At 59.6% G+C, this 57,671-nt stretch carries 49 protein-coding genes and 7 pseudogenes (1 of these 56 cut by a window edge); 35 read left to right on the forward strand and 21 right to left on the reverse strand.

What is annotated here, in order from left to right; all coding sequences use genetic code 11:
* Positions 1-236: 236 nt before the first annotated feature.
* The 4 genes from BTO02_RS26115 (at position 237) to BTO02_RS26130 (ending at position 5,924) form a co-directional block, all read left to right on the forward strand.
* Positions 237-2,189 carry an acid phosphatase gene (locus BTO02_RS26115; protein WP_075160040.1) on the forward strand — a complete coding sequence of 651 codons (1,953 nt, stop codon included), beginning with the start codon at positions 237-239 and terminating at the stop codon, positions 2,187-2,189.
* A 125-nt stretch (positions 2,190-2,314) separates the two neighbouring features.
* Entirely contained in the window at positions 2,315-2,893 is a 579-nt protein-coding gene (locus tag BTO02_RS26120; protein ID WP_075160041.1) for a flavin reductase family protein, read from the forward strand.
* Between the two features lie 178 nt (positions 2,894-3,071).
* Positions 3,072-3,935, forward strand: coding sequence for an alpha/beta fold hydrolase (locus BTO02_RS26125; protein WP_075160042.1), 864 nt, complete (start codon positions 3,072-3,074; stop codon positions 3,933-3,935).
* A 231-nt stretch (positions 3,936-4,166) separates the two neighbouring features.
* A complete protein-coding gene (locus tag BTO02_RS26130) occupies positions 4,167-5,924 on the forward strand; it encodes a tetratricopeptide repeat protein (RefSeq protein ID WP_232243680.1) in 1,758 nt (585 codons plus the stop codon).
* Between the two features lie 10 nt (positions 5,925-5,934).
* Here BTO02_RS26130 and BTO02_RS35535 read toward each other — a convergent pair whose 3' ends face one another.
* Positions 5,935-6,375 (reverse strand): hypothetical protein, encoded by a 441-nt coding sequence (locus BTO02_RS35535; protein WP_332262282.1) that lies wholly within the window; start codon positions 6,373-6,375, stop codon positions 5,935-5,937.
* Between the two features lie 81 nt (positions 6,376-6,456).
* Positions 6,457-6,804: pseudogene (locus BTO02_RS35540) on the reverse strand (GNAT family N-acetyltransferase); the annotation flags it as partial.
* A gap of 176 nt (positions 6,805-6,980) precedes the next feature.
* On the opposite strand from BTO02_RS35540, the gene ltnD reads away from it, so the two are divergent.
* Positions 6,981-7,871, forward strand: coding sequence for an L-threonate dehydrogenase (gene ltnD, locus BTO02_RS26140; RefSeq protein ID WP_075161402.1), 891 nt, complete (start codon positions 6,981-6,983; stop codon positions 7,869-7,871).
* A 37-nt stretch (positions 7,872-7,908) separates the two neighbouring features.
* Here the strand turns inward: ltnD and bamA are convergent, their stop codons facing one another.
* The 3 genes from bamA to BTO02_RS26155 all read right to left on the reverse strand — a co-directional run bounded on the left by bamA (position 7,909) and on the right by BTO02_RS26155 (position 11,880).
* Positions 7,909-10,167: an outer membrane protein assembly factor BamA gene (gene bamA / locus BTO02_RS26145; protein WP_075160044.1), complete on the reverse strand. Its 2,259-nt coding sequence runs from the start codon at positions 10,165-10,167 to the stop codon at positions 7,909-7,911.
* Between the two features lie 117 nt (positions 10,168-10,284).
* Complete coding sequence (locus BTO02_RS26150; RefSeq protein ID WP_075160045.1) at positions 10,285-10,683, reverse strand: hypothetical protein; 399 nt, start codon at positions 10,681-10,683, stop codon at positions 10,285-10,287.
* 228 nt (positions 10,684-10,911) lie between these two features.
* Positions 10,912-11,880: a D-2-hydroxyacid dehydrogenase family protein gene (locus BTO02_RS26155; RefSeq protein ID WP_075160046.1), complete on the reverse strand. Its 969-nt coding sequence runs from the start codon at positions 11,878-11,880 to the stop codon at positions 10,912-10,914.
* 425 nt (positions 11,881-12,305) lie between these two features.
* On the opposite strand from BTO02_RS26155, the gene BTO02_RS26160 reads away from it, so the two are divergent.
* Both BTO02_RS26160 and BTO02_RS26165 read left to right on the forward strand, forming a co-directional pair.
* Complete coding sequence (locus BTO02_RS26160) at positions 12,306-13,541, forward strand: MFS transporter (RefSeq protein WP_332262283.1); 1,236 nt, start codon at positions 12,306-12,308, stop codon at positions 13,539-13,541.
* Positions 13,542-14,435 carry an amidohydrolase family protein gene (locus BTO02_RS26165; RefSeq protein WP_075160048.1) on the forward strand — a complete coding sequence of 298 codons (894 nt, stop codon included), beginning with the start codon at positions 13,542-13,544 and terminating at the stop codon, positions 14,433-14,435. It begins immediately after the preceding gene.
* Between the two features lie 111 nt (positions 14,436-14,546).
* Here the strand turns inward: BTO02_RS26165 and BTO02_RS26170 are convergent, their stop codons facing one another.
* Complete coding sequence (locus BTO02_RS26170; protein WP_075160049.1) at positions 14,547-15,287, reverse strand: SDR family oxidoreductase; 741 nt, start codon at positions 15,285-15,287, stop codon at positions 14,547-14,549.
* Between the two features lie 104 nt (positions 15,288-15,391).
* Positions 15,392-16,165, reverse strand: a complete 774-nt coding sequence (locus tag BTO02_RS26175) for an alpha/beta fold hydrolase (RefSeq protein WP_075160050.1) — start codon at positions 16,163-16,165, stop codon at positions 15,392-15,394.
* A 236-nt stretch (positions 16,166-16,401) separates the two neighbouring features.
* On the opposite strand from BTO02_RS26175, the gene BTO02_RS26180 reads away from it, so the two are divergent.
* Positions 16,402-17,103 (forward strand): SDR family NAD(P)-dependent oxidoreductase, encoded by a 702-nt coding sequence (locus BTO02_RS26180; protein WP_075160051.1) that lies wholly within the window; start codon positions 16,402-16,404, stop codon positions 17,101-17,103.
* A 32-nt stretch (positions 17,104-17,135) separates the two neighbouring features.
* Here the strand turns inward: BTO02_RS26180 and tssM are convergent, their stop codons facing one another.
* From tssM to tssH, 10 genes are all read right to left on the reverse strand, one after another.
* A complete protein-coding gene (gene tssM, locus BTO02_RS26185) occupies positions 17,136-21,158 on the reverse strand; it encodes a type VI secretion system membrane subunit TssM (protein ID WP_075160052.1) in 4,023 nt (1,340 codons plus the stop codon).
* Between the two features lie 29 nt (positions 21,159-21,187).
* A complete protein-coding gene (gene tssL, locus BTO02_RS26190) occupies positions 21,188-22,468 on the reverse strand; it encodes a type VI secretion system protein TssL, long form (RefSeq protein ID WP_075161403.1) in 1,281 nt (426 codons plus the stop codon).
* A 113-nt stretch (positions 22,469-22,581) separates the two neighbouring features.
* Entirely contained in the window at positions 22,582-23,928 is a 1,347-nt protein-coding gene (tssK, locus tag BTO02_RS26195) for a type VI secretion system baseplate subunit TssK (RefSeq protein WP_075160053.1), read from the reverse strand.
* Between the two features lie 9 nt (positions 23,929-23,937).
* Positions 23,938-24,450 (reverse strand): type VI secretion system lipoprotein TssJ, encoded by a 513-nt coding sequence (gene tssJ / locus BTO02_RS26200; protein WP_075160054.1) that lies wholly within the window; start codon positions 24,448-24,450, stop codon positions 23,938-23,940.
* A gap of 87 nt (positions 24,451-24,537) precedes the next feature.
* Complete coding sequence (locus tag BTO02_RS26205) at positions 24,538-25,020, reverse strand: Hcp family type VI secretion system effector (RefSeq protein ID WP_075160055.1); 483 nt, start codon at positions 25,018-25,020, stop codon at positions 24,538-24,540.
* 195 nt (positions 25,021-25,215) lie between these two features.
* The gene (locus BTO02_RS26210; RefSeq protein WP_075160056.1) at positions 25,216-25,725 is read right to left on the reverse strand and encodes a hypothetical protein; all 510 of its coding nucleotides are present in this window, start codon (positions 25,723-25,725) and stop codon (positions 25,216-25,218) included.
* A complete protein-coding gene (locus BTO02_RS26215; protein ID WP_075160057.1) occupies positions 25,722-26,084 on the reverse strand; it encodes a tlde1 domain-containing protein in 363 nt (120 codons plus the stop codon). Before BTO02_RS26215 ends, BTO02_RS26210 begins: the two co-directional genes overlap by 4 nt.
* Positions 26,085-26,178: 94 nt before the next feature.
* Positions 26,179-27,684: a type VI secretion system contractile sheath large subunit gene (gene tssC / locus BTO02_RS26220; protein ID WP_075160058.1), complete on the reverse strand. Its 1,506-nt coding sequence runs from the start codon at positions 27,682-27,684 to the stop codon at positions 26,179-26,181.
* An 82-nt stretch (positions 27,685-27,766) separates the two neighbouring features.
* On the reverse strand, positions 27,767-28,312 hold the full coding sequence (tssB, locus tag BTO02_RS26225) for a type VI secretion system contractile sheath small subunit (protein WP_075160059.1): 546 nt from the start codon (positions 28,310-28,312) through the stop codon (positions 27,767-27,769).
* A 35-nt stretch (positions 28,313-28,347) separates the two neighbouring features.
* Positions 28,348-31,050, reverse strand: coding sequence for a type VI secretion system ATPase TssH (tssH, locus tag BTO02_RS26230; protein WP_075160060.1), 2,703 nt, complete (start codon positions 31,048-31,050; stop codon positions 28,348-28,350).
* 867 nt (positions 31,051-31,917) lie between these two features.
* On the opposite strand from tssH, the gene BTO02_RS34855 reads away from it, so the two are divergent.
* The 18 genes and pseudogenes from BTO02_RS34855 (at position 31,918) to BTO02_RS26320 (ending at position 49,862) form a co-directional block, all read left to right on the forward strand.
* Entirely contained in the window at positions 31,918-32,340 is a 423-nt protein-coding gene (locus BTO02_RS34855) for a TagK domain-containing protein (RefSeq protein ID WP_075160061.1), read from the forward strand.
* Positions 32,337-33,212, forward strand: a complete 876-nt coding sequence (locus tag BTO02_RS26240) for a type VI secretion system accessory protein TagJ (protein ID WP_075160062.1) — start codon at positions 32,337-32,339, stop codon at positions 33,210-33,212. Before BTO02_RS34855 ends, BTO02_RS26240 begins: the two co-directional genes overlap by 4 nt.
* Positions 33,209-33,745 carry a type VI secretion system baseplate subunit TssE gene (gene tssE / locus BTO02_RS26245; protein WP_083615385.1) on the forward strand — a complete coding sequence of 179 codons (537 nt, stop codon included), beginning with the start codon at positions 33,209-33,211 and terminating at the stop codon, positions 33,743-33,745. The genes BTO02_RS26240 and tssE overlap by 4 nt, the downstream gene beginning before the upstream one ends.
* Before the next feature lie 15 nt (positions 33,746-33,760).
* Positions 33,761-35,650, forward strand: a complete 1,890-nt coding sequence (gene tssF, locus BTO02_RS26250; protein WP_075160064.1) for a type VI secretion system baseplate subunit TssF — start codon at positions 33,761-33,763, stop codon at positions 35,648-35,650.
* Positions 35,650-36,756 carry a type VI secretion system baseplate subunit TssG gene (gene tssG, locus BTO02_RS26255; RefSeq protein WP_075160065.1) on the forward strand — a complete coding sequence of 369 codons (1,107 nt, stop codon included), beginning with the start codon at positions 35,650-35,652 and terminating at the stop codon, positions 36,754-36,756. Before tssF ends, tssG begins: the two co-directional genes overlap by 1 nt.
* Entirely contained in the window at positions 36,743-37,840 is a 1,098-nt protein-coding gene (locus BTO02_RS26260) for a type VI secretion system protein TssA (RefSeq protein ID WP_075160066.1), read from the forward strand. Before tssG ends, BTO02_RS26260 begins: the two co-directional genes overlap by 14 nt.
* 6 nt (positions 37,841-37,846) lie before the next feature.
* A complete protein-coding gene (locus BTO02_RS26265) occupies positions 37,847-38,350 on the forward strand; it encodes a glycoside hydrolase family protein (RefSeq protein ID WP_075160067.1) in 504 nt (167 codons plus the stop codon).
* A complete protein-coding gene (locus BTO02_RS26270) occupies positions 38,347-38,766 on the forward strand; it encodes a lysozyme inhibitor LprI family protein (RefSeq protein ID WP_075160068.1) in 420 nt (139 codons plus the stop codon). Before BTO02_RS26265 ends, BTO02_RS26270 begins: the two co-directional genes overlap by 4 nt.
* A gap of 48 nt (positions 38,767-38,814) precedes the next feature.
* Positions 38,815-40,581: pseudogene (locus BTO02_RS26275) on the forward strand (type VI secretion system Vgr family protein); the annotation flags it as partial.
* A gap of 252 nt (positions 40,582-40,833) precedes the next feature.
* Positions 40,834-41,280, forward strand: a complete 447-nt coding sequence (locus tag BTO02_RS26280; protein ID WP_075160069.1) for a DcrB-related protein — start codon at positions 40,834-40,836, stop codon at positions 41,278-41,280.
* A gap of 55 nt (positions 41,281-41,335) precedes the next feature.
* The gene (locus BTO02_RS26285; protein ID WP_075160070.1) at positions 41,336-45,817 is read left to right on the forward strand and encodes an RHS repeat-associated core domain-containing protein; all 4,482 of its coding nucleotides are present in this window, start codon (positions 41,336-41,338) and stop codon (positions 45,815-45,817) included.
* Entirely contained in the window at positions 45,814-46,095 is a 282-nt protein-coding gene (locus BTO02_RS26290) for a hypothetical protein (RefSeq protein WP_075160071.1), read from the forward strand. Before BTO02_RS26285 ends, BTO02_RS26290 begins: the two co-directional genes overlap by 4 nt.
* Before the next feature lie 223 nt (positions 46,096-46,318).
* Positions 46,319-46,669, forward strand: a complete 351-nt coding sequence (locus BTO02_RS26295) for a hypothetical protein (protein WP_198039323.1) — start codon at positions 46,319-46,321, stop codon at positions 46,667-46,669.
* Complete coding sequence (locus tag BTO02_RS34475; protein WP_156883987.1) at positions 46,669-47,058, forward strand: hypothetical protein; 390 nt, start codon at positions 46,669-46,671, stop codon at positions 47,056-47,058. Before BTO02_RS26295 ends, BTO02_RS34475 begins: the two co-directional genes overlap by 1 nt.
* A gap of 77 nt (positions 47,059-47,135) precedes the next feature.
* Positions 47,136-47,225, forward strand: a pseudogene (locus BTO02_RS35545) (transposase); the annotation flags it as partial.
* Positions 47,226-47,869: 644 nt separating this feature from the next.
* Positions 47,870-48,289, forward strand: coding sequence for a hypothetical protein (locus BTO02_RS34860; RefSeq protein ID WP_075160072.1), 420 nt, complete (start codon positions 47,870-47,872; stop codon positions 48,287-48,289).
* The gene (locus tag BTO02_RS26315) at positions 48,289-48,960 is read left to right on the forward strand and encodes a tyrosine-type recombinase/integrase (protein ID WP_075160073.1); all 672 of its coding nucleotides are present in this window, start codon (positions 48,289-48,291) and stop codon (positions 48,958-48,960) included. The genes BTO02_RS34860 and BTO02_RS26315 overlap by 1 nt, the downstream gene beginning before the upstream one ends.
* 440 nt (positions 48,961-49,400) lie before the next feature.
* The gene (locus BTO02_RS26320) at positions 49,401-49,862 is read left to right on the forward strand and encodes a hypothetical protein (protein WP_156883988.1); all 462 of its coding nucleotides are present in this window, start codon (positions 49,401-49,403) and stop codon (positions 49,860-49,862) included.
* Positions 49,863-50,526: 664 nt separating this feature from the next.
* On the opposite strand, the gene BTO02_RS26335 is transcribed toward BTO02_RS26320, so the two are convergent.
* Positions 50,527-50,757, reverse strand: coding sequence for a SymE family type I addiction module toxin (locus BTO02_RS26335; RefSeq protein WP_075160077.1), 231 nt, complete (start codon positions 50,755-50,757; stop codon positions 50,527-50,529).
* Positions 50,758-50,835: 78 nt separating this feature from the next.
* On the opposite strand from BTO02_RS26335, the pseudogene BTO02_RS35665 reads away from it, so the two are divergent.
* The 3 genes and pseudogenes from BTO02_RS35665 to BTO02_RS35675 all read left to right on the forward strand — a co-directional run.
* Positions 50,836-51,207 (forward strand): annotated as a pseudogene (locus BTO02_RS35665) (RHS repeat-associated core domain-containing protein); the annotation flags it as partial.
* Between the two features lie 189 nt (positions 51,208-51,396).
* Positions 51,397-51,585: pseudogene (locus tag BTO02_RS35670) on the forward strand (HNH/endonuclease VII fold putative polymorphic toxin); the annotation flags it as partial.
* A 49-nt stretch (positions 51,586-51,634) separates the two neighbouring features.
* Positions 51,635-51,985 carry an immunity 50 family protein gene (locus tag BTO02_RS35675; protein ID WP_442953523.1) on the forward strand — a complete coding sequence of 117 codons (351 nt, stop codon included), beginning with the start codon at positions 51,635-51,637 and terminating at the stop codon, positions 51,983-51,985.
* 81 nt (positions 51,986-52,066) lie between these two features.
* Here BTO02_RS35675 and BTO02_RS34480 read toward each other — a convergent pair whose 3' ends face one another.
* Together BTO02_RS34480 and BTO02_RS26350 are read right to left on the reverse strand one after the other, a co-directional pair.
* Positions 52,067-52,267, reverse strand: a complete 201-nt coding sequence (locus BTO02_RS34480; protein ID WP_156883989.1) for a hypothetical protein — start codon at positions 52,265-52,267, stop codon at positions 52,067-52,069.
* 44 nt (positions 52,268-52,311) lie between these two features.
* Positions 52,312-52,551 (reverse strand): ATP-binding protein, encoded by a 240-nt coding sequence (locus tag BTO02_RS26350; RefSeq protein ID WP_332262284.1) that lies wholly within the window; start codon positions 52,549-52,551, stop codon positions 52,312-52,314.
* A 17-nt stretch (positions 52,552-52,568) separates the two neighbouring features.
* Between BTO02_RS26350 and BTO02_RS26355 the strand changes: the two are divergent.
* The 3 genes and pseudogenes from BTO02_RS26355 to BTO02_RS35680 form a co-directional block, all read left to right on the forward strand.
* Positions 52,569-52,916: pseudogene (locus BTO02_RS26355) on the forward strand (ATP-binding protein); the annotation flags it as partial.
* A gap of 84 nt (positions 52,917-53,000) precedes the next feature.
* On the forward strand, positions 53,001-54,539 hold the full coding sequence (locus BTO02_RS26360) for an IS3 family transposase (protein ID WP_075157113.1): 1,539 nt from the start codon (positions 53,001-53,003) through the stop codon (positions 54,537-54,539).
* Between the two features lie 60 nt (positions 54,540-54,599).
* Positions 54,600-54,735: pseudogene (locus tag BTO02_RS35680) on the forward strand (RHS repeat-associated core domain-containing protein); the annotation flags it as partial.
* Positions 54,736-55,289: 554 nt separating this feature from the next.
* Here BTO02_RS35680 and BTO02_RS34485 read toward each other — a convergent pair.
* On the reverse strand, positions 55,290-55,499 hold the full coding sequence (locus BTO02_RS34485) for a hypothetical protein (protein WP_156883990.1): 210 nt from the start codon (positions 55,497-55,499) through the stop codon (positions 55,290-55,292).
* A gap of 21 nt (positions 55,500-55,520) precedes the next feature.
* On the opposite strand from BTO02_RS34485, the gene BTO02_RS26370 reads away from it, so the two are divergent.
* The 3 genes in view from BTO02_RS26370 to BTO02_RS26380 are tightly spaced (at most 48 nt apart) and all read left to right on the forward strand, a layout consistent with a single transcriptional unit that may run on beyond the window.
* Positions 55,521-56,357 carry an ABC transporter substrate-binding protein gene (locus BTO02_RS26370; protein ID WP_075160082.1) on the forward strand — a complete coding sequence of 279 codons (837 nt, stop codon included), beginning with the start codon at positions 55,521-55,523 and terminating at the stop codon, positions 56,355-56,357.
* A gap of 31 nt (positions 56,358-56,388) precedes the next feature.
* Positions 56,389-57,105, forward strand: coding sequence for an amino acid ABC transporter permease (locus BTO02_RS26375; protein ID WP_075160083.1), 717 nt, complete (start codon positions 56,389-56,391; stop codon positions 57,103-57,105).
* Between the two features lie 48 nt (positions 57,106-57,153).
* Positions 57,154-57,671: the 5' portion of an amino acid ABC transporter permease gene (locus BTO02_RS26380; protein WP_075160084.1), read on the forward strand. It continues 133 nt past the right edge of the window; only the first 518 of its 651 coding nucleotides appear in the window; its start codon is at positions 57,154-57,156; its stop codon lies off the right edge, out of view.

Raw genomic sequence — 57,671 nt, forward strand, 5'->3', positions numbered from 1 at the left:
AGAGAAATTTACAGCGAAAATAATTTTATTAGGATTGCAAGTCAGCTGCGTTACGACTTGCTGATTAAAAAATTAATCTTCATTTTAATTTTACCGATGTCGAAAAAATGATAGGAATTTTTCTAAAGTGCTGTTTACGAATTAAAAAGAAAAAGTAACTTGCCGGTCACGTAATGTGAATAGACTCGCGCGGTTTTTCCTGAAACTGGATTAGTAAACCCCGGAGTCGTTCACACATGCGTTTATACACAAATCGTTTGTCGCTGCACGCAGCGCTCGTATCAGGCGTTTTACTGCTCGCCGCCTGCGGCGGCGGCGATGACAATAGCAGCAGCACGAATGCGTCGGCACCGCCGGCACCGCCGGACCCGAGTTTCGTCGATAGCGCGCCGATTCCCGACGTGCCCGCATTCGTCGATAACATCGCGACCAATCAGCGCGGCGACGCGCGCTTCGCTACGGTAGCCACGAATGCGGGTGTGCGTCTTGTCTCGCGTTTTCTCGATCTCTGGATGCCGCTAACGCCGATCGTGGACGCGGGCGTTTCCGCGCCGGCCGTGGGATCGTTCCCGGCCATCGTGCCATCCACCTGGACCGGCCTGCCGAACGACGGCACGCCCGGCGGCACGATCCTCAATGCTGCCGTGCTGGCCCAGAACATCCAGTTCGCGAGCGACGAGACGACGAACCGCACGCAGGCCCAGGCCGACGCAGCCTATTTCGACGACCGGCGCGGCAAAGGCTTTAGCGTAACCGACGGCATGGGGCCGCTTACCGACGCCTGGCGTGCCGCGGCCCAACAAACGACGTCGATCACGAGCATTCCCGCGAATGCGACGACCGTGCTGTTCAACGACACGGGGAACAATATCGGCGTCGGCGGCAGCGCGAATTCGACCTTCGGGCACGTGGTGGACCTGCTGTCGGCGATGGGCAATAACGCGTCGACGGAGCCGGCGAAGCGCTTTTACAAGTACGCACGGCCATACCGGTGGAGCACGAGTGTGATCGTCGATCCGACGCTGGTGCCGGCCGAAAGCACGGACCCGACCACCGACGGCGGTTATATCAGCGGCCACGAAGCGGAAGCGATGCGCGACGCGTTGACGATGGCTTACTGTGTGCCCGAGCGCGGCTCCGAGATGATCGCGCGCGGGCTCGAGCTGGGCGAGAACCGCATTCTTGCCGGCATGCATTCGCCGCTCGATGTGATGGCGGGACGCATGTTTGCGATCGCGGCGGCCGTCGCCAATCTGAACGATCCGGCAAACGCTACTCTGAAGTCCGAAGCATTCCAGCAGGCGCATACGGCATTGGAAGCAGCGACGAATACGACACCCGCCAACTTCCTTGCGTTCGCGCATTCGGGAACGCTCGCTACCGACCGGTTCGCCGACTATGCGACGAACAAGGCCGACGAGATCAGACGCATGACGTTCGGCTTCGCGCAGATCGAATCGACCGACGCGGCGCCTGTGGTGCCGAAGGGCGCGGAGGTGCTGCTCGAAACGCGCTACCCGTATCTGAGCGCGGACCAGCGTCGCGTGGTGATCAAGACCACTGAATTTCCGTCCGGTTTCCCGGTGATGGACGATCCGGAAGGATACGGACGCATCGACGCGTTCGCTGCGTTCAACGGCTATGGCCAGTTCAACGGCAGCGTCGTGATTTCGATGGATGCGACGCAAGGCGGGTTCAGTGCGAACGATACCTGGCGCAATGACATCACGGGCGCCGGCAAGCTGACGCTCAATGGCACGGGCACGCTGCAGCTTGCCGGCAATAACGGCTATTCGGGCGGCACGCAGGTGTCGGGCGGTGCGATCGAGGCGGATTCGGCAACGGCGTTCGGTACCGGCGATGTGTATGTCGGCGCGGGCTCGGCGATTGTCAGCGCGAGCGCGCCGGTGAAAGTGGGCGGCAAGTTCACGATGTTGCCGGGCACGACGCTCGAGATGGATGTCGATGGCTCGGGCGGCGGGCAACTCAATGTGGGCGGCCAACTGACGTTTGCGGGCAGCACGCTGCATGTGAAGTTCGCGAACGGCTTCACGCCGAAGGCGGGCGATACGATCGAGCTGATTAGCGGCGGTGTCGGCAACCAGCACTTCTCGACAGTGACGGTGGACGGGTTCAATGCGTCGGCGGTCTATTCGAACGGCACGGTATCGATCCGTATCAATTCGTAAAGGCTTATGCGCATACCGCGCGAGTAACGCGCGGGTACGGCCGGCAACGGCCATGGCGGGCGACGAGCGACTGCATCGCAAGCGATTTACAATGCGGGACGTCCTTCGTCTCCCCGTCATAGTCGATGAGCCAATTCAAAGCCGTTGCACTCGAGCATGCAAGCCGCCTGATCAATCATGGGCCGACCGTGCTCGTCACCAGCAGCGACGGCGTGCGGCGCAATATCATGGCCGCCGCCTGGTCGATGCCTGTCGAATTCACGCCGCCGCGTATCGCGATCGTTATCGACAAGAGCACGTATACGCGCGAGCTTGTCCTGGCGAGCGGCACGTTCGGCGTGTGCATACCGGGCGTCGCCGCGGCCGATCTGACGTATGCGGTCGGTTCGTCGAGCGGGCGCGGCAGGGACAAGTTCGCCGAATACGGCATCGAGCCGATCGCAGGCCCGGTGCTGGAGTTGCCGCTCGTGGAGACGAACTGCGCAGCGTGGCTCGAATGCAGGCTGATTCGCGAGCCGCATACCGAAGAGGCTTACGATACTTGCTTCGGTGAAGTGGTGTCGGCAGCGTCCGACCCGCGCGTGTTCGACAACGGGCACTGGATATTCGATTCATCGAACGAGTCGTTGCATACCCTTCATCATCTGGGCGCCGGAAATTTCGCGAGCGCGTCGAACATACTGCGCGCGAGACCGCTTCCATAAGTTTTATCCGCCGCCATTCCGCCTTTCCCGTTGCGTCATTTCGCACGTCGTTGCGGGCCGCATTGAACACCGCATCAGGGTCCATGCAAGACTTTCGAGGTCCGGGTACGCAGATCGGTCGGTAGACCCATGAGCGCACCGGGCGCCGTTTTTATGCAACCGCAACGGGAACGGACCTATGAATACGCCAATTTCGTGCCATCGTCGTACCGTCAACGGGATCAAGCTGCACTACACGCTTGCAGGCGATGGCCCTCCGGTCGTGCTGCTGCACGGCTTTCCCGAAACGTCGCATACATGGCGGCGGCAGATACCGGTACTGAGCCGCCACTATCAGTTGATCGTGCCGGACCTGAGAGGCTATGGCGCCTCCGATAAGCCGGTGAGCGGCTACGACAAGCGCACGATGGCGAACGACATCAAGGAACTGCTCGCGACGCTCGGCATATCCCGTGCCGCGGTGATCGGGCATGACCGCGGCGCGCGCGTCGCGACGCGGCTCGTGAAAGATCATCCGTCGCTGGTCGCGCGCTTTGCGGCGCTCGACAATATTCCGACGCGCATGATTTTCGAGCGCATGAATGCCGATTTTGCGCAAGCGGGCTGGTTCTTTTTCTTCAACGGCGTGCGCGATCTGCCCGAAGCACTCGTGCAAGGGCGCGAAGAAGTGTGGCTGCGCCATATTTTCACATCGTGGCTCTATGACATCAGCGCGATCAGCGATACGGACATCGAAATCTATCGCCGCGCGTATGCGGCGCCCGGCGGTTTGCGCGGCGCATTCGAGGACTACCGCGCATGGCGGCAGGATTTCGAGCAGGACAAGCAGGATGCGAACGTGAAAATATCGGTGCCGACACTTGCGCTATGGGGTGCCGAGTTCGACGGGGCGAAATTCGTCGATATGCGCGAACTCTGGCACGAGATGGCCTCGGACCTTACATGCGCGCCGATCGCGCTAGCAGGCCACTTTCCACACGAAGAGCGGCCGATCGAAACGAATGAAGCGCTGCTTGCTTTTCTGCGCGACTGGAAGGGGTGACGTCGAGCTATGAAATCGTATTGTTGGCTTAATGTAGGGTAGATGATGTACCCATACGGAATGAAAGCGTTTATCGCGCGAATAGCGCGAAACAAGGCGCTTTTATCGCGAGAATGCGCCACGCCTTCGTGCCTTAAGCTTCAAGCGTGGGGCCATATCGGCTTCCCTAGCGGCTTCCTCGTGGCCTTGCATCATGCACGCAGCGGCCGCGGCGCATTCAAATCGACGACCATGGCCACACTTCCGACTGGCGAGCCGCGCCAGGAGCAGCAAACGCAATCGCAGCGGCAGCATGTCCAGCAACATCATACCTGGCCAGACGCGCCTCGTCCCGAGGGCCCCTACGCCGAGGCGCTAGCGAAGGTGAAGCCGCTTATCGATGCAAACGCGCCGATGAGCGACGCGAGTCTGGTTCAGGCGCTCAATATTGCCGCGATCAGTTCGCTTGGCCTCAAGCAGCCGGAGGACGCCGAACGCTACTGGCGCCGCGCGATCGACGTGCAGCCCGATTTTGTCGAGGCGTATAACAGCCTCGGCATTCTGTTTAAAGGAATGGGGCGGCTCGAAGAGGCGGAGTCGATTTACCGGCAGTTGCTCTGCGTGCGTCCCGACTATGTGGAAGGGCACAACAACCTCGGCGCGGTGCTGTTCGATCTGAACCGCCTGCCCGACGCGGAAGCCGCGTATCGCGATGCGATTGCGCGGCGCGCCGATTGCACGGAGGCTTATCACAACCTCGGCAAGTTACTGCATGCGACAAAGCGCTTTGCCGAAGCGGAAGAAGCCTATCGAAAAGCCTTGCAGCTGCAGCCGAATCTCGTCGAAAACCATGTTCACCTCGGCAATACGCTGCAGCAACTGAACCGGCTTGCCGAAGCAGACGATGCCTATCAACGCGCGCTCGCGATCCGCATCGACATTCCCGAAGTGCACCACAACCGCGGAATCGTGTTGAAGATGCTTGGCAGATTGAGCGAGTCGGAGGCGTCGTATCGTCGTGCGATCGCGTTCCGCCCGAACTTCCACCTCGCCCGCTTTTCGCTCGGTTCGTTGCTGCTCAGTATCGGCCGCTACGAGGAAGCGTGGCGGCTTTACGAATCGCGCTACGAACAGGAAGGGAACATCCATCACCATAGCGCGTCGGTGTTGCGCTGTCCGCGCTGGCGCGGCGAGCCGCTCGCGGGCAAGCGGCTGCTCGTCTGGCAGGAAGACGGGCTCGGCGACATGATTCAGTTCGGACGCTATCTGCCGCTGCTCGAAGCGCAAGGCGTCACGCACATCACGTTCGCTTGCGCGAGTGCATTGCGGCGCCTGTTCGAGCGTGTCGATGGCGTCGACGACGTGATGAGCCACGGCGAAGCGTTGCTGCGCTCGAATACGTACGACATGTGGACGAGCCTGATCAGCGTTCCCGCGTATCTGCACACGACGTTGCGTACGATTCCACCGGCGCTGGCCGTGACGGCGGACCCTGCGCTCATGCGGCAATGGGCCGGGCGCCTCGCAGCGTTGCCCGCTGGACGCAAGGTCGGCCTCGTCTGGAGGGGCAATCCGAAGCATCACAACGATGCGAACCGGTCGGTGCCGTCACTGGCGGCTTTGGCGCCGCTGTGGAGCGTGCCGGATATCTGCTTCGTGAGCTTGCAGAAGGGGCTGGGCGAAGACGAAGCCAACGCGCCGCCCGCTAATCAGCCGCTGCTGCATCTCGGCTCGGAGGTCGCGGACTTTGCCGATACCGCGGCGATCGTTGCGCAGCTCGATCTGCTGATTTGCGTCGATACGTCGACAGCGCATCTTGCGGCGTCGCTTGGCAAGCGCTGCTGGGTGCTGCTGCCGGCACATGACGTGGACTGGCGATGGCTGCGCGAACGCAGCGATTCGCCGTGGTATCCCGATACCGTGCGGCTGTTCAGGCAAGCCGAAAACGAAGGGTGGGGCGCGCTGATCGAGCGTGTGCGCGAGGCGTTGAGCGACGTCGAGTTCCGATAGCCGGTCGGCATCACCCAAGCTCGAACGTCGTGATGCCGAACACGTGCTCAAGCGCAATCGCCGGCGCACCCTTTGTGTACATGCGGGCGGTCTCGAACACGCTTGCCATTCCATACTGTCGCGCGAGTGCGATCGCCTCCGTATTCGGTTCCGGGACGTCGAGCACGAACGTTTCGCCTTCGCGTTGTGCAATCAATGCATCGAGCAGCGCTTGCGCCGTTGTGGCGTCATCGGCGAAGAGCGGTCCGATCTTGTAGCCGTTGCAGCATTTGCGCAGCACCCCATAGCCTTGAATATCGCGGTCGTGCATCGCGGCAAGCGCGACCGAATCCGGTTGCACGATCCAGTTCGCCAGAAATCGCTCGCGCGACGCAGGAAAGTGCGATTGGTCGTATCGCATCAATTGTGCGAATGGCAACCCGCGAAGTTCCTTGATTGCGACGCTCGGCATTCGAGCGCGCCTCGGTCGCGCTATGCCCTGAAACCGCACGTTCCGATGCGCGAGCTGGAAACCGGATTTACGGTAATTGTCTTGCTGCTCGACAACACCATCGAGCCCGATATTGCGGCCCGCGAGGTAGGTCATTGCGTGTTGCCAGATCCGGTAGCCAAAGCCTTTGCCGCGAAATTCCGGCCTCACGATATAAAGGCCGATAAAGCCGAAGTGCTCGCCGTATCGCACAGCGGAGATCGAACCGACCGGTTCGCCTCCCAGCGTGCCGATAAAGAATCCATCCGGGTCCGCCGCCTGAAAACACGTCGCGTCATGCAGACCAGGGTTCCATCCTTCTCGTTGCGCCCAGTGGATGGCCAGCTCGACTTCGTCGGGCCGCATCGGGCGAACGGTGAAATCGTCCTCGGTATCGATGGCTGCGCTCATCTTGCCTCCGCGATCGGCTTCTTTGGCGTTCAGTTTAACGCCCGGTTCGCGGCGGGCGAAATCAGGACACTACCCGACAAAATATCGCAGCAGTTGCGATGCGGCGGCTCGTTCAGGTCTACAGTACCGTTCTATGCATCGTTTTGACCGTCAAAATCGGCTCGGGAGACAAACGCATGAAAAGACAGGTGGGAGTGATCGGTTTGGGGGCGATGGGACTCGGCGTCGCGCGTTCGCTGCTAAGGGCGGGGTTTCCCACGCATGCCTATGATCTGCGCGGCGACGTGCTGCAGCGCTTCGCGAACGAAGGCGGCATCGTGGCGCAGAGTCCGGCGGCGCTTGGCGCGCAGTGCGATGTCGTGATCACGCTGGTCGTCAATGCGCAGCAGACGGACACGGTGCTATTCGGCGACAACGGCGCGGCGCCCGCTATGAAGCCGGGCAGTGTCGTGCTTTCGAGCGCGACCGTGCCGCCCGCTTTCGCGGCGGATCTTGCGAAGCGCCTCGATGCAAGCGGGCTTCTGATGCTCGACGCACCGGTATCGGGCGGCGCCGCACGCGCTGCAACGGGCGAAATGACGATGATGACATCGGGCCCGCAAGCCGCATACGAAGTGTGCGAGGACGTGCTCGGCGCAATTGCCGGAAAGGTTTACCGGCTCGGCGCGGAACACGGCGTCGGATCGAAAGTGAAAATCATCAATCAGCTGCTGGCCGGCGTGCATATCGCGGCCGCAGCCGAGGCGATGGCGCTGGGGCTGCGCGAAGGCGTCGACCCGGACATGCTTTATGAGGTCATCACGCATAGCGCCGGCAATTCGTGGATGTTCGAAAATCGTGTGCCGCATATTCTGCATGGCGACTATGCGCCGCTGTCCGCGGTTGACATCTTCGTCAAGGATCTTGGCCTTGTGCTCGATACCGCGCGTGCGACGAAGTTTCCGCTGCCGCTATCGGCGGCCGCGCATCAGCTGTTCATGATGGCTTCGACGGCCGGGCACGGCGGCGAGGACGATTCGGCGGTCATCAAGGTGTTTCCGGGCATCGACTTGCCGAAGTCGGCATGACGCTCTGGTTAAAGGCAGAGGCGTGCGCGGATCGGTATCAGAACGCTGTGCCGATCTGAAACTGGAATTTCTGATACTGATCGCCCGTATGTTTGACAAGCGGGAAGCCAAGGCTTAGCTTGAGCGGCCCGATCGGCGAAATCCATGCAAGGCCGACACCGTAGCCGTAGCGCAAGCCGTTCGCGCCGGTCGTCGTGCCGCCCTGGCCCGGATCGCCCCACACGTTGCCGCCGTCGAAGAACGTGAACACGCGCAGCGTGCGGTCGTATCCGGTGCCGGGCAGCGGGAACGTCAGTTCGATATTGCCGACCGCAAGGCGCGAACCGCCGATCGGGTCGCCGGTGGTCGAGTCGCGTGGCCCGAGCGAACTCGGTTCATATCCGCGCACCGAGCCGATACCGCCGGCAAAGTAGTTCTTGAAGATCGGGAATGTCTGGCCGTCCAGCCCCTTGCCGTAGCCGCCCTGAAAGTTGAGGCCCAGCACGAAGCCGCGCGCGAACGAATAGTAATACTGCGCCTGCGCGTCGAATTTCACATAGGTCGTGTTGCCGGCCGGCGTGCCGTACTCGGCGTTTGCCTGCGTGAAGTAACCGCGGCTCGGCACGAGCGCGCTGTCGCGGTTGTCTCGCGACCAGCCCACCGTGACCGGCACGTTGTTGACGACGCGGCCGAATTCTTTCACGTAGTCGATATACGACTGCGGCGTTTGTCCGTCGATGTCGAGCCGGTTCTGTTCAAGGCCGACGCCGAAAAACACGGTGTCGGCCTCCGAAAACGGAATGCCGAATTTCGTATCGGCGCCGACCGTGATGATCCGGAAGCTCGAATCCGTCGAGAAGATCAGCGGCTGCACGGTGCGGTAATACGCATCGGTGATGCGCTTGATGCCGTCCACCGTGAAGTACGGGTCGACCTGTGTGACGGTCAGCGTGCGGAACGTCTTCGCGGTGTTCACATTCACCGACAGGCTCGTGCCGGAGCCGAACACGTTGTCCTGCGACACGCCAGCCGACAGCACGACCTTGTCCGTCGACGAGAAGCCTGCGCCGAGCGTGATCGCGCCGGTCGGCTTTTCGGTCACATCGACGTTGACGTCGACCTGATCGTCGGTGCCTTCCACAGGCACGGTAGTCACTTCGACATTCGTGAAATAGCCGAGCCGGTTGATGCGGTCCTTCGAGAGGGCGAGCTTGCTCGAATCGAACCAGGAACTTTCGAGCTGGCGCATTTCGCGGCGCACCACCTCGTCGCGCGTGCGCGTATTGCCGGTTACGTTGATGCGGCGCACGTAGACGCGTTTGCCCGGGGTCACCTGCAGCGTCAGATCGACCTTGTGATGTTCCTGATCGATCTGCGGCACCGCGTTGACCGTAGCGAATGCGTAGCCGTATTCGCCGAGCTTGTCGACAATTGCCTTCGTCGTGGCCTGCAGTTTGTCTGCCGAGAAACGTTGGCCCGGCTTGACCGTGACGACCTTCTGCAGTTCCGCCTCGCGGTCGAGCAGATTGCCCGCGAGTTTGATGCTCGAAATGGTATACGGCTCGCCCTCGTGCAGCGTGACCGTCAGGTACATATCCTTGCGGTCCGGTGTAATCGACACCTGCGTCGATTCGATATTGAACTCGAGATAACCGCGATTCAGGTAGTACGAGCGGATATGTTCGAGGTCGCCGGTGAGTTTTTCCTTCGAATACAGATCGTTTTTCGTGTACCAGGAAAACCAGTTCGGCGTGGACATTTCCATTTCATCGCGCAGCGTGCTCGTGCTGAACACCTTGTTGCCGATGAAGTTGATCTGGCGGATCTTCGCGCTCGGCCCTTCGATAACCGAAAACAGCAGGCCGACGCGGTTACGGTCGATCGGTGAAATGGTGGTGGTGACTTCGGCCGCGTAATAGCCGCGCGTCAGGTACTGGCGCTTCAGTTCCTGTTCGGCCCTGTCGACGAGCGCTTTGTCGTAATAGCGGCCCAACGAGAGCCCCACCGCATTCAGCGCCTTCAGCAGATTGTCTTTCTCGAACTCGTGAATGCCCGCGAAATCGATCGTGCCGATGGCCGGACGTTCGGCCACGGTGACGATCACCACGCTGCCTTCGGCGGAAATTCTGACGTCGTTGAAAAAGCCCGTCGCGTAGAGCGCTCGAATGGCTTCCGATGCTTTGTCGTCGGTGAACGTGTCGCCTTTCTTGATCGGCAGATACGAGAATACCGTGCCCGGTTCGACCCGTTGCAGCCCGTCGATGCGGATGTCCTGGACCACGAATGAATCGGCTGCGTGCGCCGATACAGCCGCCATGCTCAAGCCAACCCACGTGAAAGACTGCGCGCAGCGTGATAGTAATATTCGTGACTTCATGCAGCTTGCTGTGTTTAAGCTCGTTGAATGGAGCTTGTTGTAATGAGGCCCGACCGGCTATTGCAGCCGCAGTCCTGAGAGATCGCGGCTCTTCGCAAGACCGGTTGCGAGCGCAAGCACCTCGGTCATATGCGCTGCTTGAGAGCGATGAAGCTGAAAGGACAACTCGGCGCCTCCGGGCAACCGGAACGTAAAAATCAGATAGGGCTTGCCGTCAGCATCCTTGCCGAGCGCCCATGCTTCGCAAGGCATGGCGAACTTGACGCTCTTTTTCTTGTGGCGGATACGCTCGGACGAACCGATTGCGTTCGAAAGCGCCGCCAGCAGCTCGTGCATGACCGAGCAATGAAGCGCGATGCGATCGGGCTGGTTGCTGTTCAGGATCAGATACTGACCATCCGCGGTCAGCTCGAAGCCTTTGAACGAATCGATCGCAACGGCGGACGGGGGGGCCATACCTGTTCACTCCATAACAAGCCAGTCATGGAGGTTAGGCGAGATCGGCGACGTTCATGTTACCTGCGGGTTACTGCAGATTTCTTGCGCGCGGCTGATGAAAAAGCGGGGGACGTACGACCGATTGCAAGCGTTGCCGCAATGCGCTTGCAATCGGCGGGCGATGGCCGGGCGTCGTTTTAACAGCGTGCATTTCTTACGTCTGGCCTTAAGCGCACTTGCTGACTGCTACGTTTGCAGTTCGCGAATCGGCGCGCCGGCCAGCCACGCGCGAAGCGATTCGACAATCTGCGGATAGGCGCGGCGATAGGTATTTTCAGTCACATAACCGATGTGCGGCGTGGCAAGCACATTCGGCAAATAGCGATACGGATGCGTAAGCGGCAGCGGCTCTTCATCGAATACGTCAAGCGCGGCGCCTGCAATGCGTTGCGTCTGCAGTGCGTCGATCAACGCCGGCTCCGAAACGATCGGGCCTCGCGACGTGTTGACGAGGTAGGCGGTATGTTTCATCGACGCAAGCTCGGCCGCACCGACAAGGCCGCGCGAACGGTCGCCGAGCTTCAGGTGGATCGACACGATGTCCGCTTCGCGAAATAGCGTCGCCTTGTCGACGTATTTCGCACCGGCCTCGGCGGCGCGCTCGGGCGTCAGGTTCGGACTCCAAGCAATCACATTCATGTCGAACGCGGCACCGAAGCGCGCAATCTGCTTGCCGATGCCGCCGAGGCCGAGCACGCCGAGCGTTTTGCCGTTGATGTCGACACCGACGCTCGTTTGCCAGCCGCCCGCGCGTACCGATGCCCACTCTCGATGCAAGTTGCGCGTGATCGCGAGAATCAGGCCCCACGTGAGCGCCGGTGTCGCCGCAGGTTCGCCCGCATTCGTGCCCGAGACGACAATGCCGCGCGCCTTCGTCGCATGCAGATCGATGGCTGCGTTCCACATGCCGACGGTAACGAGCAGCTTCAGTTTCGGCAGCCTCGCGAGCAGGTCCGCATCGAAAGGCGTGCGTTCGCGCATCAACACGACTGCATCGAACGGAGCGAGGCGTGCGGCGAGCGCGTCGCGATCGGCAATGTGATCGTGAAAGAACACAGTGTTTGCGCGAGGTTGCAGGCTTGCCCAATCGGCGAGGGCGGGGGCGACCTGCTGATAGTCGTCGAGTACGGCGATACTGACCGAAGCAGTGGTCATTGGAGCGGCTCCTGGTTGAATGAGCGCGGCGGGTGCGATTGGCGCATGCTGCGCTGCGTTTCATTGCGCCCGCATTGCGCGTGGTTTGTGACTGGTTTGCGGCCGGTTTGCGGCCGGTTTGCGGCCGGGTTGCGCCTATGAGTTGCCGGTAAAAATAATTGACAAGATTGACGTACGTCCGCAGACTCAGGTCGTCATACAATAAGACAGCTAATAGACATACGCAACTCGGCCCTTGGAGAGCGAATTGCTGCTGCAGCGTTGAAGCGGCGATGAGCGTCGCGGTTTCCCTAGCGGGGAACAAAGGAGACAAGCGGATGGCGCAGTTTCAAAGCAGAGGGCATGACGCGCCCGCCGAAAGCGGCCGCGCCCAGCGTGCAACGCTCACCGGTGGCGACACGGGTCTTGCCGCGTTCTACCGCCAGATGACGCCGCCCGAGCGGCGCACATTCTGGACCTGCTTCTTCGGCTGGGGCCTCGACGCGCTCGATTTCATGGTCTATCCGCTTGTTATCGGCACGATCACGACGATGTGGCACGTCGAAGCGAGCATCGCGGGGCTTGCCGTAACGGTCACGCTGCTGACATCGGCAATCGGCGGATGGCTTGCCGGGTATCTGGCCGATCGGATCGGCCGCGTGCTGACATTGCAGCTTACGGTTGGGTGGTTTTGTCTTTTCAGTTTGCTTTGTGCGCTGGCGCAAAACTTCGACCAGTTGATGATCGCGCGCGGACTGCTCGGTTTTGGCTTCGGCGGTGAATGGGCTGCCGGTGCGGTGCTGATCGGCGAAACGATTCGTCCCGCCTATCGCGGCCGCGCGGTCGGGTCGGTGCAATCCGCGTGGGGTGTCGGTTGGGGCGCGGCTGCGTTGTTGCAGGCGATCATGTTTTTGCTGCTGCCGCCGCATCTCGCGTGGCGCGCGATGTTTGCCGCAGGTGCCGTGCCCGCTGTGCTGCTGCTCTTTGCGCGGCGCTATGTGCAGGAACCGCGCATCGCTGCGCGGGCGCGCGGCGAGGACACTATCGCAACTGCCGCGGCGAAAAGCGTCAAGGCGCCTTCGTTACTGGAAATTTTCCGTGGGCCGCAATTGCGCACGACGGTGCTCGGGGCGATCTTCGTGATGGGCTGCCAGGGCGGCTATTACGCGATCTCGACATGGATACCGACGTTCCTGAAAACCGAGCGTCATTTGAGCGTGATCAATTCGACGGGCTATCTGGGTTTTCTGATTGCGGGCAGCATCGCCGGCTATCTGACCGGTGCGTGGATTTCCGACCGCTTCGGGCGCAAGACGTTGTTCGTGTCGTTCGCGATTGTCGCGATCGTCTCGGTGCTTGCTTATACGCAGCTCGCGATCGGCAATAACGTAATGCTATGGCTCGGCTTTCCGCTCGGCTTTTTCGCCAGCGGCTATCTCGCCGGCGTCGGACCGTTTCTCACCGAGCTCTACCCGACGCGTTTGCGCGGCTCGGGGCAGGGGTTCTGCTACAACTTCGGCCGCGGGATGGGAGCAATTTTTCCGACGCTCGTCGGGGTGTTCTCGAAGCATTTCGGGCTCGCGACCGCGATTGCAACCTTCGCGGTGTTCGCTTATGCGCTGATGCTCGCGAGCATCGTGTTCCTGCCTGAAACTCGCGGCATTGCCCTGGAGGATATCTGAGTGACTGCAGCCGATATCGACGGCCGCGCGCCGCTATGCCCGGCGCCGCCCGCGCGGCAAAGCGGGCCGACCGCCTTTACGATGCCTGCACACGCGGTGGATACGCATGCGCATGTGATCGGCGGGCCGCCGCGCTATCCGTGGATGCCCGATCGTGCCTACACGCCTTCACCTGCGCCGGCCGACGCGTATCTGCGCATGCTTGACGAGACCGGTTCGACCTATGGCGTGTTGATTCAGGTCAGCGTGCACGGTCAGGACAACACGCTGATGCTCGAGACCATGCGTGCAAATCGCGAGCGGCTAAAAGGCGTGGTCGTACCCACACTCGGACTTGCGGATGCCGACTATCAGGCGATGGTCGACGCCGGCGCGGTTGGCATGCGGATCAATGTGCTCTTCGGCGGCGGCGGTATTTCGTTCGCGCAACTCGATGAATACGATGCGCTTGCCCGCGATTGGGGGTGGCACATCCAGTTTCTGCTCGATGCGCGCGATCTGACCGAACTCGGGCCGCGGCTCGCCAGCATGCGCTCGCCGATCGTCGTCGACCATATGGGTCATTTGCCGACTTCGACCGGTGTACAGTCCGATGGATTTCAGCGACTTGTCGAGCTCGTGCGCGATGGCGCATGGGTCAAGCTGTCGGGCGCATACCGGTTAAGCGCGCAGGAGCCGCCGTATCGCGACACGATCGCGTATGCGCAGGCGCTTGCCGATGCGGCGCCGACGCGTTGCGTGTGGGGTTCTGACTGGCCGCACGTTGCGCAGTGGAACACGATGCCAACGGTGAGTCAGTTGCTCGACACGCTCGCGCTTTGGGTGCCCGATGCGACGCTGCGCGAGCAGATACTCACCACCAACGCGCACTCGCTGTATGGTTTCAGACCGTAACCGCGATAGTCGCCGCGTTTCCATACTGCGGCGCAGTGGCAAGTATCGCGAAGCGCCCGAACGTGGCGTTCCCGTGCATGCGACGGTGCACGGCGCCGACAGCACCGTTGTTTAGGCGAAGCCGCCGTTTGCTCGCAGAATCTGCCCGTTTATCCAGGCGCCGTCCGGGCCGGCAAGGAACGACACGGCGCTCGCGATGTCTTCAGGTGTGCCGAGGCGTTCGAGTGGCGACAGGTCCGCCAGCGCCTTGATCTGCTGCTCGCTTTTGCCCTTCAGAAAGAGATCGGTGGCGGTCGGGCCCGGCGCGACGCAATTGACGGTGATACCGCGTCCGCGCATTTCATTCGCGAGCACGCGCACGAGTCCCTCGACACCCGCCTTCGACGCGATATACGCGCCGTAATTCGGAAACGACCTGGCGAGCACGCTACTCGAGATTGCGATAATGCGCCCGCCGTTGCCAAGCGCATTGGCCGCGGCCGAAAACATCAGGAAGCTGCCGCGCAGATTCGTCGCGATCACGCGGTCGAACATGTCGACGTCGCCGGCTGCGATGGGACCGAGCGGCATGATGCCGGCGCTATTGACGACGACATCGACGCGTCCGAATGCGTCGCGTGCGTCAGCAAAGAGACGCGCGACATCGTCGCTGTTCGCGACGTCGGTTTTTATCGCAATCGCACGGCGTTCGAGTTTCCCCACATCTGAGACGAGCGCATCGGCTGCGCCCGGGTGGCCCGAGTAGGTGACGGCGATGTCGAAGCCGTCACGTGCGAGGCGTGCGGCGATCGCGCCGCCGATGCCGCCCGATGCGCCCGTCACGATTGCTACACGACTGGAAGTTTCGGCCATCTGAATTCTCCTTGCTTTTAGCGTGCTGTCGAAGGGATCGATCTGATTTTAGCCATCCTTTGCAAAGCATGTGACGGGCGCGAGGCAAGGCCGAGCCTATTGGGCTACGCGGTGCGCAAGGCCAGTCTTACGAGCAGATCGGCAAGCAGATCGGGGTCCAGCACCATCGCGTCATGGCCGGACGCGAGCTCTTCCCAATGCCAGCCCTCCAGCGAACGGACCCACGCGCGGACCGGGGCGAGCGTGTCGTATGAAGGCTGCGTGCAATGCACGTAGGTGCAAGGCAGGCCATTGCCGATCGGGTTGCGCAGCGTAAGCGGCGTGCGGTAGGTGGCGAGCGGATGCGGTGTCACGCGGCGGCGAACCCAGGCGGCGCGTGGGTGATCGTCGGGTATGCCCATCGCGCTGAGCGTCGGCGGCTGCATTTCGAGCGGCCGGCCGCTCTCCTCGATCCTGGCCATCCGCTCTTCGACGATATGGCGCGGCAGGATATCCATCGCCGTCTTGCCGCTTTCGACCAGCAGACTGTCGAGAAACACGAGCGAGCGCAGTGCGCCGGGGCGGCGGTCGGCTACACCCGAAGCGACGAGTCCGCCGTAACTGTGGCCGACGAGCACGACGTCTTCCAGTTCTTCCGCTTCGAGCAGGTTTTCGATGTCGGTGATCGGCACGTCTAGCGAAGTCACTGCGTTCAACAGATGGCGACGTTCACCCTGACCTGTCAGCGTCGGGGTAAAGACGCGATGCCCTTGCGCGCGCAATGCGTCGGCGACGAATCGCCAGCACCAGCCGCCATGCGATGCGCCGTGGATCAGCACAAACGTGTGACTCTGTTCAGGTTCGGACTGCGTATGCGATGACGGCAGGGCGGTACTCATCGTGGGTCTCCGTTCGTCGACAGTTGTTCTGGCGGACGGGGCGCCTCGCGCGGGGTCCGTTTCGCCGATGCCGCTTCGTATAGTAAACACTGCAGCGGCAATTGCGATAGGTGCAAGGCGCGCGCTTCGCGACAAACGCACCTTGCACGGCGCTATGATGCTCAGTCGGTTGCCTTGACGGATGCAACGTTGGGCCGATTGCGCGTCGCAGCGCTTCGCTAAAGGAGGTTACGCTTATGAACACCCTGCAAGGAACAATTGTTGCCGTGACGGGCGCATTCGGAGCGCTTGGCCTCGTCACGGCGCGTGTACTGGCGCAGCGCGGCGCGCAAGTCGCGCTGCTCGGCCGCGGCGCGGCGCCGGCTACGTTGCCTCGCGAACTGGCGCACGCATGTGTCGTCGATCATGTCGACCTCACCGATCCGCAGGCAGCGGAAGTTGCGGTTGCAACGATCGTTGGGCGCTTCGGTGCGCTTAATGCGCTTGTCAATGTGGCCGGCGGATTCCGCTGGGAGACGATTGCCGGCGGCAGCGCGGACAGTTGGGACCAACTGTTCGATTCGAATGTAAAAACGGCGCTCAACGCATCGAAAGCAGCGCTTGCGCAGCTGACTGCCGGCGGCGCTGGACGCATCGTCAACCTCGGCGCGTTGGCCGCGTTGAAAGCCGGCACCGGTATGGGCGCGTATACAGCGTCGAAATCCGCGGTGATGCGCTTGACCGAAGCGCTCGCCGACGAGTTGAAGGACAAGGGCGTCACCGTCAATGCGATCCTGCCTTCGATTATCGACACGCCGCAAAACCGCGCCGATATGCCCGAGGCCGATTTCGCACGGTGGGTCACGCCCGAGCAGATTGCGGGCGTGATTGCGTTTCTGTTGTCGCAGGACGCGCAATGCGTGACCGGGGCGTTGATTCCGGTTGCAGGGCGCGTCTGATTCGCGGGTTGCCGCACGCATCAATGCTTCGGTCATAGGCCAGACGAGCCGGCCGCTGACGGTGAGGGCGCTGCGGAGGCTATCGCGGGAGGCAACCCCGGTGGCGGTCCGCTATCGGGCAGACTGAACACCGGCATCGAGCTGGGACAGCGGAAGGTGGCGAGCACATCGCTAGTCAGGGGATTGGCGACGCTGCCCGCACTGGCGAGGTCGAGTACCGCCTTACGTCCGTCGAAGTCGAACGCGACGCGGGTGCGGCCCGGCGTTGCCGTCTGAACGATCTGACCTTTGCGTAGCAGCCGCATCAGTGCCCATGGCCCATCCGTTGCGACTGTCGACGTGTCGACCCGGATGCGAGGGCTTGCAGTGAGTTCGGCATGTACGCCACCGCGCGGCCCGGGCCAATTTACCGGAAAGGGCGAGACGGGGCCATGCTGGTACTGCAAGCTCTGACCGTCGATATCGACTGCGAGCTTTGTCACGGTCGGATCGAGTTCGGCCACGCGAATCTCTGTCTTCCACTGCAACTGCTTGCCCTGATCGCCGAAAAAAATTTCACGAATGTGCTTCGCATGCTGAAACGGTTCGAGATCCGGGCCTTGCACCGCTTCGGTCGCACCGGGCAATGTCCGGTATCTCCAGGGCCGGGTCGATGTATCCACGAACGGCGCGAGGTTCTTTGTGAAGAAATCGTCGATCAGACCTCCCTGCGCGAACACTCGGGTGAAGTCGTCGATGCTGACGTCACGCGGACTGTCTGGTGCGAAAGGGTAGTTGCCCTCGACCGTCAAGCGGCAGGAATCGCTGACGACGGCCTGCATCTGGCGCGAGAGCAATTGACCGATTCCCTGGTTGACCTCGCGTGAGCCTTGGCTCGATAGGGCGAGCAGCACATGGCGGAACGGCGCGGGCATCGTGCTCGCGGCCATTTTCAGCTTCGCCGCGGCGTCGCTTGCGGGTGGCATGCTGTTGTTGGCGATCGCGTTATCGGCAACCGTCAGCGCGGTGTAGTACTCGTTGAGGAGGCTCGTGATTCCGTCGAGCCCAGTCTTGCCTGCTTGTGCATTTGCCGACGGGTCACTGCTGGCCGATGTATCGGCACTGCCGGTTACGATCTCACGCAGCGCGGCGAAGCGGCTGTCGACCAGTTCACGCTCGACGCGTTCTTCAGGGCGGATGCCAAGAGGTTCGCCTGCATTTCCGGCAATCTGATTCGCGGCTTTCTGCAATAGCGACCTGTCGCCGGTTCCCGCTACTTGCGTGAGTGCCGTTTCATGCACGGCCGCTCGGGCGAGTCGCGCCAGTGGAGAATCAGGCGCGGCGAACTGACGAAGCACCTGCAGATTGAATGCAAGGCTGGTTCCCGAAATCGTGCGTATGTCGGCGAGGAATGCATCCCATCGCTGCGCGTATTCAGTCAGATATAACCGGCGGATCGCCTCGGTTAGCGGATCGTCGGCTTCCGCTATCCCGTTTGCGATTTCAGCCGTTTTTTTTTGAATTCCATCGGACACGCCCGCGAGATATGAACGGCCCATGACCCATGCATCGTCGTCGCGTGCGGCGCTCACGAATTCCGTCAGACGTTTGTCGAACAGGTTGCGGTAGCCGTCGAAGGTAAACAGGCCGGGTATGCCGCGCGACAGCGGAGCGCCACTGGCCCGTGTGAAGACCGTGCCTGCCTGCGGGCCGACGGCGCGCAGCAGCGTGAACTCGTCAGGCGCCCCTTTTTCGATATCCGCCTTGGCGCGATCATAAAGGCGCTGTGTCGCATTGCTCGAATCGAGAAAGCTTCGTGCCTGCTGGATCAGCGAGTCGTTGCGGATCAGCGGCGATTGCACCACGCGTTCGCCCGAGAAAAGCTGCTCGACATGCTCGACCATCGACGCGCGTCCGCCAAAGATCGCCGCGCTGTCGTTTCTCGCCCAGTCGTCGAGTACCCATATCCTGATCTCGGCCGCGTTGAATTTCGTCCGGTCCGCCGTGCCGGCGTTCAACATCAGGTAGATGCGCAATGCATCGTAGGTCGCTTTCGGATCGCGGTCCGCGATCGACTGTGCGATGACATCTTCGAGGCGGTGGACGATGGTCGGCAGCAGCAGGTTATCTTCGAGAGCGCGGTAGGTCTTGCGACTGGCGTCGATGACGCCGGAAGCGCTGTACAGACCGTAACGGAAGCGGCTTTCCGGAGCGGACAGGTCGAGACCGGTCCACGTCGGCAGATACCGTGCTTCGCTTAGCGTGTCCGGAATCGCATCGGGTTTTGGATCGCGGTAAAGCTGCGCGGTTTTCGTCGCCAGTGCTTGAGTCTTGCGCGCCGTGGCATTGAGATAATCGCTGTTATTACCGAAGCTCGTGTGCAAGCCCAATGCCAGCCAGCCGGACAGCAACAGAACGAGCGAATGCCCGAGCAGCCGTACGAGGCGAAAGCGATATTCCCAGCGCAGATTCGGGCGCACCAGGTTCGCCTCCCTGAAGACAACGGCGGAAAACAGATCGCGCAGGAAATAGCTATGGTTGCCGGCCGGTTGGATCGAGCCTGCTTCGTTCGCAGGCGTTTCTTGTTTCGCGAGACGCTGCACGATGGTGAGCGGCTCGGCGACGACATTCGGGCCGCCCTGCAAAGCGCTGGTCAGATACACGCCGCGCAGCGGAGCACGGTGCTCGGTGTCGTCGTAACGCGAATCGACAAACAGTTGCGCGAGCGTGTCGACCAGTGAATGGCTGAATTCGGAGAACGCTTCGGGCAGCGTGACAAGGCGCCGGCGGCGGTCGACGTCGTATTCGTCTTCAAGGCGCGTGTTGACGCCACTTGCGAGACGCGAGGCAAGTTGCCTCAATTCGCCGGCGCAACGCGCGGCGAGGTCGGTCCGTGCGCCAGCGTTCGTGAGCGGCAACGTGAAGCCCCACATCTGCGCGCGATGTTCTTCCGTCAGCGATTCGAAGTAGTCGGCAAAGCCTGGTAGCCTGTCCATCTGCGTGACCACGACGTAGACCGGGAAGCGGACGCCCAGCTTCGTGCGCAGTTCGGTCAGCCGGTCGCGTAACGCGTCGGCTTGCGCTGCGCGCAACGTCGGATCGCGCGCGCTCAGCACCTCGACGCTGATGGCGAGCAGCGCGCCATTGATCGGGGCGCGCGGACGACGGCGGCGCAGCAGGTCGAGGAAGCCATACCATTCGTCCTGATCGACGCGCCGACGCCAGTCGGCTTCGCTCTTTATACGGACCGTACCTACGCGCGAAGGGCTGTCTTTCGTGTCGATGGCGTCACGCTGGCCGGCGGGCGGAGCCAGGTCGTAGGCCGAGCGGCCGTGAAGCGTGTAGTAGCCTGCCGTATCGATCAGCACCGCATCGTTCGTTAGCCACCAGTCCACATCCTTCGTACTGGGCGAAGAGCCGGCCGCACGCGACGCGGATGTGCCGCCGGGAAACGCCAGACCTGCGTTCAGCAGAGCGCTCGTCTTGCCCGATGCGGGTGCACCGAGGGTGACGTACCACGGCAACTCGTACAGATATCGTGTGTTCTGGAAGAGCCGCCCCATGCCTCGAGCGCCGTAACGCATGGATTTGAGACGGGCCAGCACCGTATTGAAGCGTGTCTCGATGTCCCTTACGCGTTCGGCCGCGGGCGATGGCTGCCGTTGCGTACCGAATGCGAGCGCCTTCTTCAAGAATTCCCCGTCGCTTCGCATTCTCTGCATGATCCGGTACACGGCATACACCGCGAAAAGCCCGATGACGACGGCGATCGCAATAACGCGTGCCGCGACCGGAGCGAACGGTACGGCTTGTCCGAAACTCACCAATGGCGCCGCATACCAGATCAGCAAACACAGCAGCACGCCGAACACGATAGCGGGCGACCATTCTTTGAGCCAGAACAATACGACAACGAGCAGCAGCGCGATCACGAGGATCCGCATGCCGATCGCCGCGAGCGGTTTGAGACCGCCGAACGCGACGTAAGGCCCGAGAAACCAGACCAGCATTCCGAGAATGACGATCGCGAGCAACGCAAGGAATGAGCGCGATACCAGAAACGACAACTTCTTCATCGTTGAATCCAGACGGAAAGGGTGGCGGGTCAGCGCGTGACCGTGATTTCGACGCGGCGGTTCTGTGCGCGGCCCTGCGCCGTGCCGTTATCGCCGATAGGGTTTGCCTCTCCCATGCCGACGGCCTCGAGCCGCGCCGCCGGCACGCCGGCTGCCTGCAGCATTTGCATGACCTGGGTTGCGCGTTCTTCGGAAAGCGCATTGTTCGATGTGAACTGGCGGCTTCTGATCGGCACGTTATCGGTGTAGCCCGTCACCGTCACCTTGCCGGGTACCTTGACGATTTCGCTCGCAATCTTTGCGATCAACGGCGCCATCGATGCGCGCACGCTCGCGGCGCCGGGCGGAAACATCGCGTCGCCGCGAAACGTCACCGAGCTGTGACTCGGGTCTTCATCGACCATGACTGTATTGGTGGCGATCTCGTTCTTGAGTAGATCCTTGAGATGCGGAAGTCGCGGAGCAGGGGGTGGCGACATAAGACCGATGTCGATGATCTGCTTTTCGATAGCTGAGCTGCGATCGAGCAGGTGGTATTTGAACCAGCCGAACAGACCGAGCAGAACCAGCGCCAATACGGTGAACGTGACCATGACCGGAAATTCGTAGACGGACATCCGCTTTCCCCGTGCGTCGGACGCCACATGGGGCGAAAGCGCGATCGGCACCAGGCCGCGGCGTGCCTGAATTTCGTTGTAGAGCCGTTGGCGTACCGCATCGTGCTTGCGGTGACCGTCGGCTTCATGGCGGTAGCGGCCCATGAAACCGAGACTGAGGATGCGGTATATCACCTCGAGCAGGTCGAGATGTTCGTGCGGCTCGCTCATCAATCGGCCGATCAGCAGGTAAACCTTGTCGCCGCCTTGCCGGTCTTCGTGAAACTCGGTAGCGAGGCCCTTGCTCATCCATTCCACGCCGGTTTCGCGTTTGCCCCAGGCCGTCTGCGTGGCGGCATCGTCGAGCGCGGTACACAGACAGTAGCGCGCGCCGATCATATGGTCCCGACGGATCTTGACCTGTTCGCATAGCCGCTGGAAAACGCGGATCTCCTGCTTGAGCAGTTCATGCAGTCGGGCGACGTTCGTCAGGCTCAGTTCGTTCGGCATGTCGGCGAGCGCGCGCAATAACGGACGTGATGCTTCGAGCAATCGATTGGGCGCCGCTTCGACACCGCGGAGACGGGCCAGTTGCGGTTCGCCGGCCGGGGTGTCCGGGGCCGGCTCGAACGGCTTTTCCGGCTGCGCGGCGGCGGGCCGCTCGCCGAAGGAGCGTTGCTTTTCATCCTGCTTTTCGCGACTGGCGTCCGGCAAGCCTGTGTTGAACGTGGGCAGTCCTGCTTCTGCAGTCACTGTGATCTCCTGATGTCATGATGAGCCCGCTTGCCGCGACCGGCGCGCGGGGCGTGGTTTCCGCGCATGCCCCGTTATCCGCGCACGCCCCACAATTCCAGCTTCAATCCGGGGAAATCGCCCGCCACGTGCAATGCAATCCCGCCGTGCTGTGCGACCGCTTCCCATAGCGCCCCGGTTTGCGAAAGCTCGTAGTACACATATCCGGCGTTGAACGGAATCTGTCGCGGCGGCACCGGCAACGCCTGAAGCGCAATGCCGGGCAGATGCGAGCGGACCAGGTCGGGCAACCGTTCCGACGGTCCCATCTTCGCTTGCGTGGCGAACTGCTGAACGAGAGCATCGGCGGGCATCTGGGCGCAGACAGCCAGAACCAGTGAATTGAAGCTGCGAATCTCGGCGGGATCGATTACCGCATTGCGCATGCCGTACCCGGCGTCGCCGAGAGGAATGCTTTGTGCGCTCCGTATCAGCACTGCGTTGAGCAGCCATTGCGCGTCGTCGATAACGGGTTTCAGGCAGATGTGCGGTTCGATGTGCTGATACGCCGGATGGCTATCGAGCGGCCGGCGCGTTTGGGGACGCACATAAGTCGAGAGCTCGCCGGTCATGCTGAGCAGCAGCGCGTACAAATCAGCGGGCGATGTCGTTGGAACCCGGCGCAGATGGTGCAGCAGGGGTTCGTAGCGGTTGAGTGTCTGCAATAGCAGATAGTCGGACACTTCGGCGACCGTGCCGGCTTGTCCGTCGCTGCCAGTGAGGCGCTTCGCCAGCGCGTCGGCGCGCAGCCGCGTCAGTTCATGAACGTTTGCCAGCCAGCTCTGCAGCAGCGCACTGGCGCCGTAGCCCGACACGGGAGGCACGAGCGCGTCGTCGAGTTCAATGCTGCCGTCCGCGCACAACGTCTTGACCCTGGTTAAAGGCAGCCCGATCCATCCCTCGGCCATCTCCTTTTTCGGAAGCAGTCGCAGGCGCAAATTGGACAGTTGAACCGATCTCGCTCCTTGACCGACGGAGTTCGTGTCGCGCACCTCGGTATCGAAGACGGCATAACGCGCGAGCGAATCGGGCGCGTTTTCGAATGTCGTTTCCTCGGCGTTCGGTGTGCGAATCGGTACAGCGAGATAGACGATCTGTTCGAGATGTTCGGGCCGGATTGTGAGCGGGGCGGGCGGCGGCGTGTCGCCTGGGCTATCGAAAGGCGTTCCATCGGCAAACACGCCGCTGGCGGATTTGACGACTATTTTGCCGAGTGCAAGCGCTTCATTGTCGATCGCAAAGGCGGAGAATCCGAAAAAGAATGGCGATAGCGGGACAGCGCGCTTATGCGCGAAATGCTCGAGGTAGCGTTCCTGCTGCTGAAAAAGTTGCGGGCGCAAGAAGAGCCCCTCGCTCCAGGTGACTTTGTTATGCCAGCTCATGCGTGTGGTTCACTTGTTCTGTGGTCGTGCGTCGGTGATGCGGATCGCACTGGTGTCGAGGTCGATCGTCAGTTGCACTTTGGGCGTGCGGCGATACCATGCGGCCGACGGCGTGGCCGGCAGGGTCCACGTGGCGCGCCATATGGAGTTCGGCAGATCGCGGTAGGCCGCGAGCACGCCAAGCGTGGTGGTGGCCTCTGCTGCCTTGCGCCGGATTGTCTTGCTCTCGCCGGGCCGCAACTGGAACTGGTCACGCATGACGAGATCGTCGGTGAGCACCGTTTTGTCTTTATCCTGCAGCGAGAAAAAATCGGCTTCCTCGAAGGTGTCGGCGTTTTTGAGTTCATAGATGCGTACGACGATCGGTGCCGCGCGCTTCTGGTCGTCCGGGTTGACGGTGGATGCGGCCTTTACCGACAGTTCGAGCTTGACCGGCTCATGGGCGGCTTCGGAACCGTTTCCAGCACATGAAGCGAGTGTCAGAGCGCAGACGAGTGCGATGACGGGTTTTAACGGACGCATCGGTAGTGAAGAGACAAGGGAGAAGCGCGTAAATTAAGGCATCTTAAAGATCCGGCACGTGCGCCGGATCTTCGAGGGCAGGCGTGGTCAGGCTTCCTTGTTGAGCTTGATGTCGTAACCGGCTGTCACGGCGCCGCCGCTGCCGCCCTGGGCGTTCTGCACCACGTATTCCTGTTTGACCTTTGCGAACGAAAGGCGTACGTGCTCGCGAATGCCGTTATCGGCGTTATTGCCGGATGGATGAACCTGCGTGACGATTACATCGTTCATCGTGATCTTGAGGTACTCGAGCGGATTGCCCCCGGCTTTGCGCACGGTCAGCACGGCCTGATCGATGTGCTTGCCGGTCAGGCAATATTTCATGAGGTTCGGACTTGCGCGGTCGACCAGGTGTTCGAATGCCAGATCTTCGACGGTCGCCTTGCCGGCGCCGCCTCCGGAGCCCGCATGCATGCTCGATTGCTGCAGGATTTGCCATCCCCAGCTCGACACCTCGATTTCGTTCTTGTGGGCCGAGTCCTGCGATTCGCCATCGATGCCGTTGATCTTGATGAAAATGTCTTGTGCCATTTGAAACTCCGTTTTCGAATGAAACCTCTGATTCACGTACTGCTTTCTCAAGCTTCTGATTTCCGCATTCAACGCCTCGCGGAGGGTTGTCGAGCCGCTACTCGCACGGATGTCATCGATGCGCCATTGCTTGCTTGTCCAGACAAGGTGACGTGCCCCGCAAGGTCGCCGCCCCGATACGGTCGCGGTCCATTGTCAGGACGATGGCGCTGCTGTCAGTTCGGCGCTGCGTTGCAGCGCATGCAGACATGCTGAGCGACGCGGATAACGGTCTGATTCGGCCACCCGGGTAACGGCTGGGATTGCCCTATCCAGATATTCCTTGAGTTCGCGCGCTGTGGGTTCAATGAACGGTGCGCTGCATACGGCGTTCGAACCGATCACAAGGCCGTCATCGAGAATGGTCAACACGGCCTTGGGGTTCTTCGGCAACGCCCGCGCCAGGGCGATGGTCAGCCCCGTGGAATTGCCTGCGTCGGTGCCTTTGGCAAGGTCGGGTGAGAGGCGAATCCATGCGGCATTTCCAGAGGCGATGCTGTTCAGTACGCTGTCGAGACGACCGGTCTGGTCCAGTGACCGCACCGTGGCACGGGCGCCGTGCGCCCGGATGTCTTGCGCGACCTGTCCGGGTGTCAATTGCCGTGCGCTGGCTGGAATGGCAAGAGCGGCGATAGCGAGTGCGCAGAGTAAATGGCGGCTGTTCATTGCACCACCAGTTCGCGGTCAGTACTTCGATTGATGTCCTCGCGCACGTCGCGCCGGAGAATGATGCAACCATGGGACGCGGTATGGCTGGAGTTATCGCCATGAATCAGGAATGCGCTGCGTCCAAAAGTGCTGGTACCGACATTCGGAGACAGGTCCATGGAAACCGGACCGGTGCGTACCGAGTGCCGTGCGCCCCGAATCTGGTAACTGCCGCGAGGAATCGGGCCGACGTTTGGTTCCCGCTCCATGGCGGGATTATTGCGGCCTTGCCCCGCACCTGAATAACCGTCTGATGCGACGACACGTCCTTCGGGGTTCGTCAGTGTTCCCGTTCTCTGCTCGTATGTCCAAGGCATGGTATTTCCTTTATTAAGAAGACTTGCGACGCATTCGACAGCATGCGAATGCGTCGCCGACTCCTGCAACCGGCTTTCTTCAGGCGGTTGTCGCTCAGACCGCTTCCTTCACCGACGGCAGTCGCGCAACCAGCCGCAGCGACACCGTCAGACCTTCCAGCTGGAAGTGCGGTCGTAGAAAGAACTTCGCCTGGTAATAGCCTGGATTGCCGTCAACATCCTCGACCACAACCTCTGCTGCCGCGAGTGGACGCCGCGCCTTCGTTTCCTGCGATGAATTCGCGGGGTCCGCGTCGACGTAGTTCATGATCCATTCGTTGAGCCAACGCTGCATGTCCTCGCGCTCGCGGAACGTGCCGATCTTGTCGCGCACGATGCACTTCAGGTAGTGCGCAAAACGCGAGCATGCGAACAGATAGGGCAGACGAGACGACAGATTCGCATTGGCAGTCGCATCGGGGTCGTGATATTCCGCGGGCTTTTGCAGCGACTGCGCGCCGATGAAGGTCGCGTGATCGGTGTTCTTGCGGTGGATGAGCGGAATAAAGCCGTTCTTCGACAGTTCGGCTTCGCGACGATCGGAAATGGCGATCTCCGTCGGGCACTTCATGTCGATGCCGCCGTCGTCGGTCGGAAAAGTGTGGCAAGGCAGATTTTCGACCGTGCCGCCGGATTCGACGCCGCGGATCAGCGAGCACCAGCCATACAGCTTGAACGAGCGATTGATGTTGACACCCATCGCATAAGCCGCATTAGCCCACGCATAATTGCGATGATCCGAACCCTGCGTGTCTTCCTCGAAATCGAATTCATCGACGGGGTTTGTCTGCGCGCCGTATGGCAGCCGTGACAGGAAGCGCGGCATCGCAAGCCCGATGTAGCGTGCGTCTTCGGCATGACGCAGCGAATTCCACGGCGCGTACTCGAGGTTCTGCGTGAAGATTTTGGTCAGGTCGCGCGGGTTCGCGAGTTCCTGCCACGATTCCATTTGCAACACCGATGGCGACGCGCCCGAGACGAATGGCGTGTGCGAGGCGGCAGCGATTTTCGCGATCGAACCGAGCAGGTCGACATCCGGCGGCGTGTGATCGAAGTAGTAGTCGGCGACGAGGCATCCATACGGTTCGCCGCCGAGTTGCCCGTATTCTTCCTCGTAAATCTGCTTGAAGAGCGGGCTCTGATCCCACGCGAGCCCTTTGTAACGCTTCATCGAGCGGCGCAACTCTTCCTTCGAGATGTCCATGAAGCGGATTTTCAACCGTTCGTCCGTCTCGGTGTTCGAGACAAGATGATGCAGGCCGCGCCACGCCGACTCGAGCTTCTGGAAGTCGTGATGATGCAGGATCAGATTGATTTGCTCCGATAGCTTGTGATCGATCTGCGCGATGATCGCTTCGATGCTTTTGTACGCGTCGTCGCTGATCGTGACCGATTGCTGGAGGGCCTGCTCGGCAAGCGTCTGCACCGCATTTTCCACGGCCTCCCGAGCAGCCTCGGTTTTCGGACGGAACTCCTGCGTGAGCAGTTGGGAAAAATCGGTCTGCGTATGGACTGCCTTGTTCGACGCCGTGTTCGGTGCCTGTACTTGCTGTGTTGACATGAGGTTCTCTAAGAGTCTTTGTTTGCGTTCGAGGGCGCGTGGCCGTATGCCCGGCCGTACGCTCGGCAAAGCGCGATGCCGATCAGTTAAGCGAAGCGGGGCGGTCGCTTTCCGTCGTCGTTACCTCTGCTTGCGGTTTCGGCGCCGCCGCAAGCGATTTCAGCAGCGCGGGATCGGCCAGCAGATTGTTGACGAGCGCTTCGGCGCCGGACTTGCCGTCCATGTACGTCTGCAAGTTCGCCAGTTGCGTGCGGGCGTCGAGCAACTGCCGCAGCGAATAGACCTTGCTCGCGACCGCAGCCGGCGAAAAGTCCTCGATGCTCTCGAAAGTCATGTCGACCATCAATTGCCCCTCGCCGGTGAGCGTGTTCGGCACGGCAAACGCGACGCGCGGTTTGATCGCTTTCATGCGCTCGTCGAAATTGTCGATGTCGATATCGAGGAAACGGCGGTCGGTGACGGCCGGCAACGATTCGAGCGGATTGCCGGACAGATCCGCTAGAACCCCCATCACGAACGGTAATTCCACTTTCTTTTCGGATCCGTAGATCTCGACGTCGTATTCGATCTGGACGCGCGGGGCACGGTTGCGCGCGATGAACTTCTGCGAACTATTTGAAGCGGACATACTTGACTCCGTGAGCTAGGAAAAGCGTCGGCACTTTATTGCGGCTCGCCGACGGAAACGGTGGATGCAGTCACGAGCGGTTTGAACGCCAGCGCTGCGGCAGGCTGTGCGGTGCTATCGACGATTCCGACACCGATGCCTTGCAGCGTGCGTTTCAACGAGAATGCATCGAGCCATAACGCCGACAGCGCGGGAAGGATGTGCTGTTCGATAAAGCCGATCAGGACGCGCGCACCTGTCTCCTGCACGGCGCAACGCTCGACGACGTAGTCGACTACGTGTCCGGTATAGCTGAGCGCGACGCCGTGGTTATCGGCCATACGCCGTGCTACGCGCTCGAGGTGCAGACGCACGATGCTCGCAAGCGACGCGTGAGCCAGCGGCCGGTATGGCACCACGGTGACGCGGCCGAGAAAGGCGGCGGGGAACGTTTTCAGCAACTGCGGTGTGAGTGCTTCCCGTAGTCGATCGTGATCGGGCACAAGTGCGACGTCCGAGCACAGGTTCGCGATCAATTCGGCACCTGCATTGCTCGTCAGTAAAATTGTCGTATTGCGAAAATCGATGTACCGTCCATCACCGTCTTCCATGTAGCCTTTGTCGAACACCTGGAAGAACATCTCATGCACGTCGTGATGTGCCTTCTCGATTTCGTCGAGCAGCACGACCGAATAGGGGCGCCGCCGGACGGCTTCGGTCAATACACCGCCTTCTCCGTAACCAACGTACCCGGGTGGCGCGCCTTTCAGACCGGATACCGTGTGCGCCTCCTGATACTCGCTCATGTTGACGGTGATCAGATTCTGCTCGCCTCCATAGAGCGCTTCGGCAAGGGCGAGCGCGGTTTCTGTCTTGCCTACGCCAGAAGGGCCCGCCAGCAGGAACACGCCAAGCGGTTTCCTGGGATCGGCCAGACCGGCACGCGCGGTCTGGACGCGTTCGCTGATTCGACGCAGCGCATCAGTCTGTCCGATCACGCGAGCGGCCAGTGTCTCGGGAAGTGTTCGCACGGCCGCGATTTCATCCGTCACCATGCGGCCCGCCGGGATGCCTGTCCAGTCGGAGACGATTGCCGCCACGATTGCTTCGTTCACTTCCGGGAAGACGAACGGCGCCTCGCCTTGCGCGCTATGAAGGTCTCGTTCGAGTTTGCGCAGTTCGTCTCGCGATGAACGAGAATTGCCAGAAGCGTCCGATTCGCTCGTACACGCCGCCTCACGCGCGCTGGCTAGCGCCTTTGCCGCTGCAGTCTGCCTTTCCCAACAGGCCGTGATTGCGGCCTCTTCCGCCGACAGGGCGGTGATTTTCTCCTGTGCGGCGGCGATGGCCTTATCGGCGTCGAGGCCGATGCGCGCTTCTTTACCGAGCAGATCGCGTTCGACGTGCGCGGCCTGAAGACGTCGACGTACGGTCTGCAGTTCGCGAGGCGGAGCGTGCTGGGATAGCGCGACACGTGCACAGGCCGTATCGAGCAGACTGATCGCCTTGTCAGGCAATTGCCGCGTGGGGATGTAGCGGTGCGACAACATAACCGAGGCCCGAATCGCTTCGTCCCGGACCACGACGCCGTGGTGAATCGATAGCGCGTCAGCCAGCCCCCGCACCATATCGATGGCCTCCCGTTCCTGTGGCTCGGGAATCTGCAATACCTGGAACCGCCGGGTAAGCGCAGGGTCTTTCTCGACGTGCCGTTTGTATTCTGTCCATGTCGTCGCGCCGATCATGCGAATCGCACCGCGCGCAAGCGCCGGCTTCAGGAGGTTGGCGGCGTCGCCTGTGCCTGCCTGGCCGCCGGCGCCGATCAGCATGTGAATTTCGTCGACGAACAGAACGATAGGCGTTGTACTCTTGAGCACCGCCTCGAGCACGCCTTTGAGCCGCGACTCGAACTCGCCCTTCATGCTGGCGCCCGCCAGCAATGCACCGACATCGAGCGTCATCAATCGCACGGCCGAAAGCGCGGGCGGCACGTCGTTTTTTGCAATCGCAAGCGCCAGTCCTTCTACGACGGCAGTCTTGCCGACGCCGGCTTCCCCGGTAAGCAACGGGTTGTTTTGCCGCCTGCGCATCAGGATGTCGACGATTGCGCGGGTCTCCCGCTCGCGTCCCGTCACGGCGTCGATCTCTCCAGCGCCTGCACGAGCTGTCAGATCAACGCAGTACTGATCGAGCGGCGATCGTTGCGCGGTTGCGAGCAGTGCTTGCGACGCCTCACCGGGTATGGCGGGAGAAAAACTGGTGCTGTCGTAAGGCGCATCGGATGATTCCGGAGAGCCTTCGATCCAAGCGATCAACTGATCGCCTGGTGTGTCCGCATTGATTCCTGCGAATGTCGGGGAAATCGAAAGCAGTACACGCCGTAACTCCGGCGTCCCGACGAGCGCGGCAATCAGCCACGCGCCACGCACGCGCCGATCGTCGAATGCGAGTGTCGCGAGCACCCAGGCGCGCTCGATCGCCGTTTCGACGTGGTGGGAGAAGTCGCTGATGGAGCTTGCGCCGGCTGGAAGCGCATTCAATGCACGAATGATGTCGCGCTCCAGTGTTTCCCGTTCGATACCGGCGTGCCTGATGATGCGATGCAGGTCGCTGTCGGGCAGTTGCATCAATTGATGCAACCAGTGAACCAGTTCGACATAGGGATTGCCGCGCAGTTTGCAGAACGCAGTTGCCGATTCGATGCTGCGGAAGAGCGTGGCCCCGAGTTTGCCGAATAGTGACTGGCGGGAAATCGTCATGAAGTGGTCTAAAAATATTGTAATGACTAACTGCTGATTACTAATTTGCAGGTTGATGTCGGATTAATCCGACAGGTGTAGAGAAAATTAAATGATGTTGTAGTCCATGCCTGGCTGACGTGTGCGAAATCTGCTTTGGTCAGAGTTTGCTGGATTCGAATTTGCCGGTTCAAAAATCGCTCTGTTCGCAGATTATTAAATCATGAGGCGTCATCGGTCAACACCGATAATCAACTTGTGGCATGTTGAATTTATAGCTGACATAAGCAAGTACTTTCGAAGGAGCGTTGCTATATACAAACAAAGCTATCACGTAACTAGTTGATTTTATTATTGTTATGAATATTGGATATTTTGTGGCATGTAAGGCGATTCTTGTCGCCTGTCGTGTTTTTCAGTTTGAGTGTGAGAACGTTATAGGATTTATCCTAGTCGAATTATTTTGATATTTCGCTTATCTCGAATTAACCTTCTAATTTATATTTGAGATGAAAATTATCGATGGACAAAATTCATAAAGGTGTGCGTTAATCCGGCTCGTTTCTCTGACATATCGAAATTGATCAGCCAGATTTACGTTATCCGATGACTTACTCCCGATTTTTTCGCGCCTTCCGCGATGCAACCAGTCAACTCGCAATCCCAGGCCGCGAGCGCGCTGACGCGAGAGCGTTTGCAATGCCGCCGCTTACGGAGGGCGATCGCGCATCGGCGGCTATCGATAACGGGTCGTGCGGCTCGGACAGCCGGTCATCGTGTGGCAGCGGTGGATTCCTTGATTTGTTCAATGAATTTTCGGACGTAGCACATGGCAGGTCGCCTTCAGAACGTGACGAAGCGTCGGCAGCAACTGCACATGATGACCTCATGGCCACGCTCGGCGACCGGTATTACCGCGCGTTGGAATCAGCCGACAGTTTGTTCGGTGAATGGGTAGACGGCGGTGCGTCTTCGGGCGAAATGTCGGCGGATATACCTGCCGCGAATCGTGATTTCAGTGATGCACCCTCAAGTCCGATCATCGGTCTGTTGTCCGACCTCGAGAGATTGGAGGAAGCGTTTGGACCGCTTCGCAACGCCGGGGTCGGCGTTCCTTTCGAGGTAGAGAAAGTACCCGAAATCCTGCGGCTTTTCGCTCCCCCGGAATTTCAGGCGTCGGCGGCCAGGCGTTTGGATACCGTGTTGCCATCTATCGCGCGCCGCGATCATCACACGCTGGCGATCGACAGTCCGCTCGTCGCTCCGAATGGAATGACCAGCACCGACAGCGTCGTGGGGCACGCCGAATGACTCACTACGCTGCCAGGACCTCCACCTCAGTTACACGACGGCATGTATCGCCTGCTGGCGAGATTGAAACCATCGAGACAAGCATACGCCGGGAGCCCGCCGTGGCTTTGCATCGCTGGGCGCTGTTTCAGTGGTTATGCGTTACCGGGCAATGGGAGCGTGCGGTCCAGCAGATCCAGATATTTGCGCAGCTCGATCCACCATGGGCTCGTGTTGCGCAGGCGGGCCGCGAGCTTGTGCGTGCCGAACTGCTGCGTACAAAAGTGATGGCAGGCCTCGCGAAACCGGGATTTGTTTTCGACGATGTCCCGGCCTGGATGCAGAGCTTGCTGGACGCGCTCGAACTGGCTGCCCAAGGGCGGCTCGATGCATCCGACGATACTCGCGAGCGGGCGCTTGATCTCGCGCCGCTCGTCGCGGGTCGCGGCGGCGGACACGCGTTCGCGTGGATCGGCGACAGTGATTCGAGGCTGGGACCCGTGTGCGAGTTTGTCACCGCGGGCCGTTACCGATGGCTGCCGCTTGCGGATATCGCCGGTTGGCGGATCGAGTGCTCGGGTTCGCCGATCGACCTCGTCTGGGTGTCCTGCGTGCTGACGTTGATCGACGGAGCTGTGTTGCGCGGTTTCATGCCCGCGCGCTATCCGGTTTCGGGTTCTGAAGCGGCGCACGATCGAGAGGCGCTGCAGCTTGGTGATACCACCGTCTGGCAGGACAGGGGGCGCACGGGCGTCTTTGCGTCTGGCCGCAAGACCTGGGCTACGAGCGCAGGCGACTTTGGCCTGTTCGAACTGACCCGCTGCACGTTAGGTTCCGCGATTGCCGATAGCTGTGGTGTCGATCAGTGCACGGCGAAGGGAGTAAGCGAGTGAGCCGCAAACCTCGAGGCAGTGGCCAGGCTTCTACAGCGCCGCGCCGCGCAAGTGCGCACCTTCTCCCCACGTTGATCGACCGATTGCGCGATGACGCGCCTCATCGGCAGGTTGAAACAGCTCATGAATATGCGGTCACGCCTACCCGGATGCGCGACATCATTCAACGCGATCTTACGTTTTTGCTCAATGCGACGAGCATTGAAGATCTGATCGATCGCAAGCGCTATCCACATGCGGCAGCGTCTACGGTTAATTTTGGCGTGCGGCCTCTCGCGGGCGCGTTTACCGCGTCGCGTCGGTGGACCGAGATCGAGAAAAGCATTCTCCACGCTATTGGCGATTTCGAGCCGCGTCTTGTTCCTGGATCGGTGCGCATCGTGCCGTTGACGGAGGCCGACGGCAACGCTCACTACAACGAATTGGCGTTTGAGATTCGCGGCACTATCCGCATGGATCCTTATCCGCTCGAATTTCTCGTGCAGAGTTCGCTCGACCTCGAATCGAGCCGTTTATATACGAACGCCCGCTAATTTGAGGATGCTCGAATGGACCCGCGATTGCTCGATTACTACAATCAGGAACTCCTGTACATGCGCGAACTCGCGAGCGAGTTCGCGCAGATGCATCCGAAGATCGCGAGGCGCCTCGGCATGCAGGCGGGGGAGGTCGCCGACCCCTACGTCGAACGGCTCATCGAGTCGTTCAGCTTTATGGCTGCACGAATGCAATTGAAGCTCGATGCGGAATTTCCGCGATTTACAGGGCGATTGCTCGAGGTTGTCTACCCGAACTATGTCGCGCCGACGCCGTCGATGGCGGTGGTCCGCTTTCATCCTAGCCAGACACAAGGCAATCTGATCGAGGGCTTTCACGTTCCGCGTGCGACCACGTTGACGGGCGCGGCGCCGGTGGGCGAACAGACAACATGTGAGTTCCGCACCAGTCAACCTGTCACGCTGTATCCGCTCGAGATCGTCGAGGCGCGACTGACAGGCATTCCACCCGATATTCCGATGCTTGACCGCTATGTGCCACCCGATACGCAGATACGCGGCGCATTGCGCTTGCGGTTGCGCACGACAGGTGAGGTGAGAGTCGCGGCTCTTCGTGGGCTCGACCGTCTGCCTGTCTATCTTGCGGGTGACGAACAGGTCGCATCGCAATTGTTCGAACTGCTTCATGCAGCGGGTGTGGCGTCGATCACCGGCGAACCTGGCGCGTTCTCCGATCCGGACCGGCCATTCTCGGCTGTCATGCAGGATGCCGTCATGCATGAGGGGTTAGGTATCGATCAGGGGCTTTTGCCGCTTGTCTGGTCTAAATTCCATGGTCACAACCTGCTGCATGAATATTTCGCTTGCCCGAGCCGCTTTTACTTCTTTACGTTGACAGGTCTGCAAAAGGGGCTGCAAAAGGCGAAAGGGAACGGGCTTGAAATTGTCGTGCTGCTCGATCAGCTTCCCCAAAAGCTGACCGGACTGGTCGATGAATCGCGCTTTGCGTTGTTCTGTACGCCTGTCATCAACCTGTTTCCCCGCGGAATTGAACGTATCGAACTGAACAAGGCAAGCACCGACTTTCATCTGGTGCCCAAACGGCTCGCTCCGCTCGACTATGAGGTCTATGCCGTCAACTCCCTGACGGCGCAGGCCGGCAAGGAAACCGCAGCACTCGAATTCCGGCCGTTGTACCAGACATTGAACAACGACGAAGGCAATCACGGCCGATATTTCTCGCTGCGGCGCGAGCGTCGGCTGATGTCCGATTCGGCACGCCGCTATGGCACACGCACACCCTACGTCGGAACCGAAGTGTTCGTGTCGCTGGTTGACCAGCACGACGCGCCGTATCACGAGGGAATGCGCTATCTGTCGGTCGACGCATGGCTGACCAATCGCGACTTGCCGAACCTGTTGCCGCGCAACGGTATCGACGATCTCAAAATCGCTGCATCGTTCCCGGTCACGGGAGTCGGACTGATCCGCGCTCCGAGTACGCCGCGCGCGCCGTTTGCGGAGCATGAAACAGCATGGAGGCTGATCCGGCAACTGAACTTCAACTATCTGCCGCTCGAAGATATGGATCATCGACCCGGGGGGCAAGGTCTGCGAGACATGTTGCGGCTGTTCCTGAGTACTGACGACACCGGGCTTCAGCACCAGGTGCAAAGTCTTGTCGGCGTGAAAACGAGGCCGGTCGCAAGGAAGTTACCCGGTAACGGGCCGCTCGTTTTCGGCCGCGGCATCGAGTGCCAACTGACGGTTGACGAAGGCGGCTTTTCCGGTACGAGTCCTTACCTGTTCGGCTTGATTCTTGAACACTATCTGGCAAGGCACGTCTCGATCAATTCTTTCACCCAGACCGAACTCCATTCGATGCAGCGTGGCCGCGTCATGCGCTGGCCGGTACGCATCGGTGCGCGTGGGGTGGCGTGATGAAGCGAACGCCATTCGCATCGCGGCTGCGAGAACCGACGCTATCGGCTGAGACGGTTGAATGCCTGTATGAGCAGCCCTGGCGCTACGGATTTCTCCCGCTCATGCGTCGCATCGGCGCCGACGACCGCATCGATCCGATCGGCACAGCGCGTCGGCCGGGCGCAGAACCGTTCCGGCTCGGACAGAAGCCAAGTCTGGCATTTGCGCCGCGCGAACTCGCGAGCGTCGCAGAGGTGGGCGGACGTCTCAACGTTCGTCTTTTCGGGCTTGGCATGTTGGGGCCGAACGGGCCGCTGCCGATCCACGTAACAGAGATTGCAAGGGAACGTGAAGAAAATCGGCACGACCACACGCTGGTCGATTTTCTCGACATTTTTCACCATCGCTATTTCACATTGCTGTATCGCGCGTGGGCTGACGCGCAGGCGACGGTCGGGCTCGACAGAGCGGGCGCTGGCGGCGAGCGGTTCTCGTTCTACATCGCGAGCTTGAGCGGGGACGACAGTGCAGAGATCGCTCGACGTGTGCTACCCGCGCACGCGCGATTAGCGGCGTCGGCGCATCTCGTGCGCGAGGCGCGTGATCCCGACGGCTTGCGCTCCACGCTTGAACGCTTCTTCGGCGTGCCGGTAGCCATCGACGAATACGTATTTCACTGGATCGATATCGCGCATGCGGATCAATGCCGTCTGGGCCGGCGCGGCGATGTCGCGACGATGGGCAGGGGCGCGATGCTCGGCGAGCAGGTGCCTGATCGCCAGCACCGCTTCCGGGTCGTCATTGGGCCGCTCGACCTCGACGAATACCTCCGTTTCACGCCACGCGGCGTAGATCTGCCGAAGCTCGTGGACTGGGTGCGCGTTTTTGTCGGTCGCGAATTCGAATGGGAAGTCGAGTTGCGGATTCGCGCGCAAAGCGCACCGCCTGCGCAGATTGGCGGCCCGCAGCAATTGGGTTGGACCGGATGGCTCGGTTGCTCATCTTCTGGCGAGTCGATCACGGGCATGAGGTTCGAGCCCGAGCGGTATGCCGATCAGTTTGTGAATACATGTGGTGAGCGGCGTGTACAGCCAGATGTGCAGGGGCAATATGAACAGCGCTAGGAGGCAGGCCTTGCCGCAAGCAGAAACAGCACGATTCGAAGCGCCATTGCCGTACGACTGGATGACACCCGTCGACGTGGATTCGCCATGCGGGCCGGACCTCGAATACGACCCGGAGTTCGTCGTGCTGTCGTCACAGCTTGCCGCGAGGATGGATGCGCAGTACGGGGACTTCGTCGGTACCCCGGAACCCGTGGACTGGGGCGAGGCGGAGCGAGACTGCCGGCGTCTGCTTCTGCGTAGCAAGGACATGCGCCTTGCCGTGCTCTTTACGCGTTGCCGCACGAGGCTCGCGGCGTCGAGCGGACTGGCGGAGGGGCTGACGCTGCTGGCTGCCTGGCTCGGTGCGTTTCCCGAGACTGTTCACCCGCAACCCGGCGTCGATGACGACCTGGACGTCGCATCGGAAATTCGCATGAACGCGTTGCAAACGCTGACCGATACCGATGGCCTGATGTCGGATGTCCGGGAAATCGCGCTGACGCGTTCGTCGGCCGCACGTTTGCAGGTCCGCGATGTCGAGCGCGCGTTTGCCTATCCGCGGCCAGTCGATTCGCTTGCGCCGGAGTCTGTCACGCGACAGATCGACGATCTGCGCAGCCGGCAGCCGGACGCGCTGGCAGGTTTCGAGGCGGCGCTCACCAGTCTGGAATGTATTGAAAGCTGGTGCAAAGGGCATCTCGGCGTCTATCAGCCGGACTTTTCCACTTTGAGCCGGCTTTTGCGGCGCGTGATTGGCGACGCAGTGACGACTGTCTCCGTTCCTCAAGAAGCGCCTTGCGCCGAGGCGATCGTTCCTGAAACGTCGGGCGGGGGCGTATTGGCGGGCTCTCGTCACGCCGGGTTGCCGCGAATGGTCGCTTCGGACACGGTAGCGCTCGATGCCGGCACGTTGTCTTTACGGGATCGTGACGAAGCGCTGGATCTTATCCGCGAAGCGCGGCACTGGTTCGAGCGACACGAGCCGAGCAGCCCGATTCCCGTGCTGCTGCGCAGGGCCGAGCAGTTTGTCGGCAAGCGATACGCGGACGTTGTGAAGGCAATCCCGGCGGAATTGCTTGAACAATGGGAAAGGCAGGAGTGAGCCGCGATGGCGAACGAGGCGAAACAGATGAGTGCGGCAGGTCTGGCGGCATTGAGAGTGCGCGAAGGCACTGTGTTTCACTACTACAACGACATGGCGAACAACTGCACGTATGGCGTGGGCACGCTGGCGCACCATGGGCCTTGCACGGACGACGAAGTGCGTCGCCCGGTGACGACCGCGGACGTCAATGCGCAACTGTCGCTAGCGGTGCGCAGCGCCGAGGCCGCGGTGCGGAGACAGGTATCGGCGCGCGAATTGAGCCAGGATCAGTTCGATGCGCTTGTCAGTTATACGTACAACGCCGGCGCGACGGGTGCACGTCCGGCTCTCGAGGCGGCTAACGCGGGGCGGGACGCTCAGGTCGTCACTCACATGAACCGGAACGTGAATCTCTACCCCCGCGATGCTCATGGACACCGTCTGCATCCGGTGCGATCGGCAGGCCTCGTCAACCGGCGCCGTGAAGAGTCCGCGCCGTTCAGGTTGCCGGAGGCACCCGCACGATGAAGCGCCTGGCTTTCTTTTTGATCGGTCTCGTCTGCACATCGCTTCATGCCGCGGCTACGGATCCTGTCGACGAAATTGCCAACCGCAGCGGATTGCCCGCGAGCGAGGTGAGCGCGCTGATCGCGAATTGCGACGCGAGCCAGACAAGCATGAATTTTTGTGCGTGGCGGGACCAGCTCGTCGCCGAACAGAATCTGCATCTCGTAATGGCCGACAGGGAAGCGCAATCGCCGACATGCAAGGCGCGCCTCGAAAAGCAAATATCGCGCTGGATCACGCAGCGCGATCGCGCCTGCCGGAGCGAAGCGCAACAGGCCTGGGGAACCGGCTCGATGCGCCAGGCGGCGCAGGCAACGTGTGCGGCAAAACAGACGGAAACGCTCATCGGGAAGGTGAAAGCCTTCGGTTGCCGGTAGTTCAGTGACTTCGCCATATGGCTTGACGTCTACGGAGTGTCTTCAGAAATGCTTGCGTTCTCCACCAATCGAACGATAACAATGAGCGGGCCTGCCTTGCCGGATTCGTCGCTGGGTATGCCTGCGCTCCAACTCGAAAGCATAGCCGGCGAAGAGGGATTGTCGGAGATCTTCGTGTACACGTTGAGGTGCCGCACGCCGATCGAACTACCCGACGAGGAGGCGGACAATCTCGACCTGAAATCGATGATCGGCAAAGAACTGACGGTCACGATCGAGCTCGACGGGATGGGCACGCCGATGGCCGGAATGCAGGGAATGGCGGGCGCAGCCAATATCGGAGCGGGTGAGCGCGAGATCAGCGGGATCGTGACGGAAGCGCGCTACGTAGACCGGTCCGACCGGCAGAGCAGCTATGTGCTCGTCATGAAACCGTGGATCTGGCTTGCCGACCAGCGATCGGATTTCCGCATATTCCAGCGCAAGACGGTCATCGACATCATCGAGGCCGTATTCGACAACTACCTGTACTCGTATGACTTGCGGCTGAGCGGTTCGTATCCGGTGCTGGACTACCAGGTTCAGTACGGCGAAACGGATTTTTATTTTGTCCAGCGCCTGATGGCCGAACACGGTATCTACTGGTTTTTCGAACACTCGAACACCTTCCATCGGATGGTGCTGGTGGACCACCTCGGCGCGCACAAACCGGTGGAGAGCGTCGCCTATCAGACTCTTTGGTATTTCCCGCCGGGGCACAGGATCGATCAGGAACATATCACCGAGTTCGACATGGGCGGCGAGCTTCAGTCCGGCCGTTGGACGACAAATGACTACGATTTCAAGAATCCGAATGCGCACCTCGTCAAACAGAATGAATTGCCGCAGGAGACGGCGCACAACGATTTCGAGCGATACGAATGGCCGGGCGACTATACGGATCCGTCGCACGGAGAGCATTTCGCGCGCGTCCGTATGGAGGAGGTTCGCGCGCGCGGCGAGCGGGCGTCCGGCAGCGGCAACGTGCGCAATGTGGTGTGCGGGACCACGTTCGAGCTGGAGGGCTATCCGCATCAGGCCGCCAACCAGGAATACCTGGTGATCAACACGTGGTTGTCGGCAACGGAAACCGGTGAGGCGAGCGGTTCGGGAGACTACTCGATTAGCAGTTCGTTTGTCGTGCAACCCGCGACGACGGTTTTTCGTCCGTCGCGCTCGCGGTATCAGAAGCCGCGTACAAGCGGACCGCAAACGGCGATCGTCACCGGGCCGGCGGGGCAGGAGATATGGACCGACCAGTATGGTCGCGTCAAGTTGAGTTTTCACTGGGACCGCTCGGGCGTGAAGGACCAGAACTCTTCGTGCTGGGTGCGCGTGTCATATCCATGGGCGGGCGGCGGATTCGGCGGAGTCAATATTCCGCGCGTCGGCACCGAGGTGATCGTGGACTTCGAGAACGGCGACCCGGACAGGCCAATCGTGGTCGGTCGGCTTTATAACGCGATGACGATGCCGCCCTGGACATTGCCGGGGAATGCGACGCAAAGCGGCCTCATTTCACGGTCGATGAAGGGAGGCTCAAATAACGCGAACGCAATCCGCTTTGAGGATAAGCAGGGTGCGGAAGAGTTGTGGCTGCAGGCAGAGAGGAACATGCGGACCGAGGTCAAACATGATGAAACGCACAGCGTCACTAACGACAGGAAGCAACGCGTGGGGCGCGACGAGGTGGTGAACATCGGTCACGATCATGTACACATCTCGGGTAACAACAAAACGGTGGGCGTAGGCGCTGCATTTTCGACTGTCGTGGGTGAGATGCCTGACCCGCGTCAGGCGCCTTTGCCTCCTGGTACCTACGTGCTGGACGTAAAGGAATCGATACTGATTCGCTGTGGCGATTCAAGCATCTTCATGTCGAAGGAAGGCATGATCGAAGTGAAGGGCAAGCAGATCAGCGAAGAGGCTGCGGACTATTTTTTGATGAAGGGCGGGAAGATCGACCTGAATCCATGATTTCAGTTTTCGACGTAATTCACAGCCCATGCTTCTGATCGAACGGAACCAATGAAATATTTCACCCACGAGTGCAGTTTCGATATCCCCAATCTTGCGGAAGACCGCACGGTCAACGCGCTCACTTTGCATTGCCCGATTACAGGTTCGCCTTTCCAGGTCGTGGTTAGCCGGGACGAACTGATCGGCGGAGAAGATCTGGTGGTTTGCATCAAGCGCCAGGTACGCATGATGACGCGTCATGTATCCAACTTTCGCGAACTTGCGCGACGCGAGATATTCCGGAATTCAAATGGACTGCAGGCGCTCGAGATTGAAAGTGCATTTCGGCAAGCCAATTCGAACTATTACCAGGTACAGGCGGTGATCATTACGCGGCCGCCATCACTTCTGGTGCTGACGCTGTCAAATCAAACGCCACTGCGCGAACCGCATCGCGAAACATGGGCAACGATCCTTGACACGTATCGGCTGAGGGAAGTTATTCAACAGGGCTGACGATACTGGTCATTGCCGAAGTATTCCATTGGGTTCCTAACGGATAAAGAAAAGGATGGGACTTCTTGCTGCTGCTCGTATCCACGACACGTTCACACACACTTCTCTGTTCGCTCAGATACTGAAAGTGGCCGCGAGCGTCGGCGCAGGGTTGCTCGTCGGCCTCGCTGTCGGGGCGGCGGCGGCGCTCATTGTCGGGACTGGAGGGTTGGGTGCGATTGTTCTGGGAGCCGTTGTCGGTGCGGTGATCGGCGTCATGGCGGACGCCGCGACTTCGGCCTTTACCGGGAAGGGTTCTCTCGAGCAATATTTGTCAGATATGGCAAACGAGGTGATCGACAGTTTCATACCGGGTAAAGTCGAGGGAGCGATCGCAACAGGGTCTCAGGATGTTCTTATCAACGGTCAGAGGGCGGCGCGCGCAGCCGGTGTCATGGCTCCACCGCTTTCTCCAGGCGTTGAGCCGCAATCTGTCGCCGACATATTCACGGCCACCGACCTTGATTTCGTGGGTTGCTCGAACCATCCCTCACCGCACGGTGAACATATGGCAGAGGGCTCGTCGAGCGTTTTTATCAACGGCCACCCCGCCTCGCGCATCAAGGACAAGACAACATGTGATGGTTCTGTGAACACTGGGTCGCCGAACGTCAGCATCGGCGGTGAAACCGTGGCGGTTCGCGAGATCAGGTCCGAGATGCCGCCGTGGCTGGCCACGGTGGCAAAGTATGCAGGCCTCGCGATCGCATTGTGTCAGGCCGTACGAGGTAAGGGGCCGCTGGCCAGTAAGGTCGCCTGTTTCGCGATGAACTTCGCAGTTAACGCGGTTGCCGGAGAGGTAGTGAACGCGGCAGCGAGGCGAATGACTTCCGGTCGTGTCGGGCATCCGGTGCATTTGCCAACGGGAGCGAAGTTAATCGACGGAGACGAAGACCTCGATTTCACGCTGGATGCACCCATTCCGGTGATATGGCAACGTTTCTACAGCAGCCTGGACCCACGCAGCGATGGGCCGCTCGGGAAAGGCTGGAGTTTGCCCTACAGCGTGGAATTGAACCTGTGGGTAAGCGACGGCACGCATCCACACGAATGGATCGACGCGCAAGGCAGGCGTACGCGTTTGCCGCATTTGCGTCGAGGCGAAAAGACATATAGCCGAATCGAGGGGATGACCTTTGCCTGCACGTCGGGTGGCCACTGGATGGTTGAGCACGACGATGGTCTTTGCATGGATTTTGGTCAGGCCACGGCTGAGGAGACGAAGCAGTTTCTTCGGCCTTGGGTTATTGAAGACCGCAATTCGAATCGACTTTATTTGCGTCACGATGATGAGCGCCGGCTTGTTGGCCTCGCGACGATGTCGGGACACACGATCGTTCTCGCATACGATGCGATACACCGGCGGCGCGTTTCAGAGGTGACGCTGCATATGGAAGGCGAGGCGCCCATATGCCTCGCGCGCTACGCTTATTCGGAAGCGGGCCAGCTTGCCGCAGTTCGCAATGCAGCGGAGCAGATTACGCGCGAATACGGCTACGACGCCGACGGACGAATGATCATGCATCGCTTGCCCGGAGGACTTGCGGCGTTCTATCGGTGGGAGCAGTTCGAGAGAACCGGGTTGGCACCGGAAAGCGGGCCAGAGGTCGGCGAGGCGCGAATTGTCGAGCACTGGAGCGATGCAGGAGATCGATACCTGATCGCTTACGATTTCGAGGCTCAAACAACCTTCGTGCGTGATCATTTGGGACGGGAGACCCGTTGCGTCTGGAACGAGGCATACCTGGTGACAGCACACACCGATGCCTTGGGTCATACGTGGCGATTCGGGTGGAGTGGTTCGCGGGAACTGTTGTCGATGACGGATCCGATGGGCGCGGCGACGCGAATCGAGTATGACGATGAACGGGGTCTTCCCACTCGCGTGATCAACGCCATTGGGGAGGTGACTGAGATCGCATGGCATCCGCGATGGGCTGAGCCCGTGTGCCTTACCTCGGCGGACGGCAGCCGATGGCAATACGAATACGATCGGTTAGGCAATCGGGTGGCGCAGATCGATCCGCTGAAGCAGCGGACGGAGTGGTGCCTGAACCGTGCGGGACAGCCGGTAGCCCGGATCGATGCGCGTGGCGGAATGAGCCACTTCGGTTGGGATCGTTTACATCGCCTGATGGCAAGCACGGATTGTTCAGGGAATACGACGCGGTTGACGCACGATGGCAGGGGACGGATGGTGGAAATCCGCGACGCGTTGGGCCACGGGTCGTATTACGGTTACGATGCGTTGGACCGTATTGTGCGAGTAAGGCATCCAGACGGTAGCGAAGAATGCTATGCGTGGCAGCTTGCCGGCCTTGTCTCGCATAGGGACGGTGGCGGGCGGGAAACCCGATTTGCTTACGACAAGCTAGGGCGTGTCGTAAGCCGGCGCGACGGCAATGGTCATGAGGTGAACCTGCAGTATGACGCAGCGGGTAACCTGAGCCGGCTTATCAACGCCAGTGGCAAGCAATATCGTTTCGGCTGGGATGCCGCAGACCGGCTGATGGAACAGGCAGGTGTCGACGACGTCTTGACGACATATCAGCGCGATGCACTTGGCTACCCAAGCGCGGTCTGTCAGGGGGCAGGGACAGCAGAGCAGGTGACTGTGCGGTTTGAGCGTGATCGGCTAGGGCGCCTGACGCTCAAGACCACACCTCTGACGGAGACGTCCTATCGCTATGATGCCGGCGGCTACCTGATAGAGATCGCTCGCCGCGATGCACAGGACAAGCCAATAGATCGTATCGAGTTGAAGCATGACGCGCTGGGCCGCCTGCTTAGTGAGTGTACCGAGTGGTCAGGGGAACCGGCGCGGTGCTCGAAGTTGGAACATGGCTACGATGAACTCGGCAACCGTACCTCGCTGCAGCTTGCTGACGGGCATCGGCTTGAGTGGATGTATTACGGGAGTGGGCACTTGCATCGTGCGACCCATGATGGCGAGGTTGTCAGCGACTTTGAGCGCGACGCATTGCATCGGGAGGTGGCACGCACGCAGGGGGCACTAACGCTTCGGACGGCGTGGGACAGTCGCGGGCGACGCGTGGGTCGCTGGACTGGCGGCCGAAGGCAAGCGGGTGAGTGGGGGCGTTTCGCCAGGGGAGAGGACTCGCTTGCAAAGGCATTTGCGTATGACGCAAGCGGGGAATTGATCAAGCGACTTGATCCTATAGCGGGAGAGTTGCGCTTCGCCTACGACCGAAGCGGGCAACTGTTGCGATGCGAGGGCGTGCCGCAGGTTGGCGTATTGAATGAGCAGTTTGTGTACGATGCGGCCGCCAATTTGTTGGCGGCCGGGCAGGTGGGGCGTATCGAGGGTAACCGGCTGGTCATGTCTGGGGATAGCCGGTTCCGATATGACGGACACGGCAGGCTGGTCGAGAAACTAAAGGGTTCGCATACACGGCAAAAGCTCTTCTGGAATGCAGAGCATCAGCTCGAAGCGGTGGTGACTGTTCGACATGGTGTGGAGCAGCGGGTGCGCTACTGCTACGACGCATTGGGCCGGCGCGTATCGAAAGAAGATGCGTTTGGGGAAACGCGTTTTCTGTGGGACGGGTTGAGGTTGTTGCAGGAGGCGCGTGGGTACCGTGAAGCGACGTATCTGTATGAAGGCGGGAGCTATGAGCCATTGGCGCGCATCGATTCGGTACGTGAGGATGGTCAGTGGTTGTGGCGTGCGTATGAGCAAGGGGAGGGAAGGCAGACGGAGGCCACGGCGCGCGCGCCAGCGCAGATCTATCATTTCCACACGAATTCGAGTGGGGCGCCGGAGGAACTGACCGACAGGCATGGGCGGGTGGTGTGGCGAACGCGGTATCGCGCCTGGGGCAATGTGGTGCTGCAGGAGTATGGGCGGGAGTTTGAGCCGGGGCGACGAGGCGAGGTCGAAAAGCCGCTGCCGCAGTCGTTGCGGTTGCAAGGGCAGTACGAAGACGCTGAGACGGGACTGCACTACAATCTTTTCAGATATTACGATCCGGATGTCGGGCGGTTTGTTAGTCAGGATCCGATTGGGCTTCTGGGCGGATTTAATCTGTATCAATACGCGCCCAACCCGGTGCAGTGGATTGATCCGCTGGGGTTGTCTAGTGTCTGCTGCTGCAAAGGCTCGTACGGCGGAGCAAAGCAAGCTTCGCAATACCTCAAGGACGCGGGTGTTCCGAGAGCGCGGAGAAAGGAGATCATGGAGTCGTTCGATGTCGGAACGATCGATATGCGTAACGCTGGAGCCAGCGAGTACGGCCTTCGCTACTACGATGAAAGCAAAGCGTACGCAAAAGGCCGGTATTTGTTCGAGACATTCCCAGCAAGCCGTGAATCGTTGGCGGTCAAGCCAGAGTGGAACGATATGACCAAGATTCAACAATGGAATGTCCGGGAAGGTGAACCTATGATCGAAGGCCGGGCTTCAGCACAGGGTCCGTGCCTACCAGGTGGACAGGTTCAGAAATTCATCCTCAACTTGGACGCGCTTAGTAAACCATGACCAACAAAAAGGATGCGCTCTTGGCAGAGCTAAAGGCTGTTATTGCCGAGGTGTCGCAACTCACCGATAGAGACGGCGTATCGGCAGAGCAACGGGGATACGTGCTCACTGTGCTTGGCGGCTATGTGGACTGCCTCGAACATGACCCGCCGACTGCGACCGATTGCAATCGAGTTGCGCGCATGGTGGTCGAGTACTGGCCTATGAATTTAACGGCTGGTGAACGTGTAGTCAGCGTCGAACAGAAGTTGCGCGGGTTCTACGGCCCAAAGAAGTGAATCTCTGGCGGCTCCGTTGCGGGGCCTTTGTTTATTCAAACGGTCGTGATCGCCAGCGGCGAGAAAATCGCATCCAGGGAAAAATTCCGTGCAGTGAAGTGCGAGCAGGCTGGAAGCCTTGATGGACAGGGGATTGCGGCGTATACGCGGAGTGGGTGCGTCGGGATAAAAAGTTTATCAATACGCGCCTAACCCGATCAGCTGGATTGATCCGCTTGGGTTGATGTGTGGAGTAACCGCAAAGCAGGCGGGCAAGGAACTGGATGCCGGTGCAAAGAAAGTTACTGTATCGTCGCGCTCGGAAGCTGAGAAATTATTTATGGAGCGCTATCTCGGTCACGATTATAAGAACATGACTGGGGAGAGCGGACCATCGACGAAAAACGTAATGGACTACCTAACTGGTAAATCTACGAAGAATGGTACATACCACTGGGATGATGTTATGGACCCGCTGAATCCAGGGCGAGTGATGGGGCATGGCCCAGAGAATGTGGATGGAGCTTTACCACATTTGCAAATTCATCAATTAGATGGTGATGTTATTCACGTCTTTTTTCCTTGGGGAAGCTAATGAATATCGACTCTAAAAAGTTTAAAAAGCTTTTGCAAGGGCATATTCTTGTTAAGGAACTAGTGTCGCAAAGTTCTTTAGAAAGGACATGGGTAGAAGTCAAATTGAGCGAAAATGATCGACTGGCTTATCCGTTGAGGACGCCACCGAATGCCATGCTTGGCGGTTCGGTATATGAGCAAGCTTGTTCGCCTGAAAAGGCATCGTTCAAATTGCGATATGCAACGTTCTCAGCGAGTGACATCGCTAATGGATTCGATCCTAATTACGATAAAGTGGGGCCGTATATTGATATTCCGTCTACCTCCGCATTAGAAGATTATTTTGTAAGGGAAAATTTGGATTTGGAGGGGTTTGTTGATTCTGGATTGACAGATTATCCGATGTAGTAGACAAACAAAGGATAATACCCCCGTCCGGTAAGCGGGATCAGAAGTAGAATTTCCAGCAGAGGGAGTTCTACGCAATGAAGAAGTCGAAGTTCACGGATAGTCAGATCATGGATGCGCTCAAGCGCGCAGAAGCTGGCGTGGCGGTGCCGGAGATTTGCCGGGAGTTGATCGACACGATTGCGCTGCTGCATCAGTGTCAGCGGGAAGTGAAGACGGTGCATCACGCGGGCGAGACGATGGAATACATCGAGGTGACGCTGGCCGATATTGAAGCGGCGAACCGGATCGTGCATGAAGTGCTCGGACGCTCGCTCGATGAGTTGCCGCCGGTGACGCGCAAAGTATTGGAAGCGATTGTTGAGGCGGTGAAGGCGAAGCCATTGCCGCGCGAATCGGTGCGTTTCAGTCGTCGGGAAGTGCGCGCGTGGACGGGACAGAGTGACACGCAGGCGCGCGCGCACCTTGATCGACTGGTGGAGCTTGAATATCTGCTCACGCATCGCGGCAAGCGCGGCCAGAGCTTCGAATACGAGTTGATCTATGACGGAGACGGCAGCGATTCCACGCACCTTGCCGGGCTGATCGACACGGCTACGATTCAAAGTTCGCGGGGTAAAAATGGTCAGTTCGCGGGGGCAACGCGGCCCCAAAACGCCCCCATATCGGCCCCATCGCGGGCTGCGCCAATTCCCGCTGATGCCGATGAAATAAGCGCGATGGCGGAATCGGATGAAGACGCGCGAGAAATGCACTTCTGCCCGGATAAAAATCCGGGCTTCGTCGTACCGTACCCGCAGGAGCACGTCTGATGGCTTACACGCCGGTGCGTCCGAACAAGCGGGTGAAGGGCCGCAAGACGGCGGCCTATAGTCGCCGCAAATCGCGGTTGACAGTAGAGGCAGACGTGCTGCCGGATTGGCAGGCGTATCTGCACGCGCACGCGCAATGGCTGCGGATGATGGCGTATGCAGAAAGCACCGTCACGACGGGTCATCGTGCGTTGGTGGACTTCGTGCGATGGTGTGGGGTGCGTGCGCTCGATGGCCCGCAGCAGTTGACAGTAAAAATCGTGGAGCAGTATCAGCGTTCGCTGTATCTGTATCGCAAGGCCAACGGCGAGCCGTTGTCGGTGAAGGGTCAGGTGGTGCGTTTGCAGACGCTCAGGCGCTTCGGGCGGTGGCTGGTGCGCGAAGGTCATCTGCCGTTCAATCCGCATCCGAGCTGGTGATGCCGCGTATCGGGCAACGCATCCCGCGCTCGATCCTGTCGGTGACGGAGATCGAGGCGATGATGGCGCAGGCGGATGTGAGCACGCCGATTGGATTGCGTGATCGCACGATCATCGAGGTGTTCTACTCGACGGGTTTAAGGCGCTCGGAGATGGCGCACTTGCAGACATGGGACATCGAGCATGCGCGACGTCTGGTGCTGGTTCGCGAGGGCAAAGGCCGGCGTGACCGGGTCGTGCCGATTGGCGTGCGCGCGTTGCAGTGGCTTGATCGATATCTGCTTGAGGCGCGCGAAGCGCTCACCACGGGCGGGCATCATGCGATGTGGGTGACGGACTTCGGCGAGCCGATGGAGGCTTCGTATCTGGCGCGTATCGTGAAGCGGATGATGGAGGCGACGGGAATCCGCAAGGCGGGATCGTGTCACCTGTTGCGACACGCGATGGCCACGCACATGCTGGACAACGGGGCGGATACGCGCTTCATCCAGGCGATGCTTGGACACGCGTCGCTGGCAACGACGCAGATCTACACGATGGTGTCGGTGGAGAAGTTGAAGCAGATTTATGCGGTGACGCATCCGGCGCGGGGCGATGGGGTGATGCGCGAGCCGGATTACGTGGATGACGCAAAGGCACCCATGCGCAAGCTGCGGCCGCTTCTCTCTTAGCCGCTATTGAGGCGGAAGCGGACAACGAAGGCGAGCCAGAAAGTGAATGACGAAACACCGGCGCTCTTGCCCGCGTGATCGAGCGTTGAGAGGTAGAAGAAAGTGCGGCCCGTTGGGCCGGAACGCACGAAGGGCCGGGGGTAAATGCGCTGCGCGCATTTAACATAACGCAAAAGCCAATTAGCGCATTCCGGCGTGTGGGCCAAAGCCTCGAGGAACGGCTCGCCGCTGGCCCACACGCCGGAATGCGCTAATCGGCGTTATGTCCGGGGCCCCCGGCCCGAGGGTGTGCTTCGCAAGAAATAGAACAGTGGCCGCGAAGCGGCCATGAACTGGAAGAACGAATAAAAGCAAATCCAGTGCGCTAATGCGCAGTCGTCCAGCGCCGCGTTCGCGGCGGGATCAATGAAAAGTCAAAGTCAAAAGCGAGCGGCTAAGAGGTGGCAGCGATGCGCCTGCGCGGGTGTGGAGCGTCGGTGCGCGTGTGCCCTGTTCCGCCGCGTCTGCCGTCTGTCGTCGGCCTGCGGCCGCCGACAGCCGTCAGTCACGGCGGGATGATGGAGAGCAAGGGCTATACTCGCGCGCATGAAACGATTTGGACTACGATTGGCCGCGTCTGGTGCGGGCGAACTGCTTCGCTGGCTTTGTGCGCGCTCGCGTTGTTATGTGTGTTCGCTGGCAACGGACTGTTGCCGATGGTGGCGCAGGATGCGCGTCTGGGGAATTTTTTTAGTTCGGCGGCAGGCGTCGGGCTGGAAGGCTTGCCAGATAAGGAGTTGCGGCTCGCGCGCGGGGCAGATGCGTCGAAGGAAAAAGTTTATCAATATGCGCCGAATCCGATACAGTGGATTGACCCGTTAGGGTTGCTTGTTCGTCAGCAGCAGGAGCTCTTCAGAGATTGAAGGGTATGAGCGTCGCTCAGATCGAAAAGGCCATAGCGAAGGACGGGCTCACGAAGACCAAGGACAATGGGAAAAACGCGACGTGGAATCACGCGGATGGCTCGGAGGTCAGAATCCACAAATACGGCAATCAAAACCCGAGTGGATACAAGTCAGGGAATAATGCTCACGTTCATAAGCAAGACCCATGTAAAAACCGGTTGAGCGACCGAGGAATAACGACGATGGACGGTGACGAAATGCACATTGGAATTCGAAACCCCGCCGATCTTCCTGCTGTTCGCGGACGCCCTCATGGTGACGGAAGCTGATTATGAGTTACGAATATTCAATCAGATTGGATAGTGGTAAGCACAGCGCCGACAACGTTATGAGTGAGTTGAGGCGAGGCCCGATCATCGTGTATGAAAAGGACAATTGCATCGCGCTCAAAGATCCGAAATCTCTCAATACATGGGCGTACGATCTGAGAGTGTTCAAGGTAGGCGAGAATGAGTTGCTTCTGGAAATCACGAATGCAACCAATGACCTATATGAGTCCATTCGATCCGCATTACCTTCAGGCTACTCAATCACTGAGGTAGAGGACGAGGACGAACTCTCTCTGGCACAGATATTCCGGTTGATCTGAGACGAAGGGCCGCTGACGCGGCCGTTCGTGTTTCTACTCGGCGGTAATGATCAGCCGCCCCTGTTCAACGTTGATCCTTACGCGCTGCCCTGCTTCAAATCCTGCCTGCTCGATCCATCGTCCGGTAAGCTTGAGCCACGGAAAACACGGCGGTTCGGATCGCTGCCAGTATGGTTTGTTCGAGTGGCTCTCGCGCTGCGACTGCTGAACGGTTACGAAGCGTTCCGTAACGTGTGGGCGTGCTTCAAGATTGGCATCAGCCATGATCAACCCCCTTGATGAGTTGGTCAGTGGTCGTGGCGTGCGTATGAGCAAGGGGAAGGAAGGCAGACGGAGGCCACGGCGCGCGCGCCAGCGCAGATCTATCACTTCCACACGAATTCGAGTGGGGCACCGGAGGAACTGACCGACAGGCATGGGCGGGTGGTGTGGCGAACGCGGTATCGCGCCTGGGGCAATGTGGTACTGCAGGAGTATGCGGGGGAGTTTGAGCCGGGGCGGCGAGGCGAGGCCGAAAAGCCGCTGCCGCAGTCGTTGCGGTTGCAAGGGCAGTACGAAGATGCCGAGACGGGACTGCACTACAATCTTTTCAGATACTACGATCCGGATGTCGGGCGGTTTGTTAGTCAGGATCCGATTGGGCTTCTGGGCGGATTTAATCTGTATGCGTATGCGCCGAATCCGGTCAGCTGGATTGATCCGTGGGGGTTGAGTTGTGGATCGACCGGTAAATTCGAATCAAGAAATGCTGCATTCAGAGCAGCCAGGAGGGATGCTCAGATACCAGTGAGCCAGAAGCCAGAGATGGTTTTCAATCAAAAAAATCAAAGAATGCAGCAGTACGATCAAGTTATGATGACGGATAGAAATGGTAATCCTGTGTTGAATCCATCAACAAAGCAGCCTGTTTGGACAAGGGAGTACCATTACACAAATTCTGATGGTTCCAAGATTGTCATTCAGGACCATTCTGTCGGGCACGAATTCGGGCAAGGTGGAGTTGGCGATCAGGGGCCTCATCTAAATGTAAGGCCATACGATAATACTAGAACAGGTAGTGTCCCGGGAACCTTGGATCATTACGGTTTTTAATGATGGGTGGCATACGATGTATTGGACTGATTTGCCCTGCAATGAGTTGATGCGGCGTGTTTTCTCTACGCCGCCAGAGGTTGGTTATATTGATCTCTTTGACATAGAAATGAAAAGGGATGGCCCAACCATAACCATTAATTTTGATATAATTGACACTTTGCCTGACAAGCCTCCGGAAAAATGGGGAAAGGACTTTAATCGTTGCCGGATTGGACTTTATTGTGCTGGCGTGACGGGTGTCTCTATTTCAGGGATATTGACAAGTATGTCTGCAAAGATAGAATTTTATCTGAGAGAAGGTAATAATAGGGTAATAATCAATGGCAATGACTTTAGTATAGATTTTATGTGCCAGCACATCCATCTTACCGGACCATCGGTATATCTTAGTAAGTAAGGAGTATCTGGTTTGTAGTTGTATCAAGGGCCGCGTGTGCGGCCCTTGATACGTTCGGTCAGCCAAGGTCCGGCATGATGATCAGTTGTTATAGCGGTAATCGATGCTGAAGCTGACCCGCTCACCGGGTTTGAAGCCGGCGGTGGCGAGCCAACGGTCGGCGATTTCCATCCATGGAAAATACGGTGTGTCGTCTGGCTGCGTAGGACCGGGATCAGGGGTGCGTCGCAGGATGCCTCTGCTGTCACCTTCCGGCATAAAGGAGCCGGGTATTTCCGGCATATAGGCGCCAGCAGAAGTGGGTAGAAGCGAGCATCTTGGTGGGTTCAAGAATGGACGGTTTGGCTGCCGTTTGCAAGGTTCAAGTGGTGCTCCGGAATATGTCGTGGGCTTCGATAGGAATGACCGTCGAGCACCAGGCAGTAAGCGTTGTGGCGCAGGCGGTCGAGCGTGGCCGAGGCGAGCAAACGATTGGCCGGGAACGCTTGATCCCATTCGGTCAGATCGAGGTTGCTCGTGACGATGGTGGACGCCGCCTCGTAACGTTCGGCGATCAGTTCATGCAGGTCCTCGTCGGCGGGCGGACTTCGGGTACCTGCAGATCGGCTCCAACGGCGGCAACCTGTTCTTCCAGCTCGTCAATGCCTGCTACGAACGCTGCGCGATCATCCTGACGTCCAACCGCAGCTTCGGCGAGTGGGGTGATGTGTTCGGCGATAGCGTCGTCGCCGCGGCGTTGCTCGACCGGCTGCTGCACCACGCGATCGTCGTGCAGATCGAGGGCTCCTCATATCGCCTGCGCGAACACGCCGATCTGTTGCCTGAACATCTTCGCAACCGAACCTCTTCCCTGAATCCGGCACCTGCCGAACCGCCACGCCGGCGTCCCGGCCGCCCCCGAAGGAGCTCACCTGATCACGTCGACGGCTGATCACCACAAACACACAGGGTGGGGAATTTTACTTCGACACTTCGGGGGTGCGGCGGAATTCTTGGACTATTTGGGAGCTAGTCCATGTACTCGTACGAAGACCGCATCCGAGCGGTCAAGCTCTACCTGAAGCTTGGAAAGCGGCTTACAGCGACCGTTCGTCAATTAGGCTATCCGACAACGAAGTCTCTCGAACGTTGGTATCACACGTACGAGCGATGTCTGGATTTGCCGAAGGAACGTATTTGCCTGAGGCCGCGCTATTCGGAAGAACAAAAGAAGGCGGCCACAGACCACTATATGAGCCATGGCCAGTGTCTGGCTGCAACGACGAAAGCGTTGGGGTATCCGGGACGCGGGACGCTTGTCGCCTGGCTTGACGAGTTGCATCCCGAGCGAACGAAACGCGTTCTCGGGAAGGCTTCGGGTATTCGGCATACACCAGAGCGCAGGCGGACAGCGGTCATCGATCTGTGCACTCGACGCGAAAGCGCAGAGGAAGTTGCTAAAAAGATTGGCGTGAGCCGCCCAACGCTGTACAACTGGAGAAATCGGTTACTCGGTCAGGAGGTTGCTTCAATCATGATACGCCGCAACGATCCGCCGGAGAGCTCCGAGAAAGCGACGCTGGAGCAGCAGGTCGAATCACTCCGACGAGACATCCGGAAGCTCCAGATCGAACACGACATCCTGAAGAAGGCCAATGAAATAATAAAAAAAGGCCTGGGCGTCGACCCGCAACTCCTGACGAATCGGGAGAAGACAATGCTGGTTGATGCCCTGAAACAGACCTACACGCTGCCGGAGCTTTTTGCGGAATTGGGGCTCGCCCGTAGCTCCTACTTCTATCACCGGGCACGGATACAGACTGCCGACAAGTACGCTCGTGTACGCCTTGCCATCGCAGATATCTTCGAGCTCAATCACCGCTGCTATGGATATCGCCGGGTGCGCGCGGCACTTGGCAGGCAGAAAGTCTTCATCTCGGAGAAGGTCGTTCGGCGCCTGATGAAGCAGGAGCAGCTAAGCGCGGCCACAACGAGGCGACGACGATACGGCTCCTACGCTGGAGAAATAGGTCCGGCTCCCGAGAACCTTATCAACCGCGATTTCCGGGCAGCAGCACCGAATGAAAAGTGGCTCACAGACATCACGGAGTTCCAGATTCCTGCCGGTAAAGTCTATCTGGCGCCGGTTATTGATTGCTTCGATGGGCTTGTGATCAGTTGGTCGATCAGTACGCGACCAGACGCCGAGCTTGTGAACACGATGCTCGATGCCGCCATCGACGCAATCGGTAGTAGCAGTAGCCGACCTGTTGTCCATTCAGATCGCGGTGCGCATTATCGCTGGCCAGGCTGGCTTACCCGGATACGTGAGGCCAATCTGATTCGCTCAATGTCGCGCAAGGGCTGCTCGCCCGATAACGCGGCGTGCGAAGGCTTCTTTGGACGACTGAAAACGGAACTGTTTTACTCCCGGGACTGGCAGACCGTCAGCACCGACCAGTTCATTGAGGTCGTCGACTCGTACATTCGCTGGTACAACGAGAAACGGATCAAGATCTCGCTTGGCGCACTCAGTCCGATCGAATACCGGGAGAGCCTCGGGCTCACGACATAAACCAGTCCAAGAATTCCGCCGCACCCCCTTCTGGGGAAATTACGGCCGACGTTGACACTTTTCAGATATTACGATCCGGATGTCGGGCGGTTTGTTAGTCAGGATCCGATTGGGCTTCTGGGCGGATTTAATCTGTATCAGTATGCGCCGAATCCGATTCAGTGGGTCGATCCACTGGGACTTGCATGCTCAAATCCTGCCTGCTCGATCCAACGTAGAGAGCTAGGGTTGTTTACTGGGAAAATAGTAGAAGATGAATTAATTTATCGGATGGTCGAGGTTATAAATTATTGGGTTACAGGGTTGAATACCATTAAATTTTAAATATTAGGGCCGCGAGCGCGGCCTTCGTTCGTCTAATCAGCAGTAATAGTCATCCGTCTCTGTTCAACACTGATCGTGACGCGCTACCCTGCTTTGAATTCCGCCTGCTAGATCCACCGTCCAGCGAATTTAGGCCACGGAAAAAGCGGCGGTTTGGTGTGTTGGTGCATGTGGGGACCCGATCCGATGAAATTCCCCAGTGGCGGGTTCAAGTATGAAGACGTTGATTTTAGTATACATGGACACGGCGCTAATCCTGTTGCTGCATCGAAATTTCTTGGTTCTAATGCTGCGACGGGATCTACGGCGAGCATCAAGGATGTAGCAGGACAGAATTTCAGGGCCGCTGGGACATGGGGTGACATGCCCGGTAATTCAGGCGCGTGACTATATGCAATAAATGGTTTGAATTTCAATGCGGCTATTTCAACGTTTTACTTGAGCAGGGGGTATTTCGAAAAAGCCATTTCCAGTTGAAGATGAAAGAATTGAAATGAAATACTCGACGAAATGCCGGCCGCCGAACCCCGCGTTTTCCCGGTTGCGCGGAATTTCTGTCCATGAAACACTCGCTGCCATCTGTCGTATCGGACTCGATTCCGATATATCGGACTGCGCATCGTCGAATATTTCCATCTTCCGATCGGGACGCCAACAATGAGACTCGCCCAAGCCAGCGCAAAATTTCTCTGCCTGTCCGCTGTTGCCGCACTGCTGGCGCTCGCCGCCTGCACGAAAGTCGACACACCCGCGCAGAGCGCAGGCGCGGGAGACTCGACGCTCAAACAGGTCTTGCAGCGCGGATCGCTACGCGTCGGCGACTGTCTGAGCTTTGCGCCATTCGGTTTCTACGATCAGTCCGGCGCTCCCGACGGCTATGACGTCGATCTCGCGAAAGAACTCGCCAAGCAGATGGGCGTGAAGCTCGAAATGGTCAATACGACGAGCGCGAACCGCATTCCGAACCTGCAGACCAGCAAGGTCGACGTCGTGTTCTGCAATTTCACGCGAAACCTCGAACGCGCGAAGGAAATTTCGTTCACCAATCCGTATGTGGTGGCGAGCGAAGCGCTGCTCGTGAAGAAAAGCAGCGGCATCAAGTCGATCAAGGACATGTCGAATCGCACGATCGCCACCGTCAAAGGCTCGACGAACGGCGACGAAGTGCGTTCTCTGAACATGCAGGTCAAGATTCAGGAATACGACAGCTCGCAGGCCGCGATTCTCGCAGTCAAGCAAGGCCAGGCCGACGCGATGATCGAGGACAACAACTTCCTCGCGTATCAGGCGAAGCTCGATCCCGAGCTGACTGTGACCGACGAAGCACTTGTGCCGCTCGAATACAACGGCTTCGGTGTCAAGCAAGGCGATCAGGTGTGGCTCGATTACCTGAACCTGTTCCTGTTCCAGATCAACGCGTCGAAGCTGAACCAGCAGTTGTACAAGAAATGGTTCGGCGTCGACCCGCACTATCCGCTGAATCCGCAGTTCTAGGCCGTTTGCCGCTGCGGCGTACGGAGAAGCGATGAGCTACCAATGGATGACCCTCGCCGGTTACGCGAACGATTTCGTTCGCGCGGCGTGGCTGACGCTGCAGGTCACGCTGCTCGCGTTTGTGCTTTCGATCGCGCTCGGCCTTCTGACCGCGCTTGCCGGTTCGTCGCGCGTGATGGTGCTGCGCTCGATCGCGAGCATCTATATCGAGGCGATCCGCAATACGCCGGTGCTGCTGCAGATCTTTATCGTGTTCTTCGGCTTGCCAACGCTCGGCATCCGGCTCGATGCGTACACGGCGGGCGTGATCGCGCTCGGTGTGAATGTCGGCGCCTATCTTGCTGAAGTGTTTCGCGCAGGCATTCAGTCGGTGCCGCGCGGGCAACTCGAAGCCGCATCGATTCTCGGCATGCAGCGCTCGCAAATCTTTGTCGACGTCGTGTTGCCGCAAGCGGCGCGTGCCGTTTATCCGGCGATCGTCAATAACCTGATCCAGCTGCTGCTCGGCACATCGCTGCTGTCGGCGATCGCACTACCGGAGCTAAGCGGCACCGCGACGGTGATCAATTCGCGCACGTTGCTCTATGTGCAGACGTTCACCATTACGCTTGTCATTTATCTGATCCTGAGCAATGCGCTTTCGTGGGTTGCGGCGCAGATCGGTGCACGCGTGTTTCATCCGCCGCTCGAAATGAAAAAGCGCACGCGGCGGGCGTTTTTCTTCGCGCGCCAGGTGGACCGCACCTGAGCATCCGTGCAATCGCGTATTTGAGCATTCAGGCGCAAGAGACCGACCATGTCGAGCGAACTGCTATTCAACAGCCTGTCGATCCTGCTGCAAGGATTGTGGGCCACCTTGCTGCTATCGGCGGCGTCGATTATCGGCGGCACGCTGATCGGGCTGTTCGCCGCCGTGTTGCGCACCTTCGGGCCGCCCGGCACGCGCTATATCGCAAAGCTCTATACCGAGCTCTTTCGCGGCTCGCCGGTGCTGATCACGCTGCTTTTCATCTATTTCGGCGTGTCGTACTTCGGTTACGCGATCGACGTGTTTGCGGCGGGCGTGGTCGGTTTGAGCGTGTATCAGGGCGCCTATATCGCCGAGGTGTTTCGCTCCGGTATCGAGGCGGTGCCGAAAGGGCAGTGGGAAGTCTCGCAAATTCTCGGCCTGAGCAAGCTGCAGACGTTTTTTTCGGTGGTGCTGCCGCAAACCGGCCGCATCGTGCTGCCGCCGCTGATCGGCCAGTATCTGTCGCTGATCAAGGATACGTCGATTGTCAGCATGATCGGCATGTCGGAGCTGATGCATGGCGG

Origin of the sequence: Paraburkholderia sp. SOS3 (assembly GCF_001922345.1) — a bacterium.
GTDB lineage: Bacteria > Pseudomonadota > Gammaproteobacteria > Burkholderiales > Burkholderiaceae > Paraburkholderia.

Excerpts from the sequence above, each read along its gene's own strand:
- BTO02_RS26115 (WP_075160040.1), top strand. The coding sequence starts at position 237 with ATGCGTTTATACACAAATCGTTTGTCGCTGCACGCAGCGCTCGTATCA.
- BTO02_RS26290 (WP_075160071.1), top strand. The coding sequence starts at position 45,814 with ATGACCAACAAAAAGGATGCGCTCTTGGCAGAGCTAAAGGCTGTTATT.
- tssG (WP_075160065.1), top strand. The coding sequence starts at position 35,650 with ATGAAGCGAACGCCATTCGCATCGCGGCTGCGAGAACCGACGCTATCG.
- BTO02_RS34480 (WP_156883989.1), bottom strand. The coding sequence starts at position 52,267 with ATGCCGGAAATACCCGGCTCCTTTATGCCGGAAGGTGACAGCAGAGGC.
- BTO02_RS34475 (WP_156883987.1), top strand. The coding sequence starts at position 46,669 with ATGAATATCGACTCTAAAAAGTTTAAAAAGCTTTTGCAAGGGCATATT.
- ltnD (WP_075161402.1), top strand. The coding sequence starts at position 6,981 with ATGAAAAGACAGGTGGGAGTGATCGGTTTGGGGGCGATGGGACTCGGC.
- BTO02_RS26285 (WP_075160070.1), top strand. The coding sequence starts at position 41,336 with ATGGGACTTCTTGCTGCTGCTCGTATCCACGACACGTTCACACACACT.
- BTO02_RS26375 (WP_075160083.1), top strand. The coding sequence starts at position 56,389 with ATGAGCTACCAATGGATGACCCTCGCCGGTTACGCGAACGATTTCGTT.
- BTO02_RS26150 (WP_075160045.1), bottom strand. The coding sequence starts at position 10,683 with ATGGCCCCCCCGTCCGCCGTTGCGATCGATTCGTTCAAAGGCTTCGAG.
- BTO02_RS26335 (WP_075160077.1), bottom strand. The coding sequence starts at position 50,757 with ATGGCTGATGCCAATCTTGAAGCACGCCCACACGTTACGGAACGCTTC.
- BTO02_RS26170 (WP_075160049.1), bottom strand. The coding sequence starts at position 15,287 with ATGGCCGAAACTTCCAGTCGTGTAGCAATCGTGACGGGCGCATCGGGC.
- BTO02_RS26240 (WP_075160062.1), top strand. The coding sequence starts at position 32,337 with ATGACTCACTACGCTGCCAGGACCTCCACCTCAGTTACACGACGGCAT.
- BTO02_RS34860 (WP_075160072.1), top strand. The coding sequence starts at position 47,870 with ATGGCTTACACGCCGGTGCGTCCGAACAAGCGGGTGAAGGGCCGCAAG.
- tssK (WP_075160053.1), bottom strand. The coding sequence starts at position 23,928 with ATGAGCTGGCATAACAAAGTCACCTGGAGCGAGGGGCTCTTCTTGCGC.
- BTO02_RS34485 (WP_156883990.1), bottom strand. The coding sequence starts at position 55,499 with ATGGAAATATTCGACGATGCGCAGTCCGATATATCGGAATCGAGTCCG.
- tssJ (WP_075160054.1), bottom strand. The coding sequence starts at position 24,450 with ATGCGTCCGTTAAAACCCGTCATCGCACTCGTCTGCGCTCTGACACTC.
- BTO02_RS26265 (WP_075160067.1), top strand. The coding sequence starts at position 37,847 with ATGGCGAACGAGGCGAAACAGATGAGTGCGGCAGGTCTGGCGGCATTG.
- BTO02_RS26205 (WP_075160055.1), bottom strand. The coding sequence starts at position 25,020 with ATGGCACAAGACATTTTCATCAAGATCAACGGCATCGATGGCGAATCG.
- BTO02_RS26120 (WP_075160041.1), top strand. The coding sequence starts at position 2,315 with ATGAGCCAATTCAAAGCCGTTGCACTCGAGCATGCAAGCCGCCTGATC.
- BTO02_RS26180 (WP_075160051.1), top strand. The coding sequence starts at position 16,402 with ATGAACACCCTGCAAGGAACAATTGTTGCCGTGACGGGCGCATTCGGA.
- BTO02_RS26175 (WP_075160050.1), bottom strand. The coding sequence starts at position 16,165 with ATGAGTACCGCCCTGCCGTCATCGCATACGCAGTCCGAACCTGAACAG.
- BTO02_RS26155 (WP_075160046.1), bottom strand. The coding sequence starts at position 11,880 with ATGACCACTGCTTCGGTCAGTATCGCCGTACTCGACGACTATCAGCAG.
- BTO02_RS35675 (WP_442953523.1), top strand. The coding sequence starts at position 51,635 with ATGCGGCGTGTTTTCTCTACGCCGCCAGAGGTTGGTTATATTGATCTC.
- tssF (WP_075160064.1), top strand. The coding sequence starts at position 33,761 with ATGGACCCGCGATTGCTCGATTACTACAATCAGGAACTCCTGTACATG.
- BTO02_RS26210 (WP_075160056.1), bottom strand. The coding sequence starts at position 25,725 with ATGAACAGCCGCCATTTACTCTGCGCACTCGCTATCGCCGCTCTTGCC.
- BTO02_RS26315 (WP_075160073.1), top strand. The coding sequence starts at position 48,289 with ATGCCGCGTATCGGGCAACGCATCCCGCGCTCGATCCTGTCGGTGACG.
- BTO02_RS26280 (WP_075160069.1), top strand. The coding sequence starts at position 40,834 with ATGAAATATTTCACCCACGAGTGCAGTTTCGATATCCCCAATCTTGCG.
- BTO02_RS34855 (WP_075160061.1), top strand. The coding sequence starts at position 31,918 with ATGGCCACGCTCGGCGACCGGTATTACCGCGCGTTGGAATCAGCCGAC.
- BTO02_RS26260 (WP_075160066.1), top strand. The coding sequence starts at position 36,743 with ATGAACAGCGCTAGGAGGCAGGCCTTGCCGCAAGCAGAAACAGCACGA.
- BTO02_RS26295 (WP_198039323.1), top strand. The coding sequence starts at position 46,319 with ATGTGTGGAGTAACCGCAAAGCAGGCGGGCAAGGAACTGGATGCCGGT.
- BTO02_RS26125 (WP_075160042.1), top strand. The coding sequence starts at position 3,072 with ATGAATACGCCAATTTCGTGCCATCGTCGTACCGTCAACGGGATCAAG.
- BTO02_RS26360 (WP_075157113.1), top strand. The coding sequence starts at position 53,001 with ATGTACTCGTACGAAGACCGCATCCGAGCGGTCAAGCTCTACCTGAAG.
- tssH (WP_075160060.1), bottom strand. The coding sequence starts at position 31,050 with ATGACGATTTCCCGCCAGTCACTATTCGGCAAACTCGGGGCCACGCTC.
- BTO02_RS26370 (WP_075160082.1), top strand. The coding sequence starts at position 55,521 with ATGAGACTCGCCCAAGCCAGCGCAAAATTTCTCTGCCTGTCCGCTGTT.
- bamA (WP_075160044.1), bottom strand. The coding sequence starts at position 10,167 with ATGGCGGCTGTATCGGCGCACGCAGCCGATTCATTCGTGGTCCAGGAC.
- BTO02_RS26270 (WP_075160068.1), top strand. The coding sequence starts at position 38,347 with ATGAAGCGCCTGGCTTTCTTTTTGATCGGTCTCGTCTGCACATCGCTT.
- BTO02_RS26130 (WP_232243680.1), top strand. The coding sequence starts at position 4,167 with ATGGCCACACTTCCGACTGGCGAGCCGCGCCAGGAGCAGCAAACGCAA.
- BTO02_RS26215 (WP_075160057.1), bottom strand. The coding sequence starts at position 26,084 with ATGCCTTGGACATACGAGCAGAGAACGGGAACACTGACGAACCCCGAA.
- tssM (WP_075160052.1), bottom strand. The coding sequence starts at position 21,158 with ATGAAGAAGTTGTCGTTTCTGGTATCGCGCTCATTCCTTGCGTTGCTC.
- tssB (WP_075160059.1), bottom strand. The coding sequence starts at position 28,312 with ATGTCCGCTTCAAATAGTTCGCAGAAGTTCATCGCGCGCAACCGTGCC.
- BTO02_RS26160 (WP_332262283.1), top strand. The coding sequence starts at position 12,306 with ATGACGCCGCCCGAGCGGCGCACATTCTGGACCTGCTTCTTCGGCTGG.
- tssC (WP_075160058.1), bottom strand. The coding sequence starts at position 27,684 with ATGTCAACACAGCAAGTACAGGCACCGAACACGGCGTCGAACAAGGCA.
- BTO02_RS35535 (WP_332262282.1), bottom strand. The coding sequence starts at position 6,375 with ATGCCGAGCGTCGCAATCAAGGAACTTCGCGGGTTGCCATTCGCACAA.